This window comes from Antrihabitans spumae (assembly GCF_043944905.1).
Classification (GTDB): Bacteria; Actinomycetota; Actinomycetes; order Mycobacteriales; family Mycobacteriaceae; genus Antrihabitans; species Antrihabitans spumae.
The window spans coordinates 1-57671 of the sequence record NZ_JBIMSN010000032.1; the positions used below are offsets into that span (position 1 = coordinate 1).

General features: G+C 63.8%; 52 protein-coding genes and 2 tRNA genes (1 of these 54 running past the window's edge). 33 read left to right on the forward strand and 21 right to left on the reverse strand.

Translation table 11 applies throughout. The features are described 5' to 3' along the window. Positions 1 to 111: 111 nt before the first annotated feature. The 4 genes from ACHIRB_RS08310 to ACHIRB_RS08325 are packed head-to-tail and all read right to left on the reverse strand — an operon-like array spanning position 112 to position 3599. Entirely contained in the window at positions 112 to 1098 is a 987-nt protein-coding gene (locus ACHIRB_RS08310; RefSeq protein WP_395125241.1) for a MaoC family dehydratase, read from the reverse strand. Then, complete coding sequence (locus ACHIRB_RS08315; protein ID WP_395125242.1) at positions 1095 to 2252, reverse strand: acyl-CoA dehydrogenase family protein; 1158 nt, start codon at positions 2250 to 2252, stop codon at positions 1095 to 1097. Before ACHIRB_RS08315 ends, ACHIRB_RS08310 begins: the two co-directional genes overlap by 4 nt. A gap of 2 nt (positions 2253 to 2254) precedes the next feature. Next, complete coding sequence (locus ACHIRB_RS08320) at positions 2255 to 3118, reverse strand: SDR family NAD(P)-dependent oxidoreductase (protein WP_395125243.1); 864 nt, start codon at positions 3116 to 3118, stop codon at positions 2255 to 2257. Positions 3119 to 3146: 28 nt separating this feature from the next. Next, entirely contained in the window at positions 3147 to 3599 is a 453-nt protein-coding gene (locus tag ACHIRB_RS08325; protein WP_395125244.1) for a MaoC family dehydratase, read from the reverse strand. A gap of 113 nt (positions 3600 to 3712) precedes the next feature. Between ACHIRB_RS08325 and ettA the strand changes: the two genes are divergently transcribed. The 5 genes from ettA (at position 3713) to ACHIRB_RS08350 (ending at position 11951) form a co-directional block, all read left to right on the forward strand. Beyond that, positions 3713 to 5389, forward strand: a complete 1677-nt coding sequence (gene ettA / locus ACHIRB_RS08330; RefSeq protein WP_199707833.1) for an energy-dependent translational throttle protein EttA — start codon at positions 3713 to 3715, stop codon at positions 5387 to 5389. Further along, complete coding sequence (locus ACHIRB_RS08335; protein ID WP_395125245.1) at positions 5382 to 5798, forward strand: acyl-CoA thioesterase; 417 nt, start codon at positions 5382 to 5384, stop codon at positions 5796 to 5798. The genes ettA and ACHIRB_RS08335 overlap by 8 nt, the downstream gene beginning before the upstream one ends. A 124-nt stretch (positions 5799 to 5922) precedes the next feature. Next, complete coding sequence (locus tag ACHIRB_RS08340) at positions 5923 to 10821, forward strand: NAD-glutamate dehydrogenase (protein WP_395127667.1); 4899 nt, start codon at positions 5923 to 5925, stop codon at positions 10819 to 10821. Continuing rightward, positions 10818 to 11267 carry an acyl-CoA thioesterase gene (locus ACHIRB_RS08345; RefSeq protein WP_372433233.1) on the forward strand — a complete coding sequence of 150 codons (450 nt, stop codon included), beginning with the start codon at positions 10818 to 10820 and terminating at the stop codon, positions 11265 to 11267. The genes ACHIRB_RS08340 and ACHIRB_RS08345 overlap by 4 nt, the downstream gene beginning before the upstream one ends. A gap of 3 nt (positions 11268 to 11270) precedes the next feature. After that, positions 11271 to 11951: a DUF8185 domain-containing protein gene (locus ACHIRB_RS08350; protein ID WP_395116403.1), complete on the forward strand. Its 681-nt coding sequence runs from the start codon at positions 11271 to 11273 to the stop codon at positions 11949 to 11951. A 25-nt stretch (positions 11952 to 11976) separates the two neighbouring features. Here the strand turns inward: ACHIRB_RS08350 and ACHIRB_RS08355 are convergent, their stop codons facing one another. After that, entirely contained in the window at positions 11977 to 13587 is a 1611-nt protein-coding gene (locus tag ACHIRB_RS08355; RefSeq protein ID WP_395116405.1) for a glycoside hydrolase family 13 protein, read from the reverse strand. A 113-nt stretch (positions 13588 to 13700) separates the two neighbouring features. Further along, entirely contained in the window at positions 13701 to 14093 is a 393-nt protein-coding gene (locus ACHIRB_RS08360) for a globin (RefSeq protein WP_395116407.1), read from the reverse strand. 237 nt (positions 14094 to 14330) lie between these two features. On the opposite strand from ACHIRB_RS08360, the gene ACHIRB_RS08365 reads away from it, so the two are divergent. From ACHIRB_RS08365 to ACHIRB_RS08375, 3 genes are all read left to right on the forward strand, one after another. Beyond that, positions 14331 to 14999, forward strand: coding sequence for an HNH endonuclease (locus ACHIRB_RS08365; RefSeq protein WP_199707824.1), 669 nt, complete (start codon positions 14331 to 14333; stop codon positions 14997 to 14999). A gap of 66 nt (positions 15000 to 15065) precedes the next feature. Then, positions 15066 to 15326: an aa3-type cytochrome oxidase subunit CtaJ gene (ctaJ, locus tag ACHIRB_RS08370; protein ID WP_395116409.1), complete on the forward strand. Its 261-nt coding sequence runs from the start codon at positions 15066 to 15068 to the stop codon at positions 15324 to 15326. Beyond that, positions 15313 to 15786: a DUF5130 domain-containing protein gene (locus ACHIRB_RS08375; RefSeq protein WP_395116411.1), complete on the forward strand. Its 474-nt coding sequence runs from the start codon at positions 15313 to 15315 to the stop codon at positions 15784 to 15786. Before ctaJ ends, ACHIRB_RS08375 begins: the two co-directional genes overlap by 14 nt. Before the next feature lie 59 nt (positions 15787 to 15845). On the opposite strand, the gene ACHIRB_RS08380 is transcribed toward ACHIRB_RS08375, so the two are convergent. The 3 genes from ACHIRB_RS08380 to ACHIRB_RS08390 are packed head-to-tail and all read right to left on the reverse strand — an operon-like array spanning position 15846 to position 18308. Beyond that, complete coding sequence (locus tag ACHIRB_RS08380) at positions 15846 to 16709, reverse strand: glycosyltransferase family 2 protein (protein ID WP_395116413.1); 864 nt, start codon at positions 16707 to 16709, stop codon at positions 15846 to 15848. A gap of 42 nt (positions 16710 to 16751) precedes the next feature. Beyond that, positions 16752 to 17582: a sterol desaturase family protein gene (locus tag ACHIRB_RS08385; RefSeq protein WP_395116415.1), complete on the reverse strand. Its 831-nt coding sequence runs from the start codon at positions 17580 to 17582 to the stop codon at positions 16752 to 16754. Positions 17583 to 17609: 27 nt separating this feature from the next. After that, positions 17610 to 18308, reverse strand: a complete 699-nt coding sequence (locus ACHIRB_RS08390; RefSeq protein ID WP_395125247.1) for a FadR/GntR family transcriptional regulator — start codon at positions 18306 to 18308, stop codon at positions 17610 to 17612. Between the two features lie 193 nt (positions 18309 to 18501). Between ACHIRB_RS08390 and ACHIRB_RS08395 the strand changes: the two genes are divergently transcribed. Further along, positions 18502 to 19878: a lipase family protein gene (locus tag ACHIRB_RS08395; RefSeq protein WP_395116417.1), complete on the forward strand. Its 1377-nt coding sequence runs from the start codon at positions 18502 to 18504 to the stop codon at positions 19876 to 19878. A gap of 11 nt (positions 19879 to 19889) precedes the next feature. Here the strand turns inward: ACHIRB_RS08395 and pepN are convergent, their stop codons facing one another. The 3 genes from pepN to ACHIRB_RS08410 form a co-directional block, all read right to left on the reverse strand. Continuing rightward, a complete protein-coding gene (pepN, locus tag ACHIRB_RS08400) occupies positions 19890 to 22469 on the reverse strand; it encodes an aminopeptidase N (protein WP_395116419.1) in 2580 nt (859 codons plus the stop codon). Between the two features lie 51 nt (positions 22470 to 22520). Further along, a complete protein-coding gene (locus ACHIRB_RS08405; RefSeq protein WP_395125248.1) occupies positions 22521 to 24140 on the reverse strand; it encodes a Na+/H+ antiporter in 1620 nt (539 codons plus the stop codon). Between the two features lie 89 nt (positions 24141 to 24229). Then, positions 24230 to 25459 (reverse strand): NAD(P)/FAD-dependent oxidoreductase, encoded by a 1230-nt coding sequence (locus tag ACHIRB_RS08410; protein WP_395125249.1) that lies wholly within the window; start codon positions 25457 to 25459, stop codon positions 24230 to 24232. A 190-nt stretch (positions 25460 to 25649) separates the two neighbouring features. On the opposite strand from ACHIRB_RS08410, the gene ACHIRB_RS08415 reads away from it, so the two are divergent. Next, positions 25650 to 26300: a mycothiol-dependent nitroreductase Rv2466c family protein gene (locus tag ACHIRB_RS08415; RefSeq protein WP_395116425.1), complete on the forward strand. Its 651-nt coding sequence runs from the start codon at positions 25650 to 25652 to the stop codon at positions 26298 to 26300. A gap of 15 nt (positions 26301 to 26315) precedes the next feature. Here ACHIRB_RS08415 and ACHIRB_RS08420 read toward each other — a convergent pair whose 3' ends face one another. Continuing rightward, a complete protein-coding gene (locus tag ACHIRB_RS08420) occupies positions 26316 to 27257 on the reverse strand; it encodes a M48 family metallopeptidase (protein ID WP_395125250.1) in 942 nt (313 codons plus the stop codon). Positions 27258 to 27359: 102 nt separating this feature from the next. Between ACHIRB_RS08420 and ACHIRB_RS08425 the strand changes: the two genes are divergently transcribed. After that, positions 27360 to 27833: a ribose-5-phosphate isomerase gene (locus ACHIRB_RS08425; protein WP_395116429.1), complete on the forward strand. Its 474-nt coding sequence runs from the start codon at positions 27360 to 27362 to the stop codon at positions 27831 to 27833. A 33-nt stretch (positions 27834 to 27866) separates the two neighbouring features. Next, positions 27867 to 28661, forward strand: a complete 795-nt coding sequence (locus ACHIRB_RS08430) for an Fpg/Nei family DNA glycosylase (protein ID WP_395125251.1) — start codon at positions 27867 to 27869, stop codon at positions 28659 to 28661. 17 nt (positions 28662 to 28678) lie between these two features. Here ACHIRB_RS08430 and ACHIRB_RS08435 read toward each other — a convergent pair whose 3' ends face one another. Together ACHIRB_RS08435 and ACHIRB_RS08440 are read right to left on the reverse strand one after the other, a co-directional pair. Beyond that, positions 28679 to 28909, reverse strand: coding sequence for a hypothetical protein (locus tag ACHIRB_RS08435; RefSeq protein ID WP_395125252.1), 231 nt, complete (start codon positions 28907 to 28909; stop codon positions 28679 to 28681). A 95-nt stretch (positions 28910 to 29004) separates the two neighbouring features. Then, entirely contained in the window at positions 29005 to 29499 is a 495-nt protein-coding gene (locus tag ACHIRB_RS08440) for a YczE/YyaS/YitT family protein (protein ID WP_395125253.1), read from the reverse strand. Here ACHIRB_RS08440 and ACHIRB_RS08445 point away from each other — a divergent pair. Further along, positions 29473 to 30534 carry an aminotransferase-like domain-containing protein gene (locus tag ACHIRB_RS08445; RefSeq protein WP_395125254.1) on the forward strand — a complete coding sequence of 354 codons (1062 nt, stop codon included), beginning with the start codon at positions 29473 to 29475 and terminating at the stop codon, positions 30532 to 30534. The genes ACHIRB_RS08440 and ACHIRB_RS08445 overlap by 27 nt on opposite strands. A 4-nt stretch (positions 30535 to 30538) precedes the next feature. After that, entirely contained in the window at positions 30539 to 30820 is a 282-nt protein-coding gene (locus tag ACHIRB_RS08450) for a hypothetical protein (protein WP_395125255.1), read from the forward strand. 182 nt (positions 30821 to 31002) lie between these two features. Here ACHIRB_RS08450 and ACHIRB_RS08455 read toward each other — a convergent pair. Further along, positions 31003 to 31076, reverse strand: a tRNA-Gly gene (locus tag ACHIRB_RS08455). A 234-nt stretch (positions 31077 to 31310) separates the two neighbouring features. Here ACHIRB_RS08455 and ACHIRB_RS08460 point away from each other — a divergent pair. The 7 genes from ACHIRB_RS08460 (at position 31311) to ACHIRB_RS08490 (ending at position 38193) form a co-directional block, all read left to right on the forward strand. Beyond that, positions 31311 to 31387 (forward strand) — tRNA-Pro (locus tag ACHIRB_RS08460). A 112-nt stretch (positions 31388 to 31499) separates the two neighbouring features. Next, positions 31500 to 32915: a trigger factor gene (gene tig / locus ACHIRB_RS08465; protein WP_395125256.1), complete on the forward strand. Its 1416-nt coding sequence runs from the start codon at positions 31500 to 31502 to the stop codon at positions 32913 to 32915. A gap of 197 nt (positions 32916 to 33112) precedes the next feature. Then, positions 33113 to 33700, forward strand: coding sequence for an ATP-dependent Clp protease proteolytic subunit (locus ACHIRB_RS08470; RefSeq protein WP_199707986.1), 588 nt, complete (start codon positions 33113 to 33115; stop codon positions 33698 to 33700). 43 nt (positions 33701 to 33743) lie between these two features. Further along, on the forward strand, positions 33744 to 34409 hold the full coding sequence (locus tag ACHIRB_RS08475) for an ATP-dependent Clp protease proteolytic subunit (protein WP_199707805.1): 666 nt from the start codon (positions 33744 to 33746) through the stop codon (positions 34407 to 34409). Between the two features lie 330 nt (positions 34410 to 34739). Then, entirely contained in the window at positions 34740 to 36020 is a 1281-nt protein-coding gene (gene clpX, locus ACHIRB_RS08480; protein ID WP_395112571.1) for an ATP-dependent Clp protease ATP-binding subunit ClpX, read from the forward strand. Between the two features lie 123 nt (positions 36021 to 36143). Continuing rightward, positions 36144 to 36701: a TetR/AcrR family transcriptional regulator gene (locus ACHIRB_RS08485; RefSeq protein ID WP_395112572.1), complete on the forward strand. Its 558-nt coding sequence runs from the start codon at positions 36144 to 36146 to the stop codon at positions 36699 to 36701. Positions 36702 to 36846: 145 nt separating this feature from the next. Continuing rightward, the gene (locus tag ACHIRB_RS08490; RefSeq protein WP_395112573.1) at positions 36847 to 38193 is read left to right on the forward strand and encodes an ammonium transporter; all 1347 of its coding nucleotides are present in this window, start codon (positions 36847 to 36849) and stop codon (positions 38191 to 38193) included. A 179-nt stretch (positions 38194 to 38372) separates the two neighbouring features. Here ACHIRB_RS08490 and ACHIRB_RS08495 read toward each other — a convergent pair whose 3' ends face one another. From ACHIRB_RS08495 to ACHIRB_RS08505, 3 genes are read right to left on the reverse strand one after another with little or no spacing between them, the layout of a single operon-like run. Next, entirely contained in the window at positions 38373 to 39368 is a 996-nt protein-coding gene (locus ACHIRB_RS08495; protein WP_395125257.1) for an aldo/keto reductase, read from the reverse strand. Then, the gene (gene fdhD, locus ACHIRB_RS08500; RefSeq protein ID WP_199707797.1) at positions 39365 to 40216 is read right to left on the reverse strand and encodes a formate dehydrogenase accessory sulfurtransferase FdhD; all 852 of its coding nucleotides are present in this window, start codon (positions 40214 to 40216) and stop codon (positions 39365 to 39367) included. The genes ACHIRB_RS08495 and fdhD overlap by 4 nt, the downstream gene beginning before the upstream one ends. Next, positions 40216 to 42519, reverse strand: a complete 2304-nt coding sequence (locus ACHIRB_RS08505) for an FdhF/YdeP family oxidoreductase (protein WP_395112575.1) — start codon at positions 42517 to 42519, stop codon at positions 40216 to 40218. Before ACHIRB_RS08505 ends, fdhD begins: the two co-directional genes overlap by 1 nt. A 115-nt stretch (positions 42520 to 42634) precedes the next feature. Between ACHIRB_RS08505 and ACHIRB_RS08510 the strand changes: the two genes are divergently transcribed. Genes ACHIRB_RS08510 through ACHIRB_RS08520 form a run of 3 tightly spaced genes read left to right on the forward strand, consistent with a single transcriptional unit; the run spans position 42635 to position 45030 of the window. Then, positions 42635 to 43621, forward strand: coding sequence for an NAD-dependent epimerase/dehydratase family protein (locus ACHIRB_RS08510; RefSeq protein ID WP_395125258.1), 987 nt, complete (start codon positions 42635 to 42637; stop codon positions 43619 to 43621). Further along, on the forward strand, positions 43618 to 44415 hold the full coding sequence (locus tag ACHIRB_RS08515) for a nuclear transport factor 2 family protein (RefSeq protein ID WP_395112577.1): 798 nt from the start codon (positions 43618 to 43620) through the stop codon (positions 44413 to 44415). The genes ACHIRB_RS08510 and ACHIRB_RS08515 overlap by 4 nt, the downstream gene beginning before the upstream one ends. Positions 44416 to 44424: 9 nt before the next feature. Then, positions 44425 to 45030 (forward strand): GNAT family N-acetyltransferase, encoded by a 606-nt coding sequence (locus ACHIRB_RS08520; RefSeq protein WP_395112578.1) that lies wholly within the window; start codon positions 44425 to 44427, stop codon positions 45028 to 45030. A 102-nt stretch (positions 45031 to 45132) separates the two neighbouring features. On the opposite strand, the gene ACHIRB_RS08525 is transcribed toward ACHIRB_RS08520, so the two are convergent. Next, a complete protein-coding gene (locus tag ACHIRB_RS08525; RefSeq protein ID WP_267908475.1) occupies positions 45133 to 45258 on the reverse strand; it encodes a hypothetical protein in 126 nt (41 codons plus the stop codon). Positions 45259 to 45699: 441 nt separating this feature from the next. Then, positions 45700 to 46155 (reverse strand): AMP-binding protein, encoded by a 456-nt coding sequence (locus tag ACHIRB_RS08530; protein WP_395112579.1) that lies wholly within the window; start codon positions 46153 to 46155, stop codon positions 45700 to 45702. A gap of 233 nt (positions 46156 to 46388) precedes the next feature. Between ACHIRB_RS08530 and ACHIRB_RS08535 the strand changes: the two genes are divergently transcribed. The 9 genes from ACHIRB_RS08535 to proB form a co-directional block, all read left to right on the forward strand. Then, positions 46389 to 49064: a valine--tRNA ligase gene (locus ACHIRB_RS08535; RefSeq protein ID WP_395112580.1), complete on the forward strand. Its 2676-nt coding sequence runs from the start codon at positions 46389 to 46391 to the stop codon at positions 49062 to 49064. Further along, positions 49061 to 50491, forward strand: coding sequence for a bifunctional tetrahydrofolate synthase/dihydrofolate synthase (folC, locus tag ACHIRB_RS08540; protein ID WP_395125259.1), 1431 nt, complete (start codon positions 49061 to 49063; stop codon positions 50489 to 50491). The genes ACHIRB_RS08535 and folC overlap by 4 nt, the downstream gene beginning before the upstream one ends. Further along, the gene (locus tag ACHIRB_RS08545) at positions 50488 to 50901 is read left to right on the forward strand and encodes a DUF4233 domain-containing protein (protein ID WP_395125260.1); all 414 of its coding nucleotides are present in this window, start codon (positions 50488 to 50490) and stop codon (positions 50899 to 50901) included. The genes folC and ACHIRB_RS08545 overlap by 4 nt, the downstream gene beginning before the upstream one ends. Before the next feature lie 18 nt (positions 50902 to 50919). Further along, positions 50920 to 51339, forward strand: coding sequence for a nucleoside-diphosphate kinase (ndk, locus tag ACHIRB_RS08550; protein ID WP_199707781.1), 420 nt, complete (start codon positions 50920 to 50922; stop codon positions 51337 to 51339). Positions 51340 to 51747: 408 nt separating this feature from the next. After that, positions 51748 to 55170, forward strand: coding sequence for a translation initiation factor IF-2 N-terminal domain-containing protein (locus ACHIRB_RS08555; protein WP_395125261.1), 3423 nt, complete (start codon positions 51748 to 51750; stop codon positions 55168 to 55170). 274 nt (positions 55171 to 55444) lie between these two features. Further along, on the forward strand, positions 55445 to 55756 hold the full coding sequence (rplU, locus tag ACHIRB_RS08560; protein WP_395112584.1) for a 50S ribosomal protein L21: 312 nt from the start codon (positions 55445 to 55447) through the stop codon (positions 55754 to 55756). A 47-nt stretch (positions 55757 to 55803) separates the two neighbouring features. Beyond that, positions 55804 to 56067, forward strand: a complete 264-nt coding sequence (rpmA, locus tag ACHIRB_RS08565; protein WP_199707776.1) for a 50S ribosomal protein L27 — start codon at positions 55804 to 55806, stop codon at positions 56065 to 56067. 123 nt (positions 56068 to 56190) lie between these two features. Continuing rightward, complete coding sequence (obgE, locus tag ACHIRB_RS08570) at positions 56191 to 57651, forward strand: GTPase ObgE (protein ID WP_199707774.1); 1461 nt, start codon at positions 56191 to 56193, stop codon at positions 57649 to 57651. Beyond that, a protein-coding gene (proB, locus tag ACHIRB_RS08575; RefSeq protein ID WP_395125262.1) for a glutamate 5-kinase crosses the window boundary here: on the forward strand, positions 57648 to 57671 show its start. The gene runs 1110 nt beyond the window's last position; 24 of the gene's 1134 nt are visible here — the first part of the coding sequence; the start codon lies at positions 57648 to 57650; the stop codon falls past the right edge of the window. The genes obgE and proB overlap by 4 nt, the downstream gene beginning before the upstream one ends.

Below are 57671 nucleotides of genomic sequence, written 5' to 3' on the forward strand. Positions count from 1 at the left end.
ATCCGCGCAACGTTAGTAAAGCTAACGACAGTGCGCCCCTCATTTCGCAACAGCCCGGATTCCGTCCGAAAACGCAACGAATGGGGCATGAGCGTCACGTGCGCGACCGACTCACGCGACGACTGCGACGAATCGCCAATCGAGGGCAGCGCGCGGACCGTCGGCTCCGTCGACTGAGACAAGTGAGCGCAGATCGACCAAGCCGCCGCCCGACTGCAGCGGGCGTAGGCGTTCGATCGCGATCTCGCTGCGCACGGTGTCGCCCTCGTAGACGGGCCGGGTGTGATCGCAGGAGTACCAGGCCGGAACGGTGACGACGGACGGGAGGCAACGAGACACCTGGGCGAGAGCGAGCGCGATCGTGTGCCCGCCGAAGACCAATCGCCGACCGTCACCCGCGCGGGAATCATGATGTACCTCAGCAATATTGAGGGTAAGTCGGGCCAGCTCGGGAGCATTGGTGACGACGTCCGCGCCTGCCGATCCGAACCGCATGCCCTCTTGAAGATCTCGGAAGGCGAGACCACTGCTTGCGGCTTCGAAATCGGCGAGACGCCAACCACTGATCGAGGTGGTGAGGTCTTGATCGGCGACCAACCCGATTGCTGCGCTGTCGTCGTCGAATCCGGTTTGTGCGCGGCTGTCGCGTAGGGAGATCATCGCGCATCGGTGGAAGTCGAGCACTCGACGATCCTGCTGATCGACGGTGACGATGCGCAGCACGGCGAGGCCGGTTGGGGCGCGACCTGCTTTGCCTCGATTCTGGCGAAGGGCGACGACCGTGGTCGTTGTCCGGAGCGTGTCGCCGATCATCGGGGCGTGGTGAAACATCAAGCCGCGGTAGAACAGGTTGGCTTTCACCTTCCTTGTCACAACCGTGGACTGACCGATCGCCACGTTCCAGACCAAGGCGGGATGCGCGAGCCGTCCACCCGCGACTCGTTCGCTGAGCTGCGCGTCCAGCGGGAGCCGTAGGCGGTCGCCGACTATGGCCTGGTGCGCAGCCGCGTGACCGTCGGTGAGTGTCATCGGTGGGGCGTCGTCGAAACTCTGGCCGACCCGGAGATCCTCGAAGTACGGACCGTCGATCAGGGTCATCGCGTCAGTCCGCCACGGCTGACGAGTTGTGCGGCAATGACATTGCGTTGTATCTCGTTGGTGCCTTCGCCGACGATCATGAGAGGAGCATCGCGAAAGTATCGCTCGACGTCGTAGTCGGTCGAGTAGCCGTAGCCGCCATGGATGCGCACAGCGTTCAGAGCGATCTCCATGGCGACCTCGGATGCGAACAGCTTGGCCATACCTGCCTCCATGTCGCACCGCTCGCCGGATTCGAACCGCTCGGCGGCATGCAACACAAGCTGTCGCGCTGCCGTGAGTTTCGTTGCCATATCTGCCAGATAATTACCGACCGATTGGTGCTTCCACAATGGTTTGCCAAAACTCTCCCGCTCCTGCGCATACCGAAGCGAGTCGTCGAAGGCGGCCTGTGCGACACCGAGAGCCCGTGCCGCCACCTGAATTCGCCCGGTCTCGAGGCCCTTCATCATCTGGGCGAATCCCTTGCCGGCGACCCCACCGAGAACCGCCGACTCAGGAACCCGACAGTCGTCGAAGGTGAGCTCGCACGCCTCGACGCCCTTGTACCCGAGCTTGGGCAGATCCCGGGAGACTGTCAGTCCCGGAACATGCTCGACCAGCAGAATGCTCATTCCAGTGTGAGGAGGTGAAGCCTCAGGATCGGTCTTGCACAGCAGCGCAACGACCTGCGACCGGCGAGCGTTGCTGATCCACGTCTTGGAACCACTGATCACGTACTCGTCGCCGTCTCGCAAGGCTGTTGTCGTCATCGCCTGCAGGTCGGAGCCGCCACCTGGCTCGGTCAGAGCCATCGTCGCGCGGACAGCCCCAGTTGCCAGCAGGGGCAGATAGTGGCTCTTTTGCTCGTCGGTGCCGAAGCTGTCGATGAGTTTCGCAACGACGGTGTGCCCGCCCATCGCGCCGGCGAGGCTCATCCAGCCACGCGAAAGCTCTTCGGTGACAGCGACATAGCAGGGCATCGACACCGGAACCGAACCGTACCGCTCCGGAACTGCAAGGCCGAAGATGCCGAGCGCCTTCATCTTTTCGATGAGCGCCTCGGGGTAGGTGTCGGTTCGCTCCAGCTCACGCACGACCGGGCGGACGTCGCGATCGACGAAGGCCCGCACGGTCGCGACGATGCTCTGCTCGTCCGGCGACAGTCGCGACACAACTAGCCGAGCGGATTCTTGCCCAGTGTCGCACCAGTGAGATCGGTTATCTCGCTCCACTTTTCGGCAACGCCGTCGATCGTGGGCGGTTCGGAGAAGTACACACCGGCCGATTCGAACTGCGCGACTCGCTTGACCGAGCCGCCACCGACGACGAGAACGGTTGCGGTATCGGTGCACTCGTCGCTGACGAGGTAGCCGATCACGGGGGCGACCTGAGCCGGCGGGAGCTTCTCCAGGAACTCGGGTGGCGCGATGTTTTCGGTCATCCGCGTCGCGGCAAGGGGTGCAACCGCATTGGCGAGGATGTTGTACTTGGCACCTTCCACCGCGAGCGTGTTGACGAGCCCGACCAAGCCGAGTTTCGCTGCACCGTAGTTGGCTTGGCCGAAGTTGCCGTAGAGGCCACTCGTCGAGGTTGCGACCACAACTCGACCGTGGCGTTGCTCGCGGAAGTGCGGCCACGCAGCGCGGGTGACGTGGTACCCGCCCCAGAGATGGACGCGCTGAACGGATTCCCAGTTGTCCGTCGACATCTTGTGGAACGCACCGTCGCGCAGAATGCCCGCATTGTTCACGACACCGTGGACCGCGCCGAACTCGTCGATGGCTGTCTTGATCAGTGCCGCGGCACCTTCTTCGGTGGCGACGCTGTCGTAGTTGGCCACTGCGGTGCCGCCTGCTTCGCGGATCTCGGCGACCACACTGTCTGCCATGGTCGAGCCGGCGCCGGACCCGTCGCGGGCACCACCCAGATCGTTGACGACCACCAACGCGCCTTCTCGGGCGAGCAGCATCGCGTACTCACGCCCAAGGCCGCCTCCCGCTCCGGTGACGACGACTACGCGGTCCGTTACTCCGGGCATGTGTTTACGTTCCTTTCGAAGATGCGATTCACGCCATGAACCTGGCGATGGATTCGGCGACGCACGCCGGCTTCTCGGAGTTCTCGAGTTCGAGCGTGACCACGAATTTCGCCTGCACGCCGCCGGGGATAGGGGTCAGCGATGCAATCACTGCGCTGGCGCGTAGTCGCGAGCCGACCCGAACAGGGGAGATGAACCGGACCTTGTCGAAGCCGTAGTTGATGCCCATCGTGATGCCGTCGACGGTGTAGAGCTGGTGCGTGAGCAGGGGGAGTAACGAGAGCGTCAGCAGCCCGTGCGCGATGGTCGTGCCGAACGGTCCGGCGGCGGCCTTGTCGGGGTCGACGTGGATCCACTGATGGTCACCCGTGGCCTCGGCAAATGTGTCGATTCGGTCCTGGTCGATCGTGATCCAGTCCGTTGTACCGAGGGATTCGCCTTCGGCGCTCACAAATTCGTCGATGCTGGCGAAGACCTTCACATGCACTCCCATCGTCGGTGCGGCAGGTGCCCAGGTGGAATGTAGCCGAGGGACTGGGCGCAGTGCATCCGCCGAGTTCCGGGCAGGTGCGCCGCACCGATAGGGTGGTCGGCATGGCTGAGTTCATTTACCAGATGCTGAAGGTGCGTAAGGCGCACGGCGACAAGGTCATCCTTGACAACGTCACTTTGAACTTCCTCCCGGGCGCGAAGATCGGCGTCGTCGGCCCCAACGGCGCTGGTAAATCCAGCGTCCTCAAGATCATGGCCGGACTGGACCAGCCGAACAACGGCGAAGCTTTCCTCGCCAACGGCGCGACCGTCGGCATCCTCATGCAGGAACCGAAGCTCAACGAGGAAAAGACGGTTCGCGGCAACGTCGAAGAAGGCCTCGGCGAGATCAAGGTCAAGCTGGATCGGTTCAACGAGATCGCCGAGCTGATGGCGACCGACTACTCCGATGAGCTGATGGAAGAGATGGGTCAGCTCCAGGAGGCGCTCGATCATGCCGACGCGTGGGACGTCGATTCACAGCTCGAGCAGGCAATGGACGCTCTGCGCTGCCCGCCGCCCGAGGAGCCCGTCACGCACCTGTCCGGTGGTGAACGCCGCCGCGTCGCGCTGTGCAAGCTGCTGCTGAGCAAGCCTGATCTGCTGCTGCTCGACGAACCGACCAACCACCTCGACGCGGAGAGTGTCCTCTGGTTGGAGCAGCACCTCGCGGACTACGCAGGCGCCGTTCTCGCCGTCACCCACGACCGGTACTTCCTCGACAACGTCGCCGAGTGGATTCTCGAACTCGACCGTGGCCGTGCGTTCCCGTACGAGGGCAACTACTCGACCTACCTCGAGAAGAAGGCCGAGCGCCTGTCGGTGCAGGGCAAGAAGGATCAAAAGCTGCAGAAGCGGCTCAAGGACGAACTCGCCTGGGTGCGCTCGGGAGCCAAGGCGCGTCAGGCGAAGAGCAAGGCCCGCCTGGACCGCTACGAGGAGATGGCGACCGAAGCGGAGAAGACGCGCAAACTCGACTTCGAGGAGATCCAGATTCCCGCCGGTCCGAGGCTTGGCAGCGTCGTCGTCGACGTCAGTCACCTCGACAAGGGCTACGGTGGCCGGACGCTCATCAAGGACCTGTCGTTCACCCTTCCGCGCAACGGCATCGTCGGCGTGATCGGACCCAACGGCGTCGGCAAGACGACGCTGTTCAAGACGATCGTCGGACTCGAAAGTCCGGACAGCGGTGAGGTGAAGGTCGGCGAGACGGTCAAGCTCAGCTACGTCGACCAGAACAGGGCGGGTATCGATCCGAAGAAGAACGTCTGGCAGGTCGTATCCGACGGTCTCGACTTCATCCACGTCGGCCAGCAGGAAATGCCGTCGCGTGCCTACGTCAGTGCGTTCGGTTTCAAGGGTCCGGATCAGCAGAAGCCCGCGGGTGTGCTGTCGGGTGGTGAGCGAAACCGCCTGAACCTGGCCATGACGCTCAAGCAGGGTGGCAACCTGATCCTGCTCGACGAACCGACCAACGACCTCGACGTCGAGACCCTCGGCTCGCTGGAGAACGCCCTCGAGCAGTTCCCCGGTTGCGCCGTGGTGATCTCGCACGATCGCTGGTTCCTCGACCGCACCTGCACCCACATCCTGGCGTGGGAAGGCGACAGCGACAACGACGCGAAGTGGTTCTGGTTCGAAGGCAACTTCGAGGGCTACGAGAAGAACAAGATCGAGCGGCTCGGTCTCGAAGCGGCACGCCCGCATCGAGTTACGCACCGCAAGCTGACGCGTGACTGAGCCCTACACGTGCCGGGTCGAGGTCCGCTGGGCGGACCTCGACCTGCTCGGTCATGTGAACAACACGAAGTACTTCGAATACGGCATGGAAGCTCGCGTCAAGTTCTACGAGCATTGCGTGCTGCATCCGGACGGAGTCCGGCGCCCCGCGCTTGTCCTCCGCAAGGCCGACATGGACTACCTGAGGCCGATTCTGCTCAGCTCGGGACCACTGACCATCGAGACCTGGGTGACCCACATCGGCACGACCTCGTACTCGATCCGGCACCGCATGCGCGACAAACACGGCGAACTCTGCGCCGAGGGCAGCGCGGTGATGGTCGGCTTCGATCTGAAGCAGCAGAAGCCGCGCCCACTCAGCGACGAGGAACGTACCGCCCTCGGTGCGTATCTGATCTCGAGCGTCTGACTCGGCCAACCGGTCATGGCGGCCGGGTAACCGGTCGGTGTTTCCACCCTGTTACGTGGCCGTCGGCGGCTAGGCTCGATTCGGCACCGCTAGTACGCAAAAAGAGACCAGAGGGTGGGCTCCGATGACCGCTTCACCAGGCACGTTGCACACCGAGTGGGCAGCCGAGCTGCCCGATGCACTTCGGGCCGACATCGCGAATCTCGAAAGCGCGTACTTCAGGCATGTCGACGCAGGCGATGCGGACTGTGCGATCGCAGGATCGTCGGAGAACGTCTTCCAGCGGCACGTCGATCTGGCGATGGTTCGTCAACCGGGGCAATCGATTTCGAAGTTGTATCGCGTTACGACTGGCGGCACCGACGACAGATTCGGTGCGGCACTGCAGATCGTCAACGACGATATGCCGCTGCTGGTCGAGTCGATAACGTCGATGCTGAGCCGCATCGGAGTGTGCCTCAGCGAGGTCATCCACCCGATTCTCGACGTCGAACGAGACAGTGACGGACGCCTTCTGCGAGCCGTCCCGCACGACCCCGAAAAGTCGTTGGAAGGGTGGCAGCGCGAGTCGTGGATGCACGTGCAACTGCACCCGTCGACCGATCCGACACTGCTCGACCGAGTGGAGACCGCCACCCGTGACGTGCTCGGCGACGTTCGCCAGGTTGTCAACGACACCGACGCCATGCGCGCCGTCCACCGCGAACTCGCGGACGAGATGGACGAGGCGGCCGCTGCAGGGATCGGTCCGTACACGCAGGCCGACCTCACCGATTGTGCAAACATGTTGCGCTGGTTGGCCGAAGGGCACTACACCGTGCTCGGCTACACGCGCTACGCGCGCGAGGGCGCAGGCGAACACCGCGTGCCGGGCAGCCCCCTCGGTGTTCTTCGCAGCGATACCCGAGCGGCAGCAGGCGCGGACATCGCAGTCCCGGTGTCGGGTGGCGACCGACCGCTGCTCGTGCTGACTCAGGGTTCGGTGCCCGCGACCGTGCATCGCTCCGTGTACCCGTACTTCGTCGGGGTCGCGTCGTTCGATGCCGACGGCAACGTCACCGGTGAGCACCTTTTCGTCGGTGTCTTCACCGTGACGGCCTTGCACGAGAACGTGCTCGACATTCCCGTGATCGAACGTCGCGTCCGAGCTGTGATCGATCGCGCAGGCTTCGACATCAACTCGTTCTCCGGGCAGGCGATGCTCGAAGTCATTCAGTCCTTCCCGCGCACCGAGTTGTTCTCCTCCGATGCCGAGCGGCTGTTCCGCACGACGTCGTCGGTGCTCAATGTCGGTCTGCGGCGCCAGGTTCGGCTGTTTCTGCGGGACGATCAGTACGGGCATTTCGTGTCGTGCCTCGTGTACCTGCCGCGCGATCGCTACACAACAAGGGTCCGGCTCGCGATGCAAGACATCCTGACCCGCGAGCTCGGCGGCAGTTCGATCGAGTACTCGGCGCGCGTCACCGAATCCGATCTCGCGAACGTGCATTTCACGGTGCGACGCGACGACGCGAAAGCACAGCCTGCAGTCGATACGTCGGACGAGAACAGGCTGCGGATCCAGGAACTGCTTGCCAACGCAACGAGGTCGTGGGACGACCATCTCGGCGACGCCGTCGGAGCCGGCGAGGTGTCGGTCCTGCCCGCGTTGGCGCAGCAGTACGCCGATGCCCTTCCCGAGGCGTACAAACAAGACTTCGCCGCGCAGCGCGCCCTCGCGGACATCGCGCGCCTCGACGGGCTCGAAGAAGGTTCCATCGACCTGCACCTGTACCGAAACGAGAAGGCGGACAAGGGGTATTGGCGCTTCACGCTCTACATCGGTGGTAGCGGTGTCTCGCTGAGCCAGGTGCTGCCCGTGCTGCAGAGTCTCGGCGTCGAGGTGCTCGACGAGCGGCCGTATCAGGTGAATCTGCTTGGTAGTACCGAACGTTGGATCTACGATTTCGGTCTCGTCGCGCGGCCGGAACTGCTTCGTGGCTCGCTCGACCAGAACATGGACTCGACGTTGGCGGAAGCGAACGGTGCCACGCTCGAGCTGCAGGAGCGATTCACGGACGCGTTCAGGGCGGCGTGGTACGGCCTTGCCGAATCCGACAGCTTCAACGAACTCGTGCTGCGGGCGGCCCTGCACTGGCGCGAGGTCGCGATCTTGCGCGCCTACGCAAAGTACTTGCGGCAGGCCGGTTTTCCGTACAGCCACGCGAACATCGGCCGCGTACTGCTCGCCTATCCCGAGACCGCGCGCCTCCTTGTCGACCTCTTCATGGCGCATTTCGATCCCGATTCCGCGTCGGTCGATCGTGCGGCCGACATCGGCGCACAGTTGCGCGAGAAGATAGACGCCGTCGTCAGCATGGACGCCGACCGAATCCTGCGGGCAATCCTCGGGCTGATCCGAGCGACACTGCGCACCAACTACTTCGTCGTCGATTCCGACGGGGAGCAGCGCAGCTACCTCTCCTTCAAGGTCGAACCACGCGAGATTGCCGAATTGCCCAAGCCACGGCCACGTTTCGAGGTGTTCGTCTATTCGCCGCGCGTCGAAGGTGTGCATCTGCGGTTCGGCACCGTCGCCCGCGGCGGTCTGCGGTGGTCGGACCGACAGGAAGATTTCCGTACCGAGATTCTCGGGTTGGTCAAAGCACAGGCCGTGAAGAACGCCGTCATCGTGCCCGTCGGTGCGAAAGGTGGCTTCGTTGTGAAGAATCCGCCTGCACCGACCGACGATCCCGCAGCCGATCGCCAGGCGTTCCGCGACGAAGGTATCGCCTGCTACACCCTCTTCATTTCCGGACTGCTCGATGTCACCGACAACGTCGACCGAGCAACCGGTGCGGTTGTCCCGCCTGAGCGGGTTGTGCGGCGCGACGGCGACGACACCTACCTCGTCGTCGCAGCCGACAAGGGAACGGCGACATTCTCCGATATCGCGAACGGCGTCGCCTTGAAGTACGGCTTCTGGCTCGGCGATGCCTTTGCCTCCGGCGGTTCTGCGGGCTACGACCACAAAGCGATGGGCATCACCGCCAAAGGTGCATGGGAGAGCGTCAAGCGGCATTTCCGCGAGATGAACATCGATACCCAGACCGAAGAGTTCACGGTGGTCGGCATCGGTGACATGAGTGGCGACGTCTTCGGCAACGGAATGCTGTTGAGCGAGAAGATCCGGCTCGTTGCAGCCTTCGATCACCGCCATATCTTCCTCGACCCGAATCCTGTTGCCGCGCCGTCGTTTGCCGAACGTGAGCGGCTCTTCGCGTTGCCGAGATCGTCGTGGGCGGATTACGACACGTCGCTGATCAGCGAGGGTGGCGGCGTCTTCGACAAGACAGTCAAGTCGGTACCGATCAGCCCGCAGGCGCGAGAAGCGTTGGGCCTCGACGAATCCGTCACCGCACTCTCGCCGCCGGAACTCGTCAAGACCATCATCCTCGCGCCGGTCGATCTGCTCTGGAACGGCGGCATCGGCACCTACATCAAGGCGAGCACCGAGTCCAACGGCGACGTCGGCGACAAGGCGAACGATTCGGTCCGGGTGAACGGTAGCGACCTTCGGGTCAAGGTCGTCGGAGAAGGTGGCAACCTCGGCGCAACTGCGTTGGGCCGCATCGAGTTCTGCCAGAACGGCGGCAAGATGAACACCGACGCCCTCGACAACTCCGCTGGCGTCGATTGCTCCGACCACGAGGTCAATATCAAGATCATGCTCGATCGACTGGTCAGCAGTGGCGAACTTGCCGAGCAGGACCGAAATCCGTTGCTGGCGTCGATGACCGACGAGGTCAGCCGACTGGTGTTGGAAGACAACATCTCTCAGAACTTCCTGATGGGGCTGTCCCGCTCGGATGCCGGGCCGATGCTCAGTGTGCATCGCAGGGTGATCGGCGAACTCGAATCGCATCACGGTCTCGATCGCGAACTCGAAGCCCTGCCGTCCGAAGCGGAGATCACTCGCAGGCGCCAGGACGGTACCGGACTCACGTCGCCCGAACTATCGAATCTGATGGCGCACGTGAAGCTTTCGCTGAAGGACGATCTGCTCAAGAGCGATCTGCCCGACCTGGAGGTGTTCGCGCGCAGGCTGCCGTCGTACTTTCCCACGCCGCTGCAGGAGCGGTTCGGCAAGGCGATCAAGTCGCATCCCCTACGTCGCGAAATCGTCACGACGATGATTGCCAACGAGACGATCGACTACGGCGGCATCACCTACGCCTATCGGTTGTCGGAGGAAGCGGGGGCGACGAGTACCGACTCGGTGCGCGCCTACAACGCCTCCGTCGAGATCTTCGACCTACGGAACCTATGGCAGGAAATCCGCAATTCAGACATGGGCGTGCACGTACTCGACGACCTCGAACGTGAATCCAAGCGGACCCTCGATCGTGCGTCACGCTGGCTGCTGATCAACCGGCCACAGCCGATCGCAGTCGGCGCCGAGATCAACAGATTCAGCAGGGGAGTGCGTGAACTCGCGCCGATCGTGCCGAGCCTGTTGCAGGGCCATCGTGCGACCAGCTTCCACGAGCGGACGGCCGCGAGCGTGAAACTCGGTGCGCCGCAAGAACTTGCCGAGCGTGTGTACGGATTGCTCGACCTGTTCGCACTACTCGACATTCTCAACATCTCCGACATCACCGAGCGAGAGGGCGACGAGGTCGCGACGCTGTACTTCGCGCTCGACGCACACCTTTCGATCGACTGGTTGCTCACACAGGTCGACCATCTGGCGCGCGGCGATCGTTGGCACGCTCTTGCTCGACTCGCACTGCGCGACGACCTGTACGCATCGTTGCGGTCGTTGACTATGGACGTACTCGCCTCGGGCGAACCGGACGAGTCGCCGCAGGAGAAGATCGAATACTGGGAGTCGACCAACCAGTCGCGGTTGGGGCGCGCCCGCAACGCGCTGTCCGAGATCTTCGAGTCCGGCACCCACGACCTTGCCACCCTGTCGGTGGCCGCACGGCAGGTCCGTAGCATGGTCAGCGGTGTCGGATCGCAATCGGAGGCAAATCGTTGACAGAGCCAGTCGGCTTGAACGGCTCGGAGGCAGTTGGTTTTCACACGAAGGTCGAGGTCCGCTGGTCGGATATGGACGCCTTCCAGCACATCAACCATGCACGCATGGTGACGTTGCTCGAAGAGGCCCGAATCCCGTGGTTGTTCTACGACGACCGACCGACGAAAACGCTGCGTGACGGCGCTGTCATCGTCGATCTGCATGTGCGGTACCGCGGTCAGTTGCGCCACGACGACACCCCGCTCGACATCGTCATGTGGGTCGACAAACTGCGAGCCGTCGACTTCACCGTCGGCTACGAGGTCCGCGCGGTCGGTGCCGCGCAGGATTCGCCTGCCTCCGTCACCGCGACAACGCAGATCGCAGCGTTCGACATCGAGGCACAACGCCTTCGCCGGTTCACCCCGGAAGAGAAGGCCTACCTGGAGAGCTGGCGACGGGTGTGACCCGTGCATGAACGGTATCTCGACGTTCCCGATCCGATCGAGCGTGCGAACCTGGCCACTTTCGTCGGCAGAGCGATCAGGCTCGACGACGCTGCGGTAGTGCGGTTTCGGCAACGTCCCGACAATCTCGTCGGAGCCTGGACCACAACGGGTTTCGATACATTAGCCGTGCGAGTTATCGAAGGCGTCGTGCGACCGAACGACACCACCGCCGCTGCCGATGCAGTGCAGCGAAATCTGAGCGAGTTGCAATCGGGGTCACGTATCGACCTCGGTTACTCGATGGATTCGTCTTGGCGCGGAGCGTTGCCGCCGGACAAAGGATTCGTACACGTCGACGACGTCCCGGCCCGCGTGCTGGTCGACCTCGCCCAGCGCGGCGCCGCATTGGCGAAAGAACACGGCAGTAACCAGGGCCCGCCAGTCTCGTTACTCGACCAGGAGGTCCTCGAGGTCGAGGGCGGCGGCGAGCAGTTCGGTGTGTCGATGCGCATCGTATTCGCGCTCACCGCAATGGGTTTCATCCCACACACGGGCCAGGAGCAGATGACGGCGGGTCTCGATCTGGACCGTATCGACGCCGACGAACTGGTCCGCGTGCGAGCAAGCAAGTCGTGGATACGCCTCGATGCGCGCTACGGATCCGTCCTCAAGCACCGCGGAACCGGGTTGCAGTTCGCCTAGACCGTGCTTTCCAACTCCGCGCTGATTACACCAGCCAGGCTGCGGCGTCGGCGGGTAGGCGACCACCCTCGATCGGCACGCTCGACAGCAGGACCTCGCCGGGCGGCAGCGGTATCGGCGCTGTCGTGGTGTTGAGTGCACAGATCAGCCCGCCGCGCCTGCGGAAGGCGAGGCAGCCGGAAGGGCTTCCGTACCAGTCGATGTCGTCGCCGGAGAACTCCGGACGTACGGCGCGCAGTTCGATCGCGTGTCGATAGAGCGACAACGTCGACGCGACGTCCTCGATCTGTGCCTCGACGGAGCAGTCGGCCCACTCGGCCGGTATCGGCAACCACGACCTGTCGGCAGTTGTGAAACCGAACGGCGGAGCTGAACCCTCCCACGGGAGTGGAACTCGGCAGCCGTCGCGGCCGCGCTCGGTGTGTCCAGAGCGTTCCCACACCGGGTCCTGCAACACCTCGTCTGGTAGGTCGACGTTGGGTAGTCCGAGTTCGGACCCGTTGTAGACGAATATCGTTCCGGGAAGCGCGAGTTCGACCAGTGCCATGGCACGCGCGCGGGCGAGTCCGATCGCACCGTCGCCGTAGCGGGTGACTTCGCGCTCGACGTCGTGGTTGGACAGCGTCCAGGTCGGTGCGCCACCGACACCGGCGACCGCTGCCATGGAGTTCTCGATCGCGGCGCGTACGGCGGCAGCGTCGAACGCAACCTCGGCAAGGCGGAAGTTGAAGGCGAGATGGAGTTCGTCCGGACGGACGTAGGCACCGAAGCGCTCGTTGTCCTCGACCCACACCTCGCCGACGGTTACCGCGTCCGGGTACTCGTCGATGATGCTGCGGATGCGGCGATGGATGTCGTGCACGCCATCGTTGTCGAAACGGAGGTCGTTGTCGGAGTTGGCGAGCAGTTTGTTCTCGGAGATGTCCATGTCCGGTATGCCGGCAGGCTTCGCCATCCCGTGTGCCACGTCGATACGAAAGCCGTCGATGCCGCGATCGAGCCAGAAGCGCAGCGTTTTCTCGAGGTCGTCGAAGACCTCGGGGTTTTCCCAATCGAGGTCGGGCTGCTCCGGCGCGAAGATATGCAGGTACCACTGGCCGGGTGTGCCGTCTGCTTCGGTGATCCGGGTCCACGCGGGGCCGCCGAAGATGCTCGGCCAGTTGTTGGGCGGTTCGGAGCCGTCGATGCCGCGACCGTCGCGGAAGATGTAGCGGTCACGCTCCGCGCTCCCGGGTGCTGAGGCAATCGCGGCTTGGAACCACGGATGTTCGATGCTCGTGTGGTTGGGCACCAGGTCCATCGTCACGCGAATCTTGCGGGAATGTGCTTCGGCGAGCAGCGCGTCCATGGTCTCCAGACCGCCGAACATCGGGTCGATGTCGCGCGGATCCGAGACGTCGTAGCCGCCGTCGGCCATGGGGGAGCGCATGACGGGGGAGAGCCAGAGGGCGTCCACTCCGAGCAGTTCGAGATAGCCGAGCTTGTCTCTGACACCACCGAGGTCGCCGATACCGTCACCGTTCGAGTCGGCGAACGACTTCGGATAAACCTGATAGAAAACGGCACTGCGCCACCATGGATCGGTGGGCCGCGATGCAGCCGCCGGTGTCGCCCCCGAGTTGTTTAGTTCCTCCACAAGGGGTCATAGTGCCAAACAATGGCGACATCGACGACATTGCAGTGGTGTAGGTCCACCGTGCCGCTCGCGCCAAGCCTGGCAAATGCCAAGCAAATTCGCGGTCGGCGGCCTCAGAGCGGTGCGTTGACCATCGATTGCGCCGCCATCTCCATGTAGTCGGTCAATGCCTTGCGATGCTGGTCGTCGAGGGTTTCCGGTTCGATCGACGCGATCGCGACGTACATGCACCGCAACCAGGCGTCGCGTTCGATCGGCCCGATTCGGAAAGGATTGTGTCGCATCCGCAAACGTGGATGCCCGCGCTCGTCGGAGTACGTCCGCGGGCCACCCCAATACTGCTCGAGGAACATGCGGAACCGACGCTCCGCCGGGCCCAGATCTTCCTCCGGATACAGCGGGCGCAGAATTTCGTCCACCGCGACCTCGCGGTAGAAGCGGTTGGTCAGTCGGCGAAAGGTCTCGGCCCCGCCGACTGCTTCGTAGAAGGTCTCTGCGCTAGTCACCGTGTTGGATCGCCCCGTCGGATTGTCTTGTTCGGTCAGGTCCCATTGTGCCCGTTGGACAAGTCCGCGCGATCGTCGAGGCACGTCACCATCTGTTCACCGGACAGCCTGCGACTTTGTTGGAAATCAGCGTGCATCTGTCGGATATCCGTGTTCCACTGGTGGCAATCTCCAGCAGGCTCACCTCTAGTGCTCGATCGAGGCGGGTCGGCTCACTCTGCACCACCGGGAGGTCGTATGAAGCACCGGCATGATGCTCGGACGCATCGACAACTCGAGCCCACCGGCGCCCACAGCGCAGCGTCGGGGGCTGCTGTTCTTCACGTCATCCCTGAAAGTCCATCGTCGGGTCCCGCTTCCGCGACGCTGACCGACGACGCCGTACCTGCCTGGGTCAAGCGCCGGGTGTTGCTTCTGAATGCCACCTACGAACCGCTGACCGCACTTCCCGTTCGTCGCGCCGTCGTACTTCTCGTCTGCGAGAAGGCACTCGCCGTGCACGAGGATCCGGCAGGCCCGGTGATTCATTCCGCTGGCTGTTCGATCCAGGTTCCGTCCGTGATTCGCCTTCGCACCTATGTCCGTGTGCCGTATCGCGCGCGAATTCCCATGACCCGCGCGGCCCTCATGCATCGAGATCGCTTCCGTTGCGCCTACTGCGGTGGCAAAGCCGAGACGATCGATCACGTCATCCCGCGCAGCCGCGGCGGCGAGCACACCTGGGAAAATTGCGTCGCAAGTTGTGCGCCGTGCAATCACCGCAAGGCGGACAAACTGCTCAGTGAGCTCGGCTGGCCGATGCGCGCGCAGCTCGTCCCGCCCAAGGGACCGCACTGGCGCCTGCTTGCAACGACCAAAGAACTCGACCCGATGTGGTTGCGCTACCTGGGCGAGGGTGCGGCGTAGCGTTTTTGGGCACGTTTCGGCACCTTTCGATAGGAATCACGGTAACCGTCGACTAGGTTTGGGTGCGTGAGCATTCTCGAGACAACGCTGATTTTCGGAGGGATACCCCTCCTGGTCATAGCGGTCGTAGGCGGGCTTTCCTACCTGGGCAATCCGATTGCGGGTAAGCATCCAGAGCACTACGACCTCGGTAAGCCGTGGACACACGCACCGGTTTTGTGGAGCGCGACCGACGAGGTCACCTCGCACGGCCATCACGGCGGGCATGCTGCGATCGCAGCCGCCCCCGCAGACCTGATCGGAGGTAAGGGAAGTGGCAAGTGGTAGCCAAAATTACCCCGCGGTCGTCGAATCGGAGTTGCCGATCGGCTCCGTCGTGACGGCGAGTGGACGCGTATCCGCAGTTCATCGCGCAGGCGAGGAGTTTCCTGAGCTGCCGTTCACGGACATGGAAATGGTCAGGCTCGACAATGCACTCACCGACGCGACGCGGTCGACCAAGGTCCGGTTCAATGTCTACCTCGGCGATCTCGGCAACAACCCTGCCGCAGGTGCAGACGAGCTGTTTCCGACGACCCCGGAGTTCGAGCGCTCGACTCTGATTGCGGTATCGCCCAATCAGCGAGTCGTCGAGATTCGATCCGGCAAAGCTGTCGCGGCTCGCGTCAACGATCGTGTTGCGCAGCTCGGCGTCACTGCAGCCGTCGCGTCGTTCGGGGCCGGTGATCTCATCGATGGGATCGTCGCCGCCGTCCGCGTGATGAGCGCAGCGATCAAGGCTCCCTAGGCGCTTCGCGCTCGTGCGCGGTTGAGGGGTCTATAGACCCCTCAACCGCGCACAGGCAGCTAGCTGCTAATGGGCAGCTTGCGTGACGTCGGGCCCTTGAGCAGGCGACTCAGCGAGAACCTGCCAAGTTCTGGGTCGTAGGGACGATGCGTCAGATAGACGAAGACGTGATACTTGCGATGTTGCCGTAGCGCCTTCTCGATAAGCGGCGTCATCATGCCGTGCAATTCGAAGGTCTTCGTGCCGGAATCTATGTAGCTCGTGAACTCGCGTGGCGGTGTGTAGGCCCGGCGCGGGGAGATGTCCACACGCATGTCCGACAGCTGCAGGATCAAGATGTCCTTCGCGCGGATGCACAGTGCGAGGTCCAGGTCCTCGTGGATCTCTCTGTCGGTGCTCGTCGCATCGCGGACTTCGAGCCATGTCGACTTTCGAATCGCCATGTTCGCACCGTGCAGATTTCTGATCTCTCGATCACCGCCCATGGCGCCGAGTCGGACCTGGCGATCGACGAACCAGCCCTTGAGCTTTCGGTACGGCGAATCGTAGGAATTGTTCAAACCGCTTATACCGCCGACGGATTCGATGCCGTCGCGTTGGAAGAACTCCAGCACTGTCGAGGTCCAGTTGGGGTATACGCGGGAGTCGGCATCGATTCTCCCGAGGATTTCGCCTGTGGCAGTGTCGAATCCGAGGTTGCGCGCGAAGGCGACGCCTTGCCGCTCCTCGTTGAGGTAGGTCAATTTCGGATGATCGGCCAGATAGCGGCGAACGACCTCCGCGGTCGCATCGGTCGAATTGTTGTCGACGACGATGATTTCGTGGAGGTCGTCCTCCTGGGTAAGGAGGGCGTCGAGGCACGGTCCGATGTAGTGCTCTTCGTTGTATGCGGGTATGACAACCGAAAGTGTTGGTACGGGCATTACATCGACGCTATCGGACGCGTTGCGACGCGGTCAACGACGCTACCGGGCTGCCGGGGTCCAACCGGGGCCGCGGAACAGGTAGCCGAAGCGGTCGCGCCAGTCGGTCGCGGTGCGTACGTCGCGGACGATGTTGCGGTATTCGCCGAACGCGACTGTCACTGGATTGTGGGTCTCGATGTTCTTGGTCAAGCCGTACCGAACCCGAGCGCCTTCCGGTTCGAAGGTGCCGAACAGCCGATCCCAGACGATCAGAATCCCGCCGTAGTTCGTGTCCAGATATTCGGGGTTGGAACCGTGATGGACACGGTGATGCGACGGCGTATTCAGAACGAACTCGATCGGCCGTGGCAGCTTCTGAACCCGCTCGGTGTGCAGGAAGAACTGGTAGACGAGGCTGATGGCCTGCTGGGTCAGGATCATCCACGGCGAGAATCCGAGGAACGCGAGCGGCAGCCAGAACGGTAGGGCCGTCATCGGTGTCCAGGTCTGCCGTAGCGCTGTGCTGAGGTTGTAGAACTGGCTCGAATGATGGACGACGTGCGAGCCCCACAACACGCGGACCGTGTGATGCAGCCGGTGATACCAGTAGTAGGCGAAGTCGTCGGCAAAGAAGAGTGCTACCCAGACGAGCGGGTTGTCGGCTGGTAGGTGAAACGGTGCCACCGAGTAGGCGGCGGCGAAGACGGCAAGGACAACGAGTTTCCAGCCGATGTTGATGAACACCTGGCCGAGACCCATCGACAGGCTTGTCGTCGCGTCGCGAAGTTCGTAGCCCTTTTCGTCGTCGTCCGGCAGGAAGTGGAACGAAACCGCCTCCAGCGCAAGGCAGATGGCGAATACGGGGATGGCGTGCAGGATCAAGTCGAACATCGTTCGGTCCTTTATGTGAAATGGGTGTCAGCTGTCGAGGGCGGTGACGACACGTCCGAGTAGTTCTTCTGCGAGCTCGCGAGCGGCCACGCTGTCCCGCGCGACGATGCGGTCGGCCAGCGCGAGGTGCGCGTCGCGGTCGGCGAGTTCGGCGGGAAAGCCGGTCAGGTGGTCTGCCCCGATTTCGTCGATCGCGCCGACGATGGTGTTGAGACCGAGGCGGTAGGCGAGGTTGTCCGAACCGTCGATGACGGCGGTCCAGAAGGTGCGGTCGATAGTGCTGAGTTCGGCGAACGTGCAGGTGCCGGTGGGGTAGCGGTCGGCAGTGGCGACAACGAGGGCAAGTTGAGAATCCGTCGCGCGTTCGGCGCACAGTCGTGCCGCATCGGTACCGACCGATCTGCGCATTTCGGCCATGTCGCGCAGCAGGCGAATCGGCGGCACGACACCCGAGTGGGTCAACGCGACGAGAACGTCGAGGCCGGCATTCGACCGCCAATCGAGCACTCGGGTCTTGCCGCCCTGCGAGATTCGGATCAAGCCGGTCTGCTGGACCCGCTTGAGCGCCTCCCGGACCGCGTGGCGGTTGACCTCGAACGTCTCGGCCAGATCGCGCTCGGCGGGCAATGCGTCGTCGGGCAGCAGTCGGCCGGACAGGATTTCGTCGACGAGTCTGCCGAAGACGGCGTCGGACAAGGCGGCGCGGGGGATCGGGCTGATCGACATAAACAGAGAATGACCGCTAGAGGTCAACTTGTCAACTGGTTGGACCAGTCTGTCAGTGCACGGGTGTACCGTTTGTCAGCGGCGCTGTTAGCATCGTGTGACTGACACCTGTTTCAGACGTAAGTGTCCGACGGACGACTTCGGAACCGCACTTGAACGTCGAGGACAACGGACCGACCGAAGAGAGCCTGCATTGAGCGTCCGAGTTGATTCCAACGCCGGGTGGACACCCGAACCGACACTGCCGAAGCCGACGGGTCGGCCGCGCTTGCCTGCACACGATCCCTTCTACGATCCGCCGAGCGGTTTCGCCACTCTGCCTGAAGGCACGTTGCTGCGCAGTCGTGAGGTGGAATTGGCCTTTCTCGGCGTCATCCGTCAGCAGATCACCGCCTGGCAATTGCTCTACCGGACCTCCGACCTCAACGGGGTCGCCGAGGCGGGCATCACGACGGTGCTGCTGCCGTCGGGCGTCGAGCCCGGTGACGACCGCCCGCTACTCGCTTACCAGTGCGCGATCGATGCCGTCGCAGACAGCGCGTTTCCGTCGTACGCATTACGCCGCGGTGCCTGGGCGCCCGGGGCCGTGCCGCAGCTGGAACTGCTGGTCATCGCCAGTGCGCTGGACCGCGGCTGGGTGGTCTCCATCGCCGACCACGAGGGTCAGAACGGGTACTTCGGCGCGGCACGCGAGCCGGGCTACCGGGTGCTCGACGGCATCCGTGCCGCTCTCGGATTCGGTCCGCTCGGCCTTCGCGACGACACCCCTGTGGGTGTGTGGGGCTATTCCGGTGGTGGCATGGCCAGTTCGTGGGTTGTCGAGATGGCACCCGACTACGCACCGGAGCTCGACATCGTCGGTGCTGCCCTCGGCGCACCGGTCGGTGATCCGGGCCAGACGTTCATTCGGCTCAACGGCACGTTCCATGCAGGGCTTCCCGCGCTCGTCGTCGCGGGCCTGCGACACATCTACCCCGGGCTCGACAGAGTGATAGAGCAGCACGTCGACAACGACGGTCTCCGCAAGCTCGACCTGATCGAGAAGCTCGGAACCGTCGCTGCGATCGTCCGTTTCGCCCGCGACGATTTCGACGATTACACCGATATTCCGCTCGCCGACCTGCTCGCCACGCCCGAGGTGCTCGAGGTCTTCGAAGATATTCGCCTCGGCGAACGCACCCCGACCTGCCCGCTGTTCGTCGTCCAGCCGATCCACGACCAGATCATCCATATCGAAGACGTCGACGGCCAGGTGAACCGCTACGTCGACGGTGGCGCACACGTCACCTACCGCCGCGACCGGTGCAGCGAACACCTGTCGTTGATGGTCCTAGCCGCGCCGACGGTCCTCGACTGGTTGTCGGATCGGTTCGCGGGACGCGCTCTACCCGACGCGGGCACCAAGACGGTGCTCTCGATGGCATTGAATCCGAGCGCGATTCGCGGCTTTGCGGCACTCGCTCGCGCCGCGGGCAAGGTTGTGCTCGGCCGCAAGCTCGGACGCAATTCGGAACCGACGACGATTCGCGAACGCGTCCGAGCCCGCAACGCACGGCGCCTCAGCGCCTGAGCGCGTAACCCCTACGCGCTGTCGAAGGCCCGCGCCTTCAAGGAACGAACCGTTCCTGCGCGGCCTTCGACGACGAGACGACGAAGCGCCGGCGGATGGTCACCGGCGAGGAAGTCGTCTGCCGCAGTGACGGCTTCGTCGCTGATCGCCCAGGACGGGTACAGCCCGATGACGACGGTTTGAGCGACTTCGCTCGACCGCCGCGCCCACACGTCGGTGATGTCCTCGAAGTACTTCGCCAGGTAGGGCGCCAACAGCTCACCCTGGCCGTGCGGTGCGAAGCCGCCGATGATGGCCCGAGCCGTGATGTTCGGGATCGTGTCGTCGGAGACAACGCGCGACCACACATCAGCCTTGACGTCGGCCTGCGGTCGTGCGGCAGCGGCCATGCCACCTTGCCGCTTGCCTGCCGCGGTCGGATCGCGCTGCACCTCGGCGTCGATGAACGGCGTTGCGACACCGTCGGAATCGATTTCGCCTGCCGCAGCGAGCGCGTAGACGAGCTTCCAGCGCAGGTCGGTGTCGATGACGAGTCCGGGGAGGCCAAGCGTCGCGGGATCGGCATCCAGAAGTTCCTGGATGACTTCGACATGCCAATCCGACAGCAGCGACGACGTCAGTGCATTCACGAAGGCGAGCTGATGATCCGAACCGGCTTCTGCCTCACGAGCAAGCTCGAGCAGGCGATTGGCGAAGTTCGGCCAACCCTGCGTCGCAGCCCATTCGGGATCGGCATACGCGCCGATCGCGGTCTGAGCTTGGAGCAGAATCCGTTGCACCACACCGACTTCGGTCTCGGTTCCGATGCCACGCTGGACGAGCGCGACGAAATCGCGCGCCTTCATCTCCGCCTGGCGCGTCATCTCCCATGCTGCCGACCACGCGAGGGTCCGGGGGAGGGGTTCACCGATGTCACCGATGCGGTCGATCAGAACGGCAAGCGAATCGGGGTCGAGCCGCACCGAGCAATAGGTGAGGTCGTCGTCGTTGACGAGGACGAACTTGCCGCGCGGCGTGCCGATCAGCTCGGGGACCTCGGTGCGTTCGACTGCTTCGACATCGAGCTCGACGCGCTTGGTGCGCAACAGTTTCCCGTCGGTGTCGTCGTAGACACCGACGGCGAGGCGATGCACACGACGCTCACCAGCGCCGGGCGCGGCACCGTCCTGCACGACAGCGAAAGACGTGAAGTTGCCGTCGGAGTCGGTCTCGAACTCCGGACGCAGGGTGTTGAGGCCGGTGGTCCGCAGCCATTGCGAACCCCAGTCGGAAAGGTCACGGCCGGAGGATTTTTCGAGCGCGGAGAGCAGATCGCTGAAGGTGGCGTTGCCGAAGGCATGCTCGGTGAAGTAGTCGCGCAGCCCAGCGAGGAACGGCTCGAGCCCGACGTAGGCGACCAACTGCTTGAGGACGCTCGCGCCCTTCGCGTAGGTGATGCCGTCGAAGTTCACTTCCACCGCAGCAAGATCGGGAATGTCGGCGGCGATCGGGTGGGTCGACGGCAGTTGGTCCTGCCGGTATGCCCACGCCTTCTCGACGTTGGCGAACGTCGTCCATGCATTGACGTATTCGGTCGCCTCCGCCTGGCACAGCACCGAGGCGAACGTAGCGAACGACTCGTTGAGCCAGAGATCGTCCCACCACGTCATGGTCACGAGGTCGCCGAACCACATGTGTGCCATCTCGTGCAGCACGGTCTCGGCGCGGCGCTCGTAGGAGTAGCGCGTGACCTTGGACCTGAAGACGTAGTCCTCGAGGAACGTCACTGCGCCGGCGTTTTCCATTGCGCCTGCATTGAATTCGGGCACGAAGAGTTGGTCGTACTTGCCGAAGGCATACGGCATGCCGAAGTTGCGGTGGTAGAACTCGAAACCCTGCTTGGTCTCGGTGAACAGACGCTCGGCGTCCATGTGCTCGGCGAGCGATGCTCTGCAGAAGATCCGCAACGGGATCGTCCCGTGCTCGTCGGTGTAGCTGTCACTCCAGTGCGCGTAAGGTCCGGCGATCAACGCGACGAGGTAGGTGCTCATCTTCGGTGTCGTCGCGAAGTGATGCTTGTCGGCCGCGCCGCCGTCGTTGCCGAGCGTCGCCGAATTCGAGATCACCTTCCAGTCGTTGGGAGCCGCGACTGTCAGATCGAAGGTGGCCTTGAGGTCGGGCTGGTCGAAGCAGGCGAACATACGCTTCGCGTCGGCGGTCTCGAACTGTGAATACAGATACACGCTGTCGTCGGTCGTATCGACGAACCGGTGCAGGCCCTCGCCGGTGTGCGAGTACTCGCAATCCGCTTCGACCACGAGTTCGTTGTGCTGAGCCAGATCTCGAAGCTCGATGCCCGTCGACTCGTTGTAGTCGCTCACATCGATCGACTTACCGTTCAGCGTCGCCGAACGAACGCCAGCAGCGACGATGTCGACGAAGGTGTAGCCGCCAGGCATCGCGTCGAACGTCACCGTCGTACGGGAGAAGAAGGTCTTCTCACCTGGTCCGCCCGCGCCATCGGTGAGATCGAGTTCGATCCGGTAGTTGTCGACGGCCAGGAGCGTCGATCGCTCCGCTGCTTGGTCGCGGGTCAAATTCGGTGGCGCCACAAGGGTTCCCTTCACGTCGTATGTTCGGTTGTGCTGGTTCGAGTATGGCCGTCAAAGCCGAGCCTGCGTCGCTGCCTGCTCGGCGTCAAGATTTTCCAACGCTTCGCGCATCACATCGTCGTCGAGCTCCCGTGCGTCCCGCGCGGCGATGAGAGCGCGCCGCTGTTCAGTCTGCACCCGGTGTCGCAGCTGATTCAGCGCTGCTCCGAACTTGGCGTTGCGAGCGGAACGTTCCTGCGCCTCTTCTTCTTGTTCTGCTTCTTCGGTGGCGGCACGCGCCGACGTCCAGCGTTTCATGATCTGGGTCATAGCCTCGGTTTGGGCCTTGGTGAGTTTGGCCGGCGGGTGCTGCCTCAGCTCGTCCAGCGTCGCTATCGCAGCGTCCGAGCTGATCTTCCGCGCGAGGTGACGCTGGTCGGCGAGCCACGTGGCATCGGCCGCGCTGTCGACGCCGAGGCGACGGATAAGTATCGGCAGCGTGAGGCCTTGGATCAGCAAGGTGCCGACCGCCACGACGAACGCGACAGCCAGAATCACCCCGCGGCCAGGGAACTCCTCCGACCCGGCGGCGAGCGGCACACCACCGGCGGCCGCAAGCGTGACGACGCCACGCATCCCGGTCCACGAGACGATGACGTCGCGCCGCCAGTCGATCGGCCGCGGTGGTCGCCTGAGGATTCTCGACACAGCCCACTGCGCGCCCCGGACCGCAACGATCGTGAGCGGTCGGATGGCAATGACGATCGCCAGGATGACCAGCGCCCACGCGAAGACGTGGTGGGTCGGCAGTCCCTCGCGCTGCTCGTCGTCGATGACGAACTTCAGCTGCAGACCCATATACGCGAAAACGAAGGTCTCCAGCAGCAGACTGACCGTATTCCAGACCTGGCGTTCCGAGATACGGGTGCCGACCGATGCGTCGGTCGCGTTGTGGCCCATGGCGAAACCTGCCATGACGACGGCGAGCACACCCGAGCCGTTGATCTCTTCGGCAGCCAGGTAGGCAGCGAACGGGAGGACAAGACCGAGCACGGTTTCCAGCGACGGATCGTCGATGCGAGACCGCGCGAACCGGACGAGCGTCGACAGTACGAAGCCGACCGCGAGTCCGATCGCCGAGCTGTAGACGAAGAACAAGCCTGGCGCAGCTGCCAGTCCTTTGGTACCCGTGACGATCGCGACAAATACGGTGAACAGCGTCAGCGCCGCGGCGTCGTTCACGAGACTTTCACCGGTCAGCACCGTCATCGTCCGACGAGGCAACCCGAGCTTCTGCCCGACCGCCGCAGCGGTGACGGCGTCGGGCGGTGCGACGACCGCGCCGAGTACAAGGGCCGCGCCGAGCGTGAGCTCGGGGATGAGCCAGGCCGCCGAATAGCCGACCGCAAGCGCCGTGATCACAACCATGCCGATGCCGAGCGAGAGTATCGACCGCACGTTGCGCAGAAAGCTGAAGAGCGAAAACTTCAACGCCGTCGAGTACAGCAGCGGCGGCAGCACGACACCGAGAATGACCTCGGGTGCCAACTCGAGCCGATGCAAACCCGGTATGAACGACGCCGCCGACCCGACGGCAACAAGAACCAACGGCGCCTGCAGGTTTCGGCGTTCGGCAAGACCGGCGACGATCACCGCGACGACGATGACGATCAGTAGTTCGGCTCCGCGCATCTGACGATTATCAAATGCGACTAGGCCGTGTCTCTCATTCTTCGAGACTCAGCCAGACATTTCTTATGATCGCTCCGCAAGCTACGCGCCTAAGCGTAGACGGAGTCCAATCCGACCTCTGGATTTGCGAGGAGTTCCGGATCGACCGGGCGCCCCGAGGCGACGAGCGCCTTCACCGCGTCCGTGACGTCCCAGATGTTGACGTTCATGCCCGCCTTGACGGTGTTGTCCGCACCGAGCCAGAACGCGACGAACTCCCGTTTCGCCGTGTCGCCGCGCACCACGACCTGCGCGTAATCGGTTGCGTGGCCGACGTATTCCATGCCGAGGTCGTATTGGTCGGTGTAGAAGTAGGGCAGGTTCTCGTAGGTCGCCGACTTGCAGAGCATCGTCGCTGCCGCAACGGCGGGTTGGTTGAGTGCGTTCGCCCAGTGTTCGACGCGGATGCGGTGATGTAGCACCGGGTGGTCCTGCTCCGCGATGTCGCCGACGGCAACGATGTCGGGGTCGCTCGTTGTCATCGACGCGTCGACGAGTACCCCGCTGTCGGTGTCCAACCCTGCGGCGTCGGCGATCTCGATATTCGGCGCTGCACCGACCGCGACGAGGACGGCGTCTGCGTCGATCGTCGTGCCATCGCCGAGTCGCAGACCCGTCGCGGTGCCGTCGGAGTCGGTGATCGCTTCGACCTTCGCCCCGAAGCGGAAGTCGACGCCGTGCTCGCGGTGCAGGTCCGCGAACACCGCTCCCATCTCGGAGCCGAGTGCGGCGAGCAGTGGTAGTTCGGCGGCTTCGACGATGGTGACGTCCACGCCCTTCTCGCGGGCATTGGCTGCGATCTCGAGTCCGATCCAGCCTGCGCCGACGACGGCGAGACGTCCGCCATGTGCGAGCACGTCGACGAGCGCATCGGATTCTTCGACGGTCCGCAGGTAGTGGACGCCGACCGCATCGGAGCCGGGAATCGGTGGCCGGCGCGAGCGGGAACCGGTCGCGAGTGCAAGTTTGTCGTAGGAGATCGTCGAACCGTCTGGCAGCGAGACCGTCTTGGCGGATCGGTCGATCGCGGTCACCTCGGTGCCGAGCCGCAGATCGATGTGATGATCGCGGTACCACTGCCTCGTGAGGACCGTGAAACCGTCGAGCGACTTCTTGCCGGTTATGTGCTCTTTGGACAGCGGCGGACGCTCGTAGGGGAGGTGGTCCTCCTGGCTGAGCAGGATCACTGTTCCTGCAAAGTCCTTGTCTCGCAAAGCTTCCGCAAGCTTCGCTCCGGCGAGTCCGCCGCCGACGATGACGAAGGTTGGCTGTGTGCTCATCGGTGCCTCCAGGGTAGGGCGCTACGCGCCTCGTGAGTCTTTTCGGCGGGCCGGCCCACCGAAAAGACGCACGAGCGGCTTGCCGCCTCAACGCTACGCGGGAAGAGAATCGTTGGGTGTGGTGTTGCGCCCTGTGGGTAGACCTAATTGCCGGCACGGCACATCGATACGACGCACAAGGGAGTCACGCGTGAGCGAGGACGTCAAGACGAACGGAAAAGACACAGCAGACTTCTGGTTCGATCCGCTGTGTCCATGGTGCTGGATCACGTCGCGCTGGATTCTCGAGGTCGAGAAGGTCCGCGACATCGAGGCGAACTTCCACGTCATGAGCCTGGCCGTGCTCAACGAAAACCGCGACCTACCCGACAACTACCGCGAGATGATGAATCAGGGTTGGGGTCCGGTGCGCGTTGCGATCGCAGCCGCCGAAGCCCACGGTGACGAGGTGCTGCTCCCGCTGTACACGGCGATGGGCGAGCGAATCCACCAGCGTAAGGACGAATACGAGCGCGATACCCGAGCGGAGTCGCTTGCGGCGGTGGTCGCGGATTCGCTCGCCGAGGTCGGGCTGCCTGCCGAACTCGCCGATGCAGCAACGTCGACCGATTACGACGACGCGCTTCGCAAGAGTCACCACGCAGGCATGGATGCCGTCGGCGACGACGTCGGCACACCGACGATCCACGTCAACGGAGTCGCGTTCTTCGGACCGGTTCTTTCGCGGATCCCGCGCGGCGAGGACGCCGGGCGCGTCTGGGACGGCGCTGTCGCCCTCGCCTCGTACCCGCACTTCTTCGAACTGAAGCGCACGCGGCACGAGGATCCTGTATTCGGCTGAGTCGCTTCGTTTGGGCTACAACGTCTTCGGTGGTGCTGTCGGATACGGCGTAGGTGGGGGCAGCGCCGTCGGAGGGGTCGGGAGTCGGTCCGCGGTCGGCCGGAAGAACAACTTTCCGTGCCGGCTGCGATCGCGAAGGGCGGCTGCCCGCCACGTCAGGACCGGGTGGCTCGCGAGAATGTTGACCAGCCACACGAAGAATCCGCGTTCGGTCATCGAGCGGTCGGCGAGTTCGTCGAATCCGACCCGGCCGACCAGATATTTGCCTGCGCCGAGCACCCCCATCACGCCAGGCGCTCCTTGGGGGCGTACGCAGAAGCCGTGGTTGTCGGCCGTGTATTCCATCGACCGCGAGAGTGACGACCCGACGACCGGGATGTAGTTCGACGCGAACATTCCGAGTTGCCGCCAATAGGAGGCGTGCCCGGCCGCTATATGGCCGACTTCGTGTCCGATGATGAAGGCGAGCGCGTCGGGTTGTCTTGCCTCGCCGCCAACTTCGAACAGATCGCTGTAGACCACGACGAATCGCCGGAAGCCGTGGCCGGACGCGAAAGCGTTGATCTGGCCGTTGCCGAGCACGACGTAGGCATCGGGCGCAGTCTTCATACCCAGCCTGGCCGCGGCCTCGGCGACGAGCGCATACCCCTCGGGGAACTGCGTCGGCGTCATCCGAATCCCGTTGACGCGCTGGGTCGCATAGTTCTGTCCACGTAGTACGTAGAGGAGAATCGGCGCGACCAGCAGCACCGCCGCGATGTCGGAGACCTGGCCGGAAATCAGCATCGCGACCGAGACGCCATACGCGACAACGGTGATCACGATCGCAAGCACGAGCAGCGGGATCTCCCAGTTGTGCCTGATCGGCCGTCCGTACGGTGACAGACCTCGCGGTGGTAGTTCGACGGGCGGCGGACCCCACGTCTGCTGCGGAGCGAGTTGCTCGGGTGGATACATGGCGAAAACTGTATTGATCGACCGCGTCGCTGGCAGCCCGAAACGCCGGATCCGCTACCTACGTCGGTCGGCCGCGGATCACGCCTGACACAATCTCCAGTCATGCGCGTATACCTGGGTGCCGACCACGCCGGCTTCGAATTCAAGAACACGATCGCGGCTCATCTCACCGCCGCCGGACACGAGGTCGTCGACTGCGGCGCCTACACCTACGACGCGGTCGACGACTATCCGCCGTTCTGCATCGACGCTGCGCGCCGCACGGTCGCAGACGAAGGCAGCCTCGGCATCGTCCTCGGCGGCAGCGGCAACGGCGAGCAGATCGCAGCCAACAAGGTCCTCGGTGCGCGATGTGCGTTGGCGTGGAGCGTCGAAACGGCGAAACTTGCTCGCCAGCACAACAAAGCGCAACTGATCGGCATCGGCGGTCGTATGCACACCGAGGAAGAGATGCTGGCGATCGTCGACGCCTTCATCGCCGAGCCATGGTCGGGCGAGGAGCGCCATCAGCGCCGCATCGACCAGTTGCTCGAATGGGAGAAGACCGGCGTCCTTCCTGCGAAGCCGGAACACTGATCGCGATTTCTGTGCTGGGGACGACGGTGCGCGGTGCCTGAGGGGCATACGCTGCACCGTCTTGCCCGGTTGCATCAACGTCGGTTCGCGCGCTCGGAGATCAGGGTGTCGAGCCCGCAGGGCAAGTTCGCCGAAGGTGCGGCACTCGTCGACGGACGCACCTTCGTCAAAGCCGAGGCCTGGGGCAAACACCTTCTGCATCATTACGATTCGGGTCTCGTAGTCCACATACATCTCGGTCTCTACGGCAAATTCACTGATTCCGCGATGCCGATGGGACCACCCGTCGGCCAGGTGCGGATGCGTATGGTCGGCGCCGATTTCGGAACGGATCTACGCGGACCGACAGCGTGCGAAGTGCTGCAGAAGGCCGAATTGAAAGCGATCGCAGATCGACTCGGACCGGATCCGCTGCGTCGTGGTGAAGATCCCGATCGAGCTTGGGTGCGGCTGCATCGTTCGCGCCGTCCGATCGGCGCATTGCTGATGGATCAGTCGGTCGTGGCCGGTATCGGCAACGTCTATCGCGCGGAACTGCTGTTCCGACACAACCTTTCACCCATGCTGCCCGGTGAGTTGATCTCCCGCGATGTGTGGGACGACATGTGGACCGACCTCGTCGCGCTGATGAAGGTCGGGGTCCGGCGGGGCAAGATCATCACGATCCGACCCGAGGACGACCACGGCGAAACGTACGGCAAGGATCGCCCGCGGTCCTACGTGTACCGGCGCGCGGGTCTACCCTGCCGCATCTGTTCGACACCGATCGCGCATTCGGTACTGGAAGGCCGCAACCTGTTCTGGTGCCCCACCTGCCAGCCTGAGTAGGTCCCGGTCGAGTGTTGTCAATTGCCGCCACCTCCACCGCAACCTCCGCTGCCACCGGAATCGCTCCCGCCGTCGAACCAGGAATGGCCGCTGGAATCGCCTTCGTTGGACCCTCCGCTGGCCCCGCTCCCGCGGGCCAATTCGCGGTCGTACGAACGTCTGTTCCGGACGAAGACGTAGATGACTCTGGCACTGACCAGCACCAGGAAAACCATCCAGATACTCAACAGAATGTCCCAGATATCCATCGCCGACCTCCTAGGGCGCTCCGCGCCTCGTGACTCTTTTCGGCGGTCGGGCGCGCCGAAACGACTCACGAGTCGAAGCCCTGATCATGCCCGATTCAAGGTGTTGTCGCGCGCGGAAGTTGCACCGCAACTCGCGGAAGACAGAAGCCGACGAGTGGACCCATCAGCAGCGCAACGACGACCGTTCCGATGCCGACGGTCCCGCCGAGCATCCAGCCGACGACTGCGACGACTACTTCGATGCCGGTCCGGACAACCGCGATCGGTTGCTTGGTGATCCGCGTCAGACCCGTCATGATTCCGTCGCGCGGGCCCGAGCCGAACTGGGCGCCGAGGTACAGAGCATCGAAGAATGCGATGGCAACAAGTCCGCCGCCGAGGTAGCAGGCCTGCAGTAGCAGCGTCTCGGGAACAGGAAGCACGAATCCCGCTGCGTCAGCGGCAAACCCGACGATCGCGACATTCAGCACGGTGCCGAGGCCAGGCAATTCCCGCATCGGGATCCAGGCGACGAGGACGAGCAGAGCAATGAGGTTGGTCGCCCACCCGTACGAGCTCGGGACGTGGAGCGATGTCCCGGTCCTGCCCATCAGCGACTGTCGGATCGGCTGATGTTGCTTGTGCTGGACGGCCGGCTCGTCCTTGGAGCGACCGTCCCGAGTGAACGCGATCTGGCCGCAGCACTCGGAGTCAGTAGGACAACGGTCGGCACGGCGTATCGCACGCTGGTCGAGGAGGGCTACCTGGCGACCAGGGAACGAGCACGGGCGACCGTTCGCCTTCCCGACGACGACAAGCACGTGCCGACGCCGAGAAGGACGCCGACGGCGATCGACCTGTCGTTCGCCGCTCCACAGGCACCCGGCGAGATATTGCACGCGGCGTTCGTCTCGGCTTTGGAGAAGCTCCCGCGTCACTACGAGCGACACGGGTACGACCGCTACGGAATCGAAGAACTTCGCGATGCGGTAGTGCGCTGGTACGAGCGGCGGGGACTGCCGACCTCCCGCGACAGCATCCTCGTCACAAGCGGAGCTCAGCATGCGCTGGCCCTGCTGGCGCGAACCATGCTCGCGCCGCGCGATCGGGTAGTGATCGACCACCCGACCTATCCGCACGTCATTACGACACTCGTGGCGCAGCAGGTCCGACTCGTCCCGGTCGGTCTGACGGCTGTCGGTTGGGACGTCGAGCAACTGCAGACAGCGGGAAAGTCCGCGAAACTCGCCTACTTGATTCCCGACTTCCACAACCCGACAGGTCTATGTATGTCGAGGGCGGTCCGGCAGCAACTCGAGCTTGCCTGTCCGACGATCGTGGACGAGACGATGGTGGACATATGCCTCGATGGCGCTCCGCCCGTGCCGTTCGCGCTGGCACAACCCGACGCCATCAGCATCGGGTCGGTCTCCAAAGCGTTTGGGGAGGGCTGCGGATCGGCTGGATCCGGGCGTCCCGGCGCTTCTGGAGCGGGTCGTCCAACGTCGTCCCGTCCTGGATCTGGGAACACCGGTGGTCGAGCAGCTCGCGACCGCGATCCTCTTGGATGGCGGATCCACGAATCGGCCCGCAGCCATCGATCGGCTGCGGGAGCAACGCGACACCCTCGTCCGCGCGCTGGGTGACGCAATGCCGCACCTCCACAGTCGACCTCCAGCAGGCGGGGTGTCCCTGTGGGTCGGGTTCCCTACGCAGATCAGCTCACGACTGGCTGCGACCGCGCCCGATCACGGGTTGACGCTCGCCGCCGGACCTCGTTTCGGTGTCGGCGGTGCCTTCGAGCGCCACCTGAGGCTGCCGTTCACACTGCCTGCCGATCGACTGGTCGAGGCCGTCGGCAGGCTCGCGCGGACCGAAATCGCCGTCACGGCCGGCGCCACCGGGCGGCATCCGCCGAACGAAATCGCGTGAGGGGCGCCACCCCTGTCGTGAGTCTTTTCGGTGGTCGGGCCCTCCGAAAGGACGCACGAGGCGCGGAGCGCCGGTGGTGATTTGCGTCACTCGATGGGTACGGCTGATCCGACGCCGAACCGAAGATTCCCCTGAAACGACGAACGCTCGCCCCCGCATTGGGAGGCGAGCGTTTGTGCTGGTGGAGCCGGTGACGAGAATCGAACTCGCGTAGCCTGTTTGGAAGACAGGGGCTCTACCATTGAGCTACACCGGCCTAGCGGAGCAGCTTAATAGCTTCAGAGAAAATCTGAGGCCTACCATTGAGCTGCGTCCGCAGGCATACGACATCGGATGGGATCGCCACCGGAGATGTCGTGTGCGTTGAGACTGTACCGAACACCGCTTTGGAATCGGTAATCGGGTAACCGTAGGATTACGTCCTGGCTCTCCACGGAGTCTGGTTCGACGGGCGCGCTGTTCGCTGAATCAGGTGAGGTGTGGAGTTGAACGGGGTGTAGCGCAGCTTGGTAGCGCATCCGCTTTGGGAGCGGAGGGCCGCAGGTTCAAATCCTGTCACCCCGACCAGCAAGACCGCGTGCTGTTCTGCAGCCGCACGATCGACTCGCCTGACCGGGCGGCACAAGAGCGAACGTATCCAGAAGACGATTGCTAGGAAACGATTTAAGGAGTTATTTCGGTGAAGAGCACCGTCGAGCAGCTGAGCCCGACGCGAGTACGGATCAACGTTGAGGTGCCCTTCGAGGAACTCAAGGGCGATTTCGACCGCGCATACAAGTCGCTCGCACAGCAGATCCGGATTCCGGGTTTCCGTCCTGGCAAGGCTCCGGCCAAGCTCATCGAGGCACGCGTCGGTCGCGGCGCGATTCTCGAGCAGGTCGTCAACGACGCATTGCCTGGTAAGTACAGCGAAGCTGTCACTACCGCAGCGGTGAAGGTGATCGGCCAGCCCGACATCGAAATCACCAAGATCGACGACGGCCAGCAGCTGGAGTTCACGGCCGAGGTCGACATTCGTCCGGAGATCGCACTGCCCGACTATTCGACGATCAGCGTCACCGTCGATCCGATCGAAATCAAAGACGAAGACATCGACGAGCAGCTGCAGTCGCTGCGCGCACGCTTCGGCACGCTCGCTGGTGCCAACCGTCCCGCGCAGGACGGCGATTTCGTCTCCATCGACCTGTCGGCAACCGTCGACGGCAAGAACGTCGAAGAGGCCAGCGCGACCGGGCTTTCGCACGAAGTTGGCTCCGGTGAACTGATCGAGGGCCTCGACGAGGCCATCATCGGCCTGTCGGTCGGCGAGTCGAAGGAATTCACCTCGACCCTCGTCGCAGGTGACTTCGCCAACCAGGAGGCCGTCGTCACGGTTACGGTCGGCACCGTCAAGGAGCGCGAGCTGCCCGAGGCCGACGACGAGTTCGCCCAGCTGGCGAGCGAGTTCGACACCCTCGACGAGCTGAAGGCAGACCTGCGTGAGCGCGTCGGTCGCGTCCGCAAGGTCGAGCAGGCCGGCGCGATCCGCGACAAGGTCCTGGAAAGCCTGCTGGAGACCATCGAAATTCCGGTGCCGGACGCCGTCGTCAAGGCCGAGGTCGACGCCGCCATCCACGACGCAGTGCACGGACTCGACCACGACGAGGACAAGTTCGCCGAGCTGCTGGAGTCGCAGGGCAGCAGCCGCGAAGAGTTCGAAGCCGACGCGCAGAAGTCGGCCGAGCGCTCGGTGAAGATCCAGCTTCTGCTCGACTCGATCGCCGAGGCTGAGAACACGCAGGTCGGCCAGGAAGAGCTGACCGAGCGGATTATCTTCCAGGCGCAGCGTTACGGAATTGCTCCCGAGCAGTTCATCCAGCAGATCCAGGAAGCGAACCAGCTCGGTGCGATCTTCGCCGACATCCGTCGCGGCAAGGCGCTCGCGAGCATCGTCGACCGCGTCAGCGTGAGCGATACCGAAGGCAATTCGATCAACACTGCCGAGCTGTTCGGCAGCGAGTCGGGCGAAACGATCGACTACGACGACGACATCGAGGTCATCGAAGCCGACGACGTCGACGCACTCGAAGCACCAGCGTCCGACGACGAGAAGTAAGTAGCGGAGTTTTCCGCTTATAGCGAAGAAGGGCGGCGCCGGGACTCCGGTGCCGCCCTCCTTCGTTAGTGTTTGTGTCAGCGAAGTCAATGCAAGGGAGAAAGCAGGTAACCGTGACACCGCATAACGAGTTTGCACGCATCGATGGGGCCAGTGGTAGCGCGTCGAATGGGGGTGCATTGATCGGTGCACCGACGATGCGGTCGGCAACGTCAGGCCTGAATCTGAGCGACTCGGTCTTCGAGCGGCTGTTGCACGAGCGCATCATCTTCCTTGGCACTCAGGTCGACGACGATATCGCCAACAAGATCTGCGCACAGATCCTGCTGCTGACGGCCGAAGACCCGACCAGGGACATCTCGCTCTACATCAACTCACCCGGTGGCTCGGTCACCGCGGGTATGGCGATCTTCGACACCATGCAGTTCGCCGAATGCGACGTCGCGACCTACGGCATGGGTTTGGCAGCGTCGATGGGTCAGTTCCTGCTGACCGCCGGTGCGAAGGGCAAGCGTTACGCGCTGCCGCACGCGCGGATCATGATGCATCAGCCGTCCGCGGGTATCGGCGGTACCGCTGCCGACATCGCGATCATGGCCGAGCAGTTCGTGCAGACCAAGCGTGAGATGAACGAACTCAATGCACTGCACACCGGCAAGTCCGTCGAGCAGGTCACCGCCGACGCCGATCGCGACCGCTGGTTCACAGCCGCCGAGGCGCTCGAATACGGCTTCGTCGACCACGTCGTCTCCCGCGCCCAGCAGGCCGGCGGCACGGGCAAGTAGCCCGCCCTTTCGCCGTTCACCCACAGACCTTTTTGGAGAGAAGATGGCCGAATTGTTCATCCCGCGCCTGCCAGGCTCCGCGGCACCCCAGGGTCCGCAGTCGCGCTACATCCTGCCCCAGTTCACCGAGCAGACGACCTACGGCGTCAAGACGTCCGACCCGTACAACAAGCTGTTCGAGGAGCGCATCATCTTCCTCGGATCGCAGGTCGACGATGTGTCCGCCAACGACCTGATGGCTCAGTTGCTCGTGCTCGAGTCGCAGGATCCCGATCGCGACATCACGATGTACATCAACTCGCCCGGTGGTTCGTTCACCGCGCTGATGGCGATCTACGACACGATGCAGTACGTCCGTGCCGACGTCGTGACCGTGTGCCTCGGTCAGGCGGCCTCGGCTGCCGCCGTGCTCCTTGCTGCGGGAACGCCGGGCAAGCGCGCTGCGCTGCCGAACGCTCGCGTGCTGATCCACCAGCCGTCCGTCGAGGGTGGCATCCAGGGTCAGGTTTCCGATCTGGAGATTCAGGCAGCGGAGATCGAACGTATGCGTCGTCTGATGGAAACCACGCTTGCTCGCCACACCGGTAAGGATGCGGACGTCATCCGCAAGGACACCGATCGCGACAAGATTCTGACGGCCGAAGGTGCAAAGGAATACGGCATCATCGATACCGTGTTCGATTACCGGAAGCTCAGCGCGCAAAAGTAATTGGTGAATCGCTCATCGGCGACACGCCGGTGTGATCGATTTGCGGGAGAACCGCGCATTCGCAAGCAACGCTTGGGCACCGATCAGGTGCCGCTCGGCACCGAGAGATCGAATCGAAAGTTCGGGTCGTGCGGTATCGGAACGAAATGCGGGAGGTGAGCGACGAAATGCGCGGTTCTCTGTGTGAATCACCCGTAAGAAGTCGACCACATTCCCGAATCGCGGGTACGGTCACATCATGGCCCACCGCTCCTAGATTGTCGGACCGATTCGATCGTCCACAATCGGGAGCGACGGTCGCACGCGGAGAAGGAAGTAGGGACCTGAAAGATGGCGCGCATCGGTGACGGCGGCGATCTGCTGAAGTGCTCGTTCTGTGGAAAGAGCCAGAAGCAGGTCAAGAAGCTCATTGCGGGTCCTGGTGTGTACATCTGCGATGAGTGCATCGACCTCTGCAACGAGATCATCGAAGAGGAACTGGCCGAGTCGAGCGAGGTCAAGCTCGACGAGCTGCCGAAGCCGATGGAGATCCGGGACTTCCTGGAGAACTACGTCATCGGTCAGGACACCGCCAAGCGGACCCTCGCAGTTGCGGTCTACAACCACTACAAGCGAATCCAGGCCGGCGACAAAGCCCGTGACGCACGCGGCGAGGTTGTCGAGCTCGCGAAGTCCAACATTCTGATGCTCGGCCCGACAGGTTGCGGCAAGACCTACCTCGCGCAGACGCTGGCGAAGATGCTCAACGTCCCGTTCGCGATTGCCGATGCCACCGCGCTGACCGAAGCCGGCTACGTCGGCGAAGACGTCGAGAACATTCTCCTCAAGCTGATCCAGGCCGCGGATTACGACGTCAAGCGCGCCGAAACCGGAATCATCTATATCGACGAGGTCGACAAGATCGCTCGCAAGAGCGAAAACCCGTCGATCACGCGTGACGTGTCCGGCGAAGGTGTGCAGCAGGCATTGCTGAAGATCCTCGAAGGCACGCAGGCAAGCGTTCCGCCGCAGGGTGGTCGCAAGCATCCGCATCAGGAGTTCATCCAGATCGACACGACCAACGTGTTGTTCATCGTGGCTGGTGCCTTCGCAGGCCTCGAGAAGATCGTCTCCGATCGGGTCGGCAAGCGTGGTATCGGTTTCGGTGCCGAGGTGCACTCGAAGGCCGACATCGACACCCAGGATCATTTCGCCGACGTCATGCCTGAAGACCTGATCAAGTTCGGCCTGATTCCCGAGTTCATCGGCCGCCTCCCCGTCGTCGCTTCGGTGACGAACCTGGACAAGGCGTCGCTGGTCAAGATCCTGTCCGAGCCGAAGAACGCGCTGGTGAAGCAGTACACCCGCCTGTTCGAGATGGACGGCGTCGAACTGGAATTCACCGACGACGCATTGGAAGCGATCGCAGATCAGGGCATCCTGCGCGGCACAGGCGCTCGTGGCCTCCGCGCGATCATGGAAGAAGTCCTGCTCCCGGTGATGTACGACATTCCGAGCCGCGACGACGTCGCGAAGGTGGTCGTGACCGGCGAGACCGTCGTCGACAACGTCCTGCCGACCATCGTCCCGCGCAAGCGTGAGCGGCCGGAGCGTCGCGAGAAGAGCGCATAACGCAAGGCGCGCAGCACAACTCGTCGAAGCGCGGTCGGAGGTCCGATGACCTTCGGCCGCGCTTTGTTGTGTCGGGCGTTACTTGCCGCGCTTGTGCTTACCGGTCGGTAGTACTGTCCGATGGTGGCAAAGGACACGACCGACAGTCGCTCGCGGTTGCTGGACGCGGCGATGAGCGAGTTCGCATCGTGTGGTGTCGCCGGCGCTCGCATCGATCGAATCGCGGCACAGGCAGGTTGCAGCAAGGGTCTGATCTACACCTACTGGGGTAGCAAGGAAGCCCTTTTCGACGCGGTCCTCGACCAGTTCGTCGATGCCACGTTCACCGACATCACTTTGGATCCAATCGACCTCGGCGAGTACGCGGGCCGCCTTTACGACTCGGGCGCGGCGAATCCGGACATCGTCCGACTCGTGACCTGGTACCGGTTGGAGCGCACGAACAGCGACGTTGCCCCTCCCGAGGCGGTCGCTGCGCTGGAATCACACATCGCAACAGTGCGCGACGCGCAACTTGCCGGCCACGTCACCGACCGGTTGGACCCGCTGCAACTGGTGCTGCTTGCACGCCACATCGCGGCTGTCTGGTCTGTGCAGGGGCCTGAGGTTCTGAACTTCACCGAGTCGGTGTTCCGACGCCGGACCGTTGTCGACGCGGTTCGGCGGCTCGCCGCACCCTGATAGCTGCGAGTCCTGGCGCTCGTAACGCACAATTCACGACCGCGCCGGTTGAAGTCACATTTGTCGGGTTCACTCACCGGTGACGGTGATTCACCGCATCAAACGGCACGCGCATGCGCGCCCTCGTCCGCGAAGGTGAACAAATATGGATCCATTAGCTGCAGCCAATACCGCTTGGATGTTGGCCGCCACCGCTGCTGTTGCCCTGATGATTCCGGGCCTCGCGCTCTTCTACGGCGGCATGGTGAGCGTCCGCAACACCCTCAACATGGCAATGATGACGTTCGGCGCATTCGCCGTCGTCGGCGTCCTGTGGGTGCTGTTCGGCTACTCCGTCGGCTTCGGCGATTCGGTCGGTGGAGCCGGTCTGATCGGCGACCCGTTCGAGTATCTCGGGTTGGGCAAGTTGCTGACCGCCTCGGACCCGGCCGCATTGCCACCTGCGCTGTTCGCGGTGTTCCAGCTGTTGTTCGCGGCAATCACGGTCGCGCTCATCTCGGGAGCTTTCGCTGACAGGATGAAGTTCGCAGGTTGGATGGTCTTCGCGGGAATCTGGGCCACGCTCGTCTACTTCCCGGTCGCGCACTGGGTGTTCGCATTCAACTCTGCCGACGGATCCGTTACGGGTGGCTGGATCGCCAACAAGCTCAAGGCGATCGACTTCGCCGGTGGCACCGCGGTCCACATCAACGCGGGCATCGCGGCGTTGGCCGTGCTGTTCGTCCTCGGTAAGCGGCACGCGTTCCCGCATCCGCACCGCCCGCACAATCTTCCGCTGACGATGCTCGGTGCCGGCCTGCTGTACTTCGGCTGGTTCGGCTTCAACGGCGGTTCGGCATTGGCTGCGTCCAACAGCGCATCGGTCGTCGTCCTCAACACTGTTGCCGCGACGTGCGCGGGTGTCTGTGGCTGGCTGGTTATGGAACGCATCAAGGCCGGTCACGCTACGTCGCTCGGTGCAGCATCCGGCATGATCGCCGCACTCGTCGCGATCACACCCGCCTGTGGTGCGGTATCTCCGATCGGTGCACTGATCATCGGTGCCGCTGCCGGTGTCGTCTGCTGTGCAGCGGTGTCGCTCAAGTACAAGCTGGGATACGACGACGCACTCGATGTTGTCGGCATCCACCTCGTCGGCGGTGTCCTCGGCACGCTCCTGATCGGCCTGCTGGCGACCGACGAAGCTCCCAACGCCGTTGCCGGATTGTTCTACGGCGGTGGGTTCGGTCAGCTCGGTAGGCAGACGGTCGCGGTGCTTGCCGTGCTCGCCTACACCTTCATCGTCACCTTCATCATCGCGAAGGTGCTCGACATGACGATGGGTCTGCGAGTCGATGCAGAAACCGAGTCCGGCGGCTTGGACTCGGCGATCCACGGTGAGACCGCCTACGTTCTCGAGGCGCTGGAACTTGCCAGAATGAGCGGCTCCGAAGCCGAGGTCAGTGCTGCTGCGGAAGCACTCGCTGCGGATGCGGTCGAGTCCAAGGCCTGACAACCGATCGAGAACACGTGACGCCGGGACCGCAAGGTTCCGGCGTCACGTGTGTTCGTCATTCCTCGTGCAGGTCCGGATACGCGCTAGCCGCAAGGAAGCGGAGCGGCAGACGCACGAGTTCGCTCGGTCCGGGTCCTTCGGTAGTTGAACCCCGGTCGGATTGTCGTGACGCGCGTCTATTCGCGCCCCGACGACACCCAGGACGCCACGGCGGACCGCTCTCCGCTCACCAGCCCTGCTATCGAATCCAGCTCGGCAACCTGCGCTGCCGAAAGGTCGACCACCAGCGAGGAAACGTTCTCGTCGATCCGATGCTGTTTGCGCGTCCCAGGTATCGACACAACGGGCAAACCGAAGTCGCTGCCCTTGTGCCGCAGCCACGCCAGGCTGACCTGCGCGGCCGTGGCGCCGACCGCGTCCGCGACCGTCTGAATGGCCGCGACAGCCGCACGATTGGTGTCGATGCTGCCGTCGTCGAATCTCGGAAAGTGGTTGCGGATGTCGTTGCTGCTGATCGTGTCCGCGGTGACCGTTCCGGTGAGAAATCCCCGCCCGAGTGGCGCATACGGAACGAAGCCGACGCCGAGTTCGGCAGCTGCGGGAACGACGTTCGATTCGACGTCTCGACTCCAAATGCTCCATTCCGATTGCACGGCGGCAATCGGATGGACCGCCACCGCGCGGCGCAATTCGGCCGCGGTGACCTCGGACAGGCCGAGATGGCGGACCTTCCCCTCGGTCACGAGCTCGGCCATGGCCGCGACTGTGTCTTCGATCGGTGTGTTCGGATCGAGTCGGTGCAGGTAGTACAGGTCGACCGTGTCGGTACCGAGACGCTGCAGACTTTCGTCGATGCATTGCCGAACATAATCTCGGTCGCCGCGTACTCCGCGATCGCCGGCCGCAGGATTGCCGGTGATGCCGAACTTGGTTGCGAGTTGCACCTCGGCACGACGATCGCGGAGAACAGCGGCGATGAGTTGCTCGTTCGAACCGCCGCCGTACACGTTGGCCGTGTCGATGAATGTCACGCCGACATCGATCGCGTGGTGCAGCGTCGCCAGCGCGTCGGCGGGTTCGACGGCACCGTAGACGGGCGTCAATGCCATGCCACCGAATCCGAGTTGGCTTGTCGTCAGATTGTCGCCGAGAGTGATGGGGGAAGCAGTCATGACTCCAAAGTAGGCCGCCCGACCGAAGTCTGTTTGAGTCGATCGCTTCGGCAGTAGACGTTCATCGTCTCGCCACGGAGAAACCCGACGAGTGTCAGTCCGTTGTCCGCCGCGAGATCCACTGCGAGCGACGACGGCGCCGACACTGCGCCGAGCATCGGTATGCCTGCCATCACGGCCTTCTGTACGAGTTCGAAGGAAGCTCTGCCGCTGACGATCAATACGCAGTCGCTCATGGGCACGCGGCCTTCGGCGATGCCCCAGCCGATCACCTTGTCGACCGCGTTGTGGCGGCCGACGTCCTCGCGGACGACGAGCAGGGCGCCGTCGGCGCTGAACAAACCAGCCGCATGCAGGCCGCCCGTCGCGTCGAACGTTCGCTGGTTCTTACGAAGTGTCTGCGTCATCGACGCCAGAATCCCGGCCTCGACGGCAAGTTCCGTCTGCGCGATATCGAATCGCGACGTCGCCGCGACGTCGGCGAGCGATTCCTTACCGCACACTCCGCACGCGCTCGATGTCATGACGTGCCTGTGCCCCAACGCATCCGGCCGTGCGGTCGCGGCGAGTGTCACGTCGAGAACGTTGTAGGTATTGACACCGTCTTCGTCCGCACCGGCGCAGTAGCGAACAGCGACCACATCGCCCGCGTCAGCGATCACACCCTCGCTGAGGAGAAATCCGTGCACCAGGTCGATGTCGTTGCCCGGGGTCCGCATCGTCACGTTCACCGGCGTGCCCGCAATCCGCAGCTCGAGCGGCTCCTCGACAGCGAGTGTGTCCGGTCGGCGGACGGACCCTGTTGCGGTGATCCGCAGAACCTGGCGACGTGAGGTGATGCGGCCCATCAGTCCGCCCGTTCGAGCCGGACTGTAATCGCCTTGGATACCGGCGTATTCGATTTGTCCGCAACATGATCCAGTGGGATCAGCGGATTCGTCTCTGGATAGTAGGCCGCGGCGTTGCCGCGCGGAGTGCTGTAGGCGACGATCCGGAAACCGTCGACGCGACGTTCCTCGACGCGGCCCTCGGTCGGCCATTCGGAGACGATGTTCACCAGATCGCCGTCGCTGAACCCGAGTTCGGCGATGTCGGCTGCGTTGACGAAGACGACCTGCCTGCCGTTCTTCACGCCGCGGTATCTGTCGTCGAGACCGTAGATCGTCGTGTTGTACTGATCGTGGCTGCGCATCGTCTGCAGTACGAGGCGTCCCGGCGGGGTAGGCACCCAGGCCAGTTCGTTGACTGCAAAATTGGCTTTGCCTGTGGCTGTGACGAATTCACGTGAATCGCGGGGCGGGTGCGGTAGCTGGAAGCCGTTGCGCTCGCGGACACGTGTGTTGTAGTCGGAGCAGCCGGGGATCACTCTGGAGATCGCGTCGCGAATCAGGTCGTAGTCTTTTTCGAACTCCGACCACCGAACCTGGTGGTCGGGTCCGAACAGTTCGGTCGCCAGTTGGCACACGATCGCGACCTCGCTGCGAAGGTCCGAGCTGACCGGTGCCAACCTGCCGGTGGACAGGTGGACCATCGACATCGAATCCTCGACGGAGACATGCTGTTTGGTGCCGTCCTGCAGATCGAGGTCGGAACGGCCGAGCGTGGGCAGGATCAATGCGACTTCGCCGGGGACTACGTGACTTCGGTTGAGCTTCGTCGAGACCTGCACGGTCAGAGCACAATTGCGCAACGCTGCCTCGGTCACGTCGGTATCCGGCGTTGCGGAGACGAAATTGCCGCCCATGGCCATGAATATCTTCGCCGTCCCGTCGCGCATCGCGCGGATCGAATCGACTGTGTCCAAACCGTGTTCGCGCGGACTGGACATCGCGAATTCGGCATCGAGTGCGTCGAGGAAGGAGTCCGGCATCCGCTCGAAGATGCCCATCGTGCGGTCGCCCTGCACGTTCGAGTGTCCTCGTACCGGGCACACGCCTGCGCCGGGTTTGCCCATCATGCCGCGAAGCAGCAGCAGGTTGGTCGCCTCTTCGATGGTCGCGACAGCGTGCCGCTGCTGCGTCAATCCCATTGCCCAACAGGTGATGGTGCGCTCCGAGGCGATGAGTGCTGCAGCGGTCTCGTCGAGCTGAGTCCGGGTCAAACCGGTTGCCTCGAGCACGGCGTCGAGGTCGACCGCACGCATGTGCGCTTCGTATTCGGCGAAACCGGCGCAGTGTGCGTCGACGAAGGCCCTGTCGACCACGGTCCCCGGCGCGCGATCCTCGGCCTCGAAGAGCAACCTGCCGAGCCCTTGGAACAGGGCCATGTCGCCACCGATGCGGATCTGCAGGAACTCGTCCGCGATCTCGGTGCCGCCACGCAGTAGGCCACTGAGGCGCTGGGGGTCCTTGAAGCCCTTCAGGCCCGCCTCGGGAAGCGGATTGATGGCAATTATTTTGGCGCCGTTGCGCTTTGCCGTTTCCAAGGTCGACAGCATGCGCGGGTGGTTGGTACCCGGATTCTGGCCGGCGATGAGGATCAGGTCCGCCTTGGTCAAGTCGTCGATGGACACCGACCCCTTGCCGATGCCGATCGCTGCGGTCAGGGCGGTGCCGGACGATTCGTGACACATGTTGGAGCAGTCGGGCAGATTGTTGGTACCGAAACTGCGGACCAGCAACTGATAGAGGAACGCGGTTTCGTTGCTTGTTCGTCCCGAGGTGTAGAAGATCGCTTCGTCGGGGGAGGACAGCGCGCGCAATCCATCGGCGATCAGCCGGTAGGCGTCGCGCCACGAAATCGGTTGATAGTGCGTGGCATTCGGCGTGAGCACCATCGGGTGGGTCAGGCGCCCCTGCTGGCCGAGCCAGAAGCCGGACTTGGTCGCCAGTTCCGCGACCGAGTGCTCGGCAAAGAACTCCGGTGTGACGGTCCGCAGCGTCGCTTCCTCTGCGACCGCCTTGGCGCCGTTCTCGCAGAATTCGGCGGGACGCCGATGGCCGAGCGGTTCGGGCCATGCGCAGCCTGGGCAATCGAATCCGTCGTGATGGTTGAGGCGAGCGAGCGACCTCGACGTGCGCAGCAGACCCATCTGTTCGAGGCTGCGCCGCATCGAGACGGCGACGGCGGTGAGCCCGGCCGCCTTGTTCTTCGGCGACGTGACCGCAAGCGCGGACTCGTCGATGTCGCTGGTCGGTCCCGTGCGGGTCATTGCTCCATAGTGCCTCTTTGCTCGGACGCCTCCAACCCAGGGCAAGGGCAAATCTAGAACAAGTTCTAGTTCGTCCCGTATGATCTGCGGCAAGGACGTGGAGAGGAAGAGAAGTATGACTGTGGCGGTGACGGGTGCGAGCGGATATCTCGGCGTCAACCTGGTCAGACAGCTGGTGGCCGATGGCGAGTCGGTCCGCGCGTTGGATGTAGCCCGCTCGCCGCACTTTCCGTCCGGTGTGGAGTTCCGAAAGGCGAACGTGCTCGACCCGGAGTCGATCCGGAGTGCTCTGACGGGTGTCGACACCGTGTACCACCTCGTCGCGAAGATCACCCTGTCCGAACAAGACGAGATCGCCTGGCGGCTCAACGTCGACGGTGCGCGAAACACCGCCGAAGCTGCGTTGGCGGCAGGTGTCCGGCGCTACGTGCACTGCAGTTCCATACATGCCTTCGACCAGTACCGATGCCAGGAAATCGACGAGACGAGCCCGCGGTCCGAGGATGGGAAGATCCCTGTATACGACCGCTCGAAGTGGGCGGGGGAGCAGCAGGTCCAAGAGGTCGTCAAAGCCGGCCTCGACGCCGTGATCTGCAATCCGACGGGCGTGTACGGCCCGACCGATTTCGGCATGGCCGGCCTGTCGAGGATCAACGGCCTGATTGCGATGGCCATCCGCGGCCGGATGCCGTTCACGCTGGAGGGCGGCTTCGATCTCGTGGACGTCCGCGATGTCGCAACCGGCCTCGTCGCCGCTGCCGACCGCGGACGAACCGGTGAGAACTACCTGCTGGCAGGCGAATTCTGCGTGATGGCCGACGTGTTTCGGCGGGCCGCCAGGAAGGCGGGACGAAGCGGACGTATCGCGGCCGTTCCGCTGCGCGCGGTGCTACCGATGATCCCGATCGCGGAACGAATCGGTAAGCGATTCGGATCGGATCTGATCAGCGCAGGCTCTTTGGCGGCGCTCGTGGCGAGCCCGCGGATCGACAACGCCAAAGCAGTCACCGAACTCGGCTACCGAGCGCGTACGTCGACGCAGACGGTCGACGATCTGGTCGAGTTCCTGCAGTTCGCGCGCACGCAGAGGCAGCGCGCGTGACCGTGGCGGTGACCCCCGACGACCTACTCGAGTTCGTCGAGCGTTCGCCGCTTGCCGTCGCCGCGCACGACAAGGCCGCGTGGCTCGCGCTCTTCGCTCCCCGCCATGTCGTCGAGGATCCGGTAGGTGGGCGCCCGGTCGTCGGCGGTCTGTACGACCGCCGCGGCGGCAGTCGTGGCCCCCACGCGCTGTCGCGATTCTGGGACACCTACATCGCGCCGCGGTCCATCCGTTTCCGCTACGACGGACCCGATATCGTCCGCGGTCTCGATGTCGTTCGAAATGTCACGATCGAGATCACCGACACCGCGGGTGTCGTGCTCGAGACGCCGGCCTATCTGCTGTACGAACTGACGACCGACAGTGGTCCGCTGCGGATCGGACGACTCGCCGCACACTGGGAGGTCGGGCCTGTCGTTGCACAGCTCGCGGGGTTCGATCGTGCACACACCCGATCGATCGCGCAGACCAATATTCGCCTACTGAAGTACCAGGGCCTCGGCGGCGCTTTCGCGTTCGGGCGAGCCATGCGCAGCGTCGGAAATTCCGGTAAAGCCGCTGTAGCCGAACTTGTTTCGCAGGCACAGGCGGGTTCCGACGACGCGGTGCAACTGTTCGGCGGGGCGGTCGTCGGGAACCTCACGAAGGTGATCGCATCGGGCGATGTCGTCGTCTCGACATGTGTTGGGGGCGAAGTGCCCGCGGTGTTGTTCTGCTATCTGGATCGACGCAGCGGAACCGTGGTCGGAACCGACCTTTTCACCGCACCGGAGGGTGTCGGACTGCCTCGGTAGCCTGTTGCCATGACTATCGTGCGCCCGACACAGAAGTCGGACATCGCAGAAGTGTCCAGAACCCTCGCGCGGGCGTTCTTCGACGACCCGGTTATGACGTTTATGCTGCCCGACGACGCCAAGCGTGAGAAGGGGCTCGCGAGGTTGTTCGGCGCGATCGCGCGCTACCAGTACCTGTCACAGGGTGGCTGTGAAGTAGCAACCGGTGCCGACGGTGCAATCGGTGGAGCGACCCTGTGGGCGCCGCCCGGCGGCTGGAAGTCGTCCGGTTGGACGGAACTGCGTTCGGTGCCCGCGATGATCATGGCTTTCGGAAGTCGAATACAGCTCGGCGGCGAGGTCAACGAGACGATGAAGGCAAACCATCCGGAAGAGCCGCATTGGTATCTGTCGGTTATCGGCACCGATCCGTCTGTGCGCGGTGGCGGCTTCGGCCACAGCCTGATGACGTCACGTCTGAATCGATGCGACGCCGAGCACGCACCGGCCTATCTGGAATCGAGTAAGCCCGACAACGTGCCGTACTACGAGCGATTCGGTTTCGAGGTCACCCGCGAGGTCGTGCTCCCCAAGGGCGGTCCCACCCTCTGGGCGATGTGGCGTAATCCGCGCTAGCGCTGCAACTCACCCGCTTGCGGTTCGGATCGACCTGGACGCGTTCGTGTAGTCGGCCGCTTCGTGCACCGCTTCGAAGCGACCGACCGATCACGAGTTGAGTCAGAGAATTCCGCCGAGCAGGCCGAGGAGACCTCCGAGCAGGCCACCGCCGCCACTTTCACCGCCGCCGCCGCTGCCCGAGCTACCGGTTCCGAACAATCCGCTGAGCAGTTCCGTTGATCCCATGACATCTCCTCCGTATTCGATTGAACCTGAGCTGGCGACCAAGGTTTCGGTGTCTCAGGTGTCACGATTTTATTACGAAGAGGTCTCGAAGCGCGTGATTATTGCGAAATCTTTATCTGAAATGTCTTGCTAATGTGCTCGGCATGGGGATCGGGGACGAATCGTGCGGCGATGGAGTGGGCCCAAGAGCCGTCGTCGATCGACGATGCTCAACGCTTGCTGGGTGTTCAGCGACGTAGCCGCGGGGTCGCAGTCGGTTCGTCGCCAAGCGGCTGACTCGACGTTCGAGAAAAGTCTGCCCGTCGTGCAGATTTAACGTGGCAGGCGGTCTACTATTGCGGAGGAAGGGCGGGGGATTCAGTGACCCTCATCCATTGAATCCTCCACCCTTCTGCCAATTCTCTCGGCCCTTGATCGTTTGCGCATCGTTTGCGCGGCCACTCACGCCGCGACCAAGGTCACCGAACCTCCAGCGCGAGAAGCGCTTTCGTCTACGACAAGCCAGGTGATCGAATCCGGCAGCGAGGCGAGCTGTTCCCGAGTCGTCAAGCCGATGCTGACACGGCGGCCGGACACGACGATCCCGGCCATCGTGGCCGATTCAGCTGGATCGATCGACGCGAGAGCGGCTCCCGTCTTCGCAACCGCCCACATCGCAACGACGGACTCGATCGAAGGCGGCAGCGCCATGACGACGTGGTTGTCGGTCCCTGCGCCCATGTCGACCAGCATTTGGGAAAGAGTGGTCGACCACGCGTCGACCTCGGCGAAGGTGAGGCTGCGATCACCGGAGGAGACAGCGACACCGTGCGGATCGAGTTCCGCGGTCTCGGTGAAATGCTCGGGGCGGTTGCGGATGAACGACGTTCCCACCGGTGAATCGACCAGTACGTACATTGTGACCTCCGTTTGTCCGACTCTGCGGGAGTCGGAGTGCTTGTTTCTCTTGACCGCAAATCTGGTCTATTCCGGAGGTCGGCGACAGCAGCCCGAGTGGTGGTGCTCGCGACCCAAGGGTGAACGATGGTGCACCCGAGGGTGGTCGGCTCGAGGCTAGGGCGACGATGCGAACGGTTGCCACCAGCTAGCGTCGATGAATCGCGTCGTCCGTCGCCGACTAGAATCGCCGAGTGACCAGCACAGCCCCCGATAGTTCCGACAGTCGAGCCGATTCGCTACCGAAGAGCTGGGATCCCAGCGCAGTCGAGGAAGACCTGTATCAGGGCTGGGTAGCTGCCGGATATTTCGCGGCGGACCCGACCAGCGACAAGCCGCCGTACTCGATCGTGCTGCCGCCACCGAACGTCACGGGCAGCCTGCACATGGGCCACGCGCTCAACCACACGCTGATGGACGCGCTCACTCGTCGCAAGCGGATGCAGGGGTTCGACGTCCTGTGGCAGCCGGGCATGGACCATGCAGGTATCGCGACGCAGAACGTCGTCGAGAAGCAGCTCGCCGTGGATGGCAAGACGAAAGAGGACTTCGGCCGAGAGCTGTTCATCGACAAGGTGTGGGACTGGAAGCACGCGTCCGGCGGCACCATTCAGGGCCAGATGCGCAGGATCGGCGACGGTGTCGACTGGAGCCGCGACCGGTTCACGATGGACGACGGACTCTCCAATGCGGTGCAGACGATCTTCAAGCGGATGTTCGACGCGGGCCTGATCTATCGCGCCGAGCGGCTGGTGAACTGGTCGCCCGAGCTGCGTACTGCCATATCCGACATTGAAGTTCGGTACGAGGACGTCGAGGGCGAGTTGGTCTCGCTACGGTACGGCTCGCTTCGCGACGACGAGCCGCACGTGATCGTCGCGACCACGCGGGTGGAGACGATGCTCGGTGACACCGCGGTCGCGGTGCACCCCGACGATGCGCGGTACAAGACGATGATCGGCACCACCGTCGAGCACCCGATCACCGGTCGGGCGATACCGATCATCGCCGACGACTACGTCGACCCCGAGTTCGGTACCGGCGCAGTGAAGATCACCCCCGCGCACGATCCCAACGACTTCGAGATGGGGCTACGACACAGCCTGCCGATGCCGTCCATCATGGACGAAACGGCTCGGATCGTCGGAACCGGAACCGAATTCGACGGTATGGACCGTTTCGAGGCACGTGTCAAAGTGCGCGAGCGTCTGGCCGCGGAAGGGCGAGTCGTCGCCGAAAAGCGTCCGTACCTACACAGTGTCGGTCACTCCGAGCGCAGTGGTGAGGCGATCGAGCCGCGCCTCTCGCTGCAGTGGTGGGTGAAGGTCGACACTCTCGCCGCCGCTGCAGGCGACGCAATTCGAAACGGCGACACGGTGATTCATCCGAAGAGTCTGGAATCACGGTGGTTCGCGTGGGTCGACAACATGCACGACTGGTGCATCTCGCGCCAGCTCTGGTGGGGTCACCGCATCCCGATCTGGTACGGGCCCGACGGCGAAACCGTCTGCGTCGGTCCGGACGAGACGCCGCCCGCCGGCTGGACCCAGGATCCCGATGTGCTCGACACCTGGTTCTCGTCGGGGCTCTGGCCGTTCTCGACACTCGGTTGGCCCGAGAAGACGCCTGAACTCCAAAAGTATTATCCGACAAGCGTTCTCTTCACCGGCTACGACATCATCTTCTTCTGGGTCGCCCGCATGATGATGTTCGGCATGTTCATCGCCGAGGACGACCAGATCGCGGGACCTGGCAAGTCCGGCCTACAGGTGCCGTTCAAGGACGTCTTCCTGCACGGGCTCATCCGAGATCAGTTCGGCAAGAAGATGTCCAAGTCGCGTGGCAACGGCATCGACCCACTCGACTGGGTCGAGTTGTACGGTGCTGACGCGTTGCGGTTCACCCTCGCTCGCGGTGCGCAGCCCGGTAGCGACCTCTCGATCGGCGAGTCGCACGCCTCGGCGTCGCGCAACTTCGTCACCAAGCTGTTCAACGCCGTCAAGTTCGCGCTGATGAACGGTGCAGTGTCGACCGAGTTGCCCGCCCGCGATGCGCTGACCGACGCAGACCGCTGGATCCTCGATCGGCTCGAAGAGGTTCGCGCCGAAGTGGATTCGGCGTTCGACAGCTACGAGTTCGGTAAAGCCTGCGAAGGTCTCTACCACTTCGCGTGGGACGAGGTGTGCGACTGGTATCTCGAACTGGCGAAGGTGCAGTTGGCCGATCCGGAGCGCGTGGCCGCTACCCGTGCCGTGCTCGGTGTGGTCCTCGATTCGCTGCTGCGCCTGCTGCATCCGGTGATCCCGTTCGTCACGGAGACGCTTTGGAAAGCGTTGACAGGTGGTGCATCCGTGGTCGTCGCGCAGTGGCCGACGGCATCGGGAACTGCGGCGGATACTGCTTCAGCGCAACGTATCTCGGATATGCAGCGCTTGATCACCGAAGTGCGCCGCTTCCGCAGCGATCAGGGTCTCAAGGACAAGCAGAAGGTCGCAGCCCGTCTGGTCGGCGTCGAGTCGGCCGATCTGGTTGCCCAACTCGACTCGATCAGCTCACTTGCCAGGCTGACCACTCCCGCAGACGATTTCGCCGTAACCGCATCGTTGGAGGTGCGCCTGAGCAACGCGACGGTCACCGTCGAACTCGATACGTCGGGCACCGTCGATCTGGAGGCCGAGCGACGCAGGCTGGAGAAGGAACTTGCTGCCGCCGAGAAGGAACTGGCAGCGACGGCCGCGAAACTGTCGAACGAGGCGTTCCTCGCCAAGGCACCGGATCAGGTGGTCGACAAGATCCGGTCGCGGCGAAGCCTTGCCGAAGAAGAGGTCGCCAGAGTCGGTGCGCGCCTGCGCGACATGGGTGCCAAGTGAGCACCGAGGGCGACCCCGTCGCACTAGAGGCGCCGTCCGCGGTCGATCTCGCAGAGCTGACCCTCGTCGAGGCCGAGCTCGACAAGCGTTGGCCCGAAACGAAAATCGAGCCGTCGACTGCTCGGATCTCCGCACTGATGGATCTGCTCGGCGCGCCGCAGCACGGCTATCCGGCAATCCACGTTGCCGGCACGAACGGCAAGACGTCGGTCACCCGCATGGTCGACGCGCTCCTGCAGAGTCTGCATCGCCGCACCGGTCGGACGACGAGCCCGCACCTGCAATCGCCGACCGAGCGGATAAGTATCGACGGCCTGCCGATCTCGCCGCGTCTCTACGTCGACACCTATCGCGAGATCCTGCCGTACGTCGAAATGGTCGACGCGTCCTCGGAAAGCGCAGGCGGACCTGCGATGAGCAAGTTCGAGGTCGTCACAGCGATGGCGTTCGCCGCGTTCGCGGAAGCGCCGGTCGACGTGGCTGTCGTCGAGGTCGGTCTCGGCGGTCGGTGGGACGCGACCAACGTGATCGACGGTCAGGTCGCCGTGATCACGCCGATCGGACTCGACCACGTCGACTACCTCGGTCCGGATCTGACGAGTATCGCCGGTGAGAAGGCCGGAATCATCAAACGCGCACGCGAACAACTCGTTCCGATCGATACCGTCGCCGTCATCGCGCAACAGGAACCCGAAGTGATGGACGTCCTGCTGCGTCGCGCCGTCGAGGTCGATGCTGCCGTTGCTCGGGAGGGGTCCGAGTTCAAGGTGCTCGGTCGGCGCATCGCGGTCGGCGGGCAGGAACTGCAACTACAGGGGCTCGGCGGTGTCTACGACGAGATCTTCCTGCCACTGCACGGCGAACACCAGGCGCACAACGCAGTACTCGCGCTCGCGGCTGTCGAAGCGTTCTTCGGCGCAGGCGCCGATCGTAGGCTCGACGTCGATGCGATACGCGCGGGTTTCGCGTCGGTCACGTCGCCGGGTCGCCTCGAACGTGTTCGGAGTGCCCCGACCATATTTCTCGACGCGGCACACAACCCGGCAGGCGCCAAGGCGCTGGCGGCGGCCCTTGCCGCCGAGTTCGATTTCCGCAAACTCGTCGGCGTCGTCGCCGTGATGCGGGACAAGGACGTCGCGGGCATTCTCGAAGCGCTCGAGCCTGCATTCGACGAGATCGTTGTCACGACCAACGGATCGCCGCGCTCGATGGAAGCCGAAGAACTCGGCAATCTCGCGGTCCAACGCTTCGGCGACGAGCGCGTCGTCGTTGCGGCGACGTTGCCGGATGCGCTGGAGACGGCGATAGGGCTCGCGGAGGACGTCGTCGAACCGGGGGAGGCGGTCTCGGGTGCCGGGGTCGTCGTGACCGGGTCCGTCGTGACTGCCGGTGCGGCGCGTGCGTTGTTCGGAAAGGATCCCGCGTGAGTTCCGACAGCCCCGCAGACGGGGAAACGACCCAGTTCGGTGAGCCGACCAAGGATCCGTGGAAAGCCTTCCGCGGCGTGCTGGCCGGGGTACTGATACTCGAGGCGATCGTCGTGTTGCTCGGTCTGCCGATCGTGGCGAAGCTCAGCGGTGGCGTCACATGGGTGTCGGGCGGCTACCTCGTCGGCCTCGCGCTGCTGATGATCGCCGGTGGCGGATTGCAACGGCGGCCGTGGGCAATGCCGTACAACCTTGCGCTGCAGGTGGCGTTCGTTGCCGGCTGGTTCGCGCATCCGTCGATCGGCGTCATCGGTCTCATTTTCGCGGGAGTGTGGGGCTACCTGCTCTGGCTTCGGCGTGACGTCCAGTCGCGGATGAAGAGGGGGCTGCTCCCGGGCCAGCGAGACTAGACCTCTAGGCTGTCGGCCGTGACTGAGCGCACCCTTATCCTTATCAAGCCCGATGCCGTTTCTCGCGGATACATCGGCGAAGTCCTCGGCCGGATCGAACGCAAAGGTCTGACCATCGCCGCGCTGGAGCTGAAGAACGTCTCCAACGAACTAGCAAGCAGCCACTACGCAGAGCACGCCGAACGGCCGTTCTTCGGTTCACTGCTCGAATTCATCACCTCCGGACCGGTCGTAGCGGCCGTCGTCGAGGGTCCGCGCGCGATCGCCGCCTTCCGACAGCTCGCCGGTGGCACCGATCCCGTCGAGAAGGCAACGCCTGGCACGATTCGTGGCGATCTCGCCCTGGAGACCCAGGAAAACCTCGTGCACGGATCGGATTCCGCCGAGTCCGCAGCACGCGAGATTGCCCTGTGGTTCCCCGAACTGTCCAACGCCTGAGACAACACGACACGTTCGCTCCGGACGCCGATGGCGAGCGCCGGAGCGAGCGTGTGGGATACTGGTGACGGTTACACCACATAAGCTCCACTTGTTCGTCATGTTGATGTAACCGGGATGACTCCACAGTTCGATGCCGTCATCGCTGCCACGGACAACGCAAGAAGATGTCGGTTGCCCGCGTCGGCACGCTCGATGATCAGCGCGCGAACCACGGCACAGCCATCCAAGCCAGGCACCGCGTGCCCAGCAAGCCCACACAGACCAGATTCATCGGACATTACCGAGTACGCGGAGCGAGACCACACAATCTCGCGGCCACAGGCGCGGGTACACATGTAGCCCCTGAGTGGCCGCGTCACCTCCCGATTGCTGGGCGGACGCGCCCGGGGGTCCGAGGGAGACCACGTGGCCGATCAAGTGCCGCCCGAGACATCCGAAGAGCTGAACGAAGTTGATTCAGCCGAGACACCCAAGTCCGCGAGCGGTGATTCGCAGGACTCGGGATCGTCGATCGCAACCACCGAAACGGCACCGGAACTTCCGGATCGCATTCGGGTGCACGCGCTTGCCAAGTTGCTCGGCGTCAAGAGCAAACAGGTCCTCGCTGCGCTGACCGAGGTCGGCGCCGAAGCGAAGAGCCCGCAGTCGAGCCTGAACCGCGACATCGCGGAATCAGTGCGCGACCTGCTTACCGGCGTCACCGATCCCGTCGCGGCTCCTGCTGCCACAGCTCCTCCTGCGACAGCTGACGACGCGGCCGAAGTATCGGTGGTAGCCGAAGCGCCGGTCGAAACAGAAACTACGGTCGAAACTGAGACTCCGGTCGCCGTCGAACCCGTCGTCGAGACTCCCGTTGTTGCCGAGGTCGTCGACACGCCGACCCCGGTGTCCAACGACATGAACCTGTTCTCCGGGCCGATCCGGTCCGACGCCGATGCCGAACTTCCGCCGATCTTCGTGACCCCGGCGGTTGTACACGCCCCGTTGTTCCTGCAGCCCGACACGGCGGCCGTCGAAGAGACCCGCAGACGCCGCCGGACCCGAGTTGCCGCGACGGACAAGTCCGACGATCAGCAATCCGACACTGCCGATGCCGAGTCTTCGACGGCTGGATCCGGAAAAGCTGCAAGCAAGTCGACAGCCGACAACTCGCAAGCCGACACCACCCAAGCCGACACGTCTGGATCCGACTCAGCCGGATCCGACTCAGCCGATTCCCGCAAGAGCGGCCGGACTGTTGTCGACGAGGGCGCCGACCAGGCACCCGAGGCGACGTCGGACGACAGCACGGATGCTGCCGACGACGACAAGAACGACGGCGCCCAACCGAAACGACGCCGCCGCGGACGCCGCGGACGTGGTCGTGGCCGCGGTGAGCAGGCGGGTGGCGACGCAGAGGACGATTCCGACGACTCGACGGATGCCGACGAGCAGGCCGCGGATTCAGCAGACGCTGCGGATTCATCAGGTGCAGCAGGTTCGGGCTCCACCGATCGATCGGATGCCGACTCCGACACCACGGGTGCGGACGCCGACGATTCAGACGACTCCGACGGTGACGACGACTCCGACGACAGCGGCACCGGCGACGGACCCAACCGCCGCAGGCGTCGTCGTCGGCGCCGCAAGGTCACCGGCGACGCCGCAACAGGTGACGCCGCGGCCTCGGAGGACGATCCGCCGAACACGGTCGTTCACGAGCGCGAGCCGCGCAACAAACCCCGTGTAGTCAGGGACGAAGTTCAAGGCATCACCGGCTCGACCAGGCTCGAAGCGAAGCGTCAGCGTCGACGGGACGGTCGCGATGCCGGTCGTCGTCGCCCGCCGATCTTGACCGAAAGCGAATTCCTGGCCCGCCGGGAGGCCGTCGACCGCGTCATGGTCGTGCGCGAGAAGGCTTTCGGCGATCACCCGTCCGCAACGCAGGTTGCTGTGCTCGAGGACGACATCCTCGTCGAGCATTTCGTCACCAACACCAGCTCCGGCTCGATGGTCGGCAATGTCTACGTCGGTCGCGTGCAGAACGTGCTTCCGAGCATGGAAGCGGCGTTCGTCGATATCGGCCGTGGCCGCAACGGCGTGCTCTACGCCGGTGAAGTGAACTGGGAAGCAGCAGGTCTCGGCGGTAACTCGCGCAAGATCGAGCAGGCACTCAAGCCGGGCGACCAGGTGCTCGTCCAGGTCAGCAAGGACCCGGTCGGCCACAAGGGCGCACGTCTGACGACACAGATCAGCCTTGCCGGCCGATTCCTCGTCTACGTTCCAGGCGGTTCGTCGACCGGCATCTCTCGCAAGCTGCCGGACACGGAACGCAAGCGCCTCAAGGAGATTCTGCGCGACATCGTGCCGAACGATGCCGGCGTCATCATCAGGACGGCGTCCGAAGGTGTCAGCGAGGAAGAACTCGCTCGCGATGTCGAGCGCCTGCAGAACCAGTGGCGGCAGATCGAAGAACAGGCCGCCAACGCAGGCAAGGGCAACACACAAACTCTGTACGAAGAGCCCGATCTGCTGGTCAAGGTCATTCGCGACCTCTTCAACGAGGACTTCGCCAAGATCGTGATCGAGGGGGAGAAGGCCTGGAGCACAGTCGAGACCTACATCGCCACGGTTGCACCCGACCTGCTGCCACGGGTACATCGGCACGACACCAACGGCGGACCCGACGTTTTCGAGACGTACCGGATCGACGAACAACTCGCGAAGGCACTCGATCGCAAGGTCTGGTTGCCGTCGGGCGGAACGCTCGTCATCGACCGGACCGAGGCGATGACCGTCGTCGACGTCAACACCGGCAAATTCACCGGTGCCGGTGGCAACCTCGAAGAGACGGTTACCCGTAACAACCTCGAAGCTGCCGAGGAAATCGTTCGGCAGATGCGGCTGCGCGATATCGGCGGCATGATCGTCGTCGACTTCATCGACATGGTGCTCGAGTCGAACCGCGACCTGGTGTTGCGACGGTTGACCGAAGCGCTCGGGCGCGACCGCACCCGTCATCAGGTGTCGGAAGTGACGTCGCTCGGCTTGGTCCAGATGACGAGGAAGAAGCTCGGCACCGGACTCGTCGAGGCGTTCTCGACGACGTGCGAGCACTGCCATGGCCGCGGCATACTCGTGCACTCCTACCCCGTGGAGATGTCGACGTCGTCCGACGACAACGGTGCACGGTCGGCGTCGCGTGGCGATTCGACGCCACGGAAGCGGCGTGGTCGGGAACGTCCGGCGGCCGAAACCCCTGCTGATGGTGCGTCCAACGGACAGTCCACGGTCGAGGTCGATCCTTCGATCAAGCGTGCGCATCCGGTCGCACTCGCGATGGCCGCCCACCACGGTGATCATCCGGCAGACGGTGCCCAGGCAGCCGAGGGTGCACCGGCGGACACAACTGCTGTCGAGGTAGCGGACGGCGGAGACGGTACGGTTGCGGCCGCGATCGACACCACGGAAGCGGTTGTCGTCGACGAGGTGGTCGCAGGCGGTGCAACGACCGACGAGCCGACCGCAGCGGCTGTTGTCGAGGAGCAGGCCGTGCATACTGTCGAGCCGGAACGGGTCGACGTGCCCGAACCGGTGTCGGAGCAGACGCCTGCGGCAGATGACGAGCCGAAGAAGAAGTCGTGGCTGCGCCGGCGTGTTTCTCGCCCAGCGGCAGCACCGTCGGGTGAGTCCACTGCTGGAACGGTTTTCGTCCTACCGGCAGCAGGCTCCGAGCCGCCCGCTCGGGTTGTGACGAGCGAACCGGAACCGCCGCCACCACCGCGTGAACCGCGGCGACGCAGGGCTGCTGGACGCCCTGCCGGTCCGCCGGTGGATGTGGACGCCTGACCGGTCCTTGTTACCTCGGTCGCAGTGGCTCCGGCCGGCGGTGGTCAGTTTGACCCTCGCACCTGCGTTCCCGTAACCTTGACCAGTCGCTGCCAGGCGGCATCGCTTCGCCACGTCCGATGAGTTCACGAAGGTGATTTCATGCGGGGGATCGAGTTTCGCGCTCGAGGCGGGTGCGCCACAGGCAGCAAGCACACACCAGACCAGTCGCACGACGTTTGTCGCGCGAGCAAAGTTCGACAGCACGACTTTTGGGAAAGAAGGTAGCCGTCCGATGGCAACGTACGCGATCGTCAAGACCGGCGGGAAGCAGTACAAGGTCGCAGTCGGCGACCTCGTCAAGGTCGAGAAGATCGAGGGTGAGCCCGGAACGGCCGTCTCGCTCGACCCGGTCCTCGTCGTCGAAGACTCACAGCTGACCACCGACGCCGCCAAGCTGGCCAAGGTTTCGGTCACCGGCGAGGTCGTCGAGCAGGTCAAAGGTCCGAAGATCCGGATCCACAAGTTCAAGAACAAGACCGGCTACCACAAGCGCCAGGGCCACCGTCAGAAGCTGACGGTCCTCAAGGTCACCGGTATCAAGTAATCCCACGGGGGCTCCGCCCCCGTGCACCCCCGACTTGGAGAGAAGACATGGCACATAAGAAGGGTGCATCCAGTTCGCGCAACGGTCGCGACTCGAATTCACAGCGCCTCGGAGTCAAGCGGTTCGGTGGCCAGGCTGTCAGCGCGGGCGAGATCCTCGTTCGCCAGCGCGGCACGCACTTCCACCCCGGCGTCAACGTCGGCCGTGGCGGCGACGACACACTGTTCGCGCTTGCCGCTGGTGCGGTCGAGTTCGGCGCCAAGCGTGGCCGCAAGACCGTGAATATCGTTCCGGCACAGGCCCAGGCCTGACACCGAAGCTTTACCGAGCTCCACAGGGGCGGGCCAGGGTCGCAAAAACCCCGGCCCGCCTTTTGTCTTTTTTATCGCCGTGTCGCCGACAGCGCACCAAACACACGAGGAGGATCGGTTCCTATGTCCCGATTCATCGACCGCGTGGTGCTGCACGTCAGCGCCGGTAAGGGCGGCAACGGCTGCTCGTCCGTCCATCGCGAGAAGTTCAAACCACTCGGCGGTCCCGACGGCGGCAACGGTGGCCGTGGCGGCAACGTGATCCTCGAAGTCGACGAGAACGTGCATACGCTGCTCGACTTCCACTTTCACGGCAACGCCAAGGCCAGCAACGGCACCCAGGGAATGGGCAGCAACCGCGACGGTTCCACCGGCGACGACCTGATCCTGCGCGTCCCTGACGGCACGATGGTGCTCGACAAGGATGGCCGCATTCTCGCCGACCTCGTCGGGCCGGGCACCAAGTTCGAAGCCGCACTCGGCGGACGTGGCGGCCTCGGCAACGCCGCATTGTCATCCCGCGCACGTAAGGCGCCCGGCTTCGCGTTGCTCGGCGAAGACGGTGTCGAGCGTGAACTCGTTCTCGAACTCAAGTCCGTCGCCGACGTCGGTCTCGTCGGGTTCCCGTCGGCGGGCAAGTCGTCGCTGGTGTCGGTCTTGTCGGCTGCCAAGCCGAAGATCGCCGACTACCCGTTCACGACCCTCGTTCCGAACCTCGGCGTCGTGTCAAGCGGCGACACCACGTTCACCGTCGCCGACGTCCCCGGTCTGATTCCGGGTGCGAGCGAAGGACGCGGACTCGGACTCGACTTCCTCCGTCACCTCGAACGCTGCGCCGTGCTTGCTCACGTCGTCGACTGCGCGACCCTCGATCCGGGTCGTGATCCGATCTCCGACATCGATGCGCTGGAAGCCGAACTCGCCGCGTACAAGCCGGCGCTGTCGGCGGACTCCACGCTCGGCGATCTGGCCGACCGTCCTCGTGTCGTCGTCCTGAACAAGGCCGACGTTCCGGAAGCAGCCGAACTCGCCGAGATGGTCACCGCCGACATCGAGGCTCGCGGCTGGCCGGTCTTCACGATCTCCGCTGTGAGCCGTACGGGCCTGCGGCAGTTGACGTTCGCGCTGGCGAAGATGGTCGAGGACTATCGCGCAGCGCACCCGAAGGCCGTCGCGCGCCGACCGATCATTCGACCGATCGCGGTGGACGAAACCGGGTTCACCGTCATTGCAGATCCGGAGACGCCGGGCGGGTTCATCGTCAAGGGCACCAGGCCGGAGCGGTGGGTCAAGCAGACGCAGTTCGACAACGACGAAGCGGTCGGCTATCTCGCGGACCGTCTTGCCCGTCTCGGTGTCGAGGACGCACTCGTCAAGAAGGGTGCCGAGCCTGGCGCCTCGGTGACGATCGGAACCGTGACGTTCGACTGGGAGCCGCAGACCCCGGCAGGTGTGGACATGGTCCGGACCGGACGCGGTACCGACGCGCGTATCGATCAGGTCGAGCGGATCGGCGCGACCGAACGTAAGCACGCACACCGCATCCGTCGTGGTTTGGAAGGTCTGGAACCGGAGGACCAGTGACAGCGGAGTTGGGCGGGACG

Bases quoted from the DNA above. Each gene is read 5' to 3' on its own strand.
- ACHIRB_RS08310 (WP_395125241.1), bottom strand. From the start codon at position 1,098: ATGACCCTGATCGACGGTCCGTACTTCGAGGATCTCCGGGTCGGCCAG.
- ACHIRB_RS08320 (WP_395125243.1), bottom strand. From the start codon at position 3,118: ATGCCCGGAGTAACGGACCGCGTAGTCGTCGTCACCGGAGCGGGAGGC.
- ettA (WP_199707833.1), top strand. From the start codon at position 3,713: ATGGCTGAGTTCATTTACCAGATGCTGAAGGTGCGTAAGGCGCACGGC.
- ACHIRB_RS08340 (WP_395127667.1), top strand. From the start codon at position 5,923: ATGACCGCTTCACCAGGCACGTTGCACACCGAGTGGGCAGCCGAGCTG.
- ACHIRB_RS08365 (WP_199707824.1), top strand. From the start codon at position 14,331: ATGAAGCACCGGCATGATGCTCGGACGCATCGACAACTCGAGCCCACC.
- ACHIRB_RS08380 (WP_395116413.1), bottom strand. From the start codon at position 16,709: ATGCCCGTACCAACACTTTCGGTTGTCATACCCGCATACAACGAAGAG.
- ACHIRB_RS08385 (WP_395116415.1), bottom strand. From the start codon at position 17,582: ATGTTCGACTTGATCCTGCACGCCATCCCCGTATTCGCCATCTGCCTT.
- ACHIRB_RS08390 (WP_395125247.1), bottom strand. From the start codon at position 18,308: ATGTCGATCAGCCCGATCCCCCGCGCCGCCTTGTCCGACGCCGTCTTC.
- ACHIRB_RS08405 (WP_395125248.1), bottom strand. From the start codon at position 24,140: ATGCGCGGAGCCGAACTACTGATCGTCATCGTCGTCGCGGTGATCGTC.
- ACHIRB_RS08410 (WP_395125249.1), bottom strand. From the start codon at position 25,459: ATGAGCACACAGCCAACCTTCGTCATCGTCGGCGGCGGACTCGCCGGA.
- ACHIRB_RS08420 (WP_395125250.1), bottom strand. From the start codon at position 27,257: ATGTATCCACCCGAGCAACTCGCTCCGCAGCAGACGTGGGGTCCGCCG.
- ACHIRB_RS08425 (WP_395116429.1), top strand. From the start codon at position 27,360: ATGCGCGTATACCTGGGTGCCGACCACGCCGGCTTCGAATTCAAGAAC.
- ACHIRB_RS08435 (WP_395125252.1), bottom strand. From the start codon at position 28,909: ATGGATATCTGGGACATTCTGTTGAGTATCTGGATGGTTTTCCTGGTG.
- ACHIRB_RS08440 (WP_395125253.1), bottom strand. From the start codon at position 29,499: ATGGGCAGGACCGGGACATCGCTCCACGTCCCGAGCTCGTACGGGTGG.
- ACHIRB_RS08450 (WP_395125255.1), top strand. From the start codon at position 30,539: ATGCCGCACCTCCACAGTCGACCTCCAGCAGGCGGGGTGTCCCTGTGG.
- ACHIRB_RS08470 (WP_199707986.1), top strand. From the start codon at position 33,113: ATGCGGTCGGCAACGTCAGGCCTGAATCTGAGCGACTCGGTCTTCGAG.
- ACHIRB_RS08475 (WP_199707805.1), top strand. From the start codon at position 33,744: ATGGCCGAATTGTTCATCCCGCGCCTGCCAGGCTCCGCGGCACCCCAG.
- clpX (WP_395112571.1), top strand. From the start codon at position 34,740: ATGGCGCGCATCGGTGACGGCGGCGATCTGCTGAAGTGCTCGTTCTGT.
- ACHIRB_RS08490 (WP_395112573.1), top strand. From the start codon at position 36,847: ATGGATCCATTAGCTGCAGCCAATACCGCTTGGATGTTGGCCGCCACC.
- ACHIRB_RS08495 (WP_395125257.1), bottom strand. From the start codon at position 39,368: ATGACTGCTTCCCCCATCACTCTCGGCGACAATCTGACGACAAGCCAA.
- fdhD (WP_199707797.1), bottom strand. From the start codon at position 40,216: ATGGGCCGCATCACCTCACGTCGCCAGGTTCTGCGGATCACCGCAACA.
- ACHIRB_RS08505 (WP_395112575.1), bottom strand. From the start codon at position 42,519: ATGACCCGCACGGGACCGACCAGCGACATCGACGAGTCCGCGCTTGCG.
- ACHIRB_RS08510 (WP_395125258.1), top strand. From the start codon at position 42,635: ATGACTGTGGCGGTGACGGGTGCGAGCGGATATCTCGGCGTCAACCTG.
- ACHIRB_RS08520 (WP_395112578.1), top strand. From the start codon at position 44,425: ATGACTATCGTGCGCCCGACACAGAAGTCGGACATCGCAGAAGTGTCC.
- ACHIRB_RS08525 (WP_267908475.1), bottom strand. From the start codon at position 45,258: ATGGGATCAACGGAACTGCTCAGCGGATTGTTCGGAACCGGTAGCTCG.
- ACHIRB_RS08530 (WP_395112579.1), bottom strand. From the start codon at position 46,155: ATGTACGTACTGGTCGATTCACCGGTGGGAACGTCGTTCATCCGCAAC.
- rplU (WP_395112584.1), top strand. From the start codon at position 55,445: ATGGCAACGTACGCGATCGTCAAGACCGGCGGGAAGCAGTACAAGGTC.
- rpmA (WP_199707776.1), top strand. From the start codon at position 55,804: ATGGCACATAAGAAGGGTGCATCCAGTTCGCGCAACGGTCGCGACTCG.
- obgE (WP_199707774.1), top strand. From the start codon at position 56,191: ATGTCCCGATTCATCGACCGCGTGGTGCTGCACGTCAGCGCCGGTAAG.